This is a genomic window from Ensifer sp. MJa1, from assembly GCF_037026475.1.
In the GTDB taxonomy this organism is placed as follows: Bacteria; Pseudomonadota; Alphaproteobacteria; order Rhizobiales; family Rhizobiaceae; genus Ensifer.
In genome coordinates this window covers 167,179-213,166 of sequence record NZ_JAKUMO010000010.1, presented here as the reverse complement: position 1 = coordinate 213,166, position 45,988 = coordinate 167,179, and the positions used below count along the sequence as shown (strand labels likewise).

At 62.9% G+C, this 45,988-nt stretch carries 44 protein-coding genes and 2 pseudogenes (1 of these 46 cut by a window edge); 17 read left to right on the top strand and 29 right to left on the bottom strand.

Annotated features, from left to right (window positions below; translation table 11 throughout):
- From MKZ91_RS16100 to MKZ91_RS16080, 5 genes are all read right to left on the bottom strand, one after another.
- Positions 1–538 (bottom strand): ferrochelatase (locus MKZ91_RS16100; RefSeq protein ID WP_336172013.1); only part of this gene is annotated, 538 nt, incomplete at its 3' end.
- A gap of 116 nt (positions 539–654) precedes the next feature.
- Positions 655–2,535 (bottom strand): 5'-nucleotidase C-terminal domain-containing protein, encoded by a 1,881-nt coding sequence (locus MKZ91_RS16095; RefSeq protein WP_336172012.1) that lies wholly within the window; start codon positions 2,533–2,535, stop codon positions 655–657.
- Between the two features lie 226 nt (positions 2,536–2,761).
- Complete coding sequence (omp10, locus tag MKZ91_RS16090; protein WP_336172010.1) at positions 2,762–3,127, bottom strand: outer membrane lipoprotein Omp10; 366 nt, start codon at positions 3,125–3,127, stop codon at positions 2,762–2,764.
- Between the two features lie 172 nt (positions 3,128–3,299).
- A complete protein-coding gene (locus MKZ91_RS16085; RefSeq protein WP_336172009.1) occupies positions 3,300–4,751 on the bottom strand; it encodes a homospermidine synthase in 1,452 nt (483 codons plus the stop codon).
- A 193-nt stretch (positions 4,752–4,944) separates the two neighbouring features.
- Positions 4,945–5,823, bottom strand: a complete 879-nt coding sequence (locus MKZ91_RS16080) for a heme-dependent oxidative N-demethylase family protein (protein ID WP_336172008.1) — start codon at positions 5,821–5,823, stop codon at positions 4,945–4,947.
- A gap of 155 nt (positions 5,824–5,978) precedes the next feature.
- Here MKZ91_RS16080 and MKZ91_RS16075 point away from each other — a divergent pair, with 155 nt between their 5' ends.
- Positions 5,979–6,929, top strand: coding sequence for a GGDEF domain-containing protein (locus MKZ91_RS16075; protein ID WP_336172007.1), 951 nt, complete (start codon positions 5,979–5,981; stop codon positions 6,927–6,929).
- On the opposite strand, the gene MKZ91_RS16070 is transcribed toward MKZ91_RS16075, so the two are convergent.
- The 3 genes from MKZ91_RS16070 to MKZ91_RS16060 are packed head-to-tail and all read right to left on the bottom strand — an operon-like array spanning position 6,894 to position 10,627.
- Positions 6,894–7,526, bottom strand: coding sequence for an aminotransferase class IV family protein (locus MKZ91_RS16070; protein WP_336172006.1), 633 nt, complete (start codon positions 7,524–7,526; stop codon positions 6,894–6,896). The two genes, MKZ91_RS16075 and MKZ91_RS16070, sit on opposite strands and share 36 nt — an antisense overlap.
- A complete protein-coding gene (locus MKZ91_RS16065; protein WP_336172005.1) occupies positions 7,523–8,722 on the bottom strand; it encodes an aminodeoxychorismate synthase component I in 1,200 nt (399 codons plus the stop codon). The genes MKZ91_RS16070 and MKZ91_RS16065 overlap by 4 nt, the downstream gene beginning before the upstream one ends.
- A gap of 45 nt (positions 8,723–8,767) precedes the next feature.
- Positions 8,768–10,627, bottom strand: a complete 1,860-nt coding sequence (locus MKZ91_RS16060; RefSeq protein ID WP_336172004.1) for a M3 family oligoendopeptidase — start codon at positions 10,625–10,627, stop codon at positions 8,768–8,770.
- Positions 10,628–10,815: 188 nt separating this feature from the next.
- Here MKZ91_RS16060 and MKZ91_RS16055 point away from each other — a divergent pair.
- The 3 genes and pseudogenes from MKZ91_RS16055 to MKZ91_RS16050 all read left to right on the top strand — a co-directional run.
- A pseudogene (locus tag MKZ91_RS16055) lies at positions 10,816–12,061 on the top strand (sigma-54-dependent transcriptional regulator); the annotation flags it as partial.
- A gap of 86 nt (positions 12,062–12,147) precedes the next feature.
- Positions 12,148–12,360, top strand: a pseudogene (locus tag MKZ91_RS31620) (helix-turn-helix domain-containing protein); the annotation flags it as partial.
- Positions 12,361–12,540: 180 nt separating this feature from the next.
- Entirely contained in the window at positions 12,541–14,424 is a 1,884-nt protein-coding gene (locus MKZ91_RS16050; protein ID WP_336172002.1) for a DUF882 domain-containing protein, read from the top strand.
- A 139-nt stretch (positions 14,425–14,563) separates the two neighbouring features.
- Here the strand turns inward: MKZ91_RS16050 and MKZ91_RS16045 are convergent, their stop codons facing one another.
- From MKZ91_RS16045 to MKZ91_RS16035, 3 genes are all read right to left on the bottom strand, one after another.
- Positions 14,564–14,827: a DUF2312 domain-containing protein gene (locus tag MKZ91_RS16045; protein WP_336172001.1), complete on the bottom strand. Its 264-nt coding sequence runs from the start codon at positions 14,825–14,827 to the stop codon at positions 14,564–14,566.
- 125 nt (positions 14,828–14,952) lie between these two features.
- A complete protein-coding gene (locus MKZ91_RS16040) occupies positions 14,953–15,258 on the bottom strand; it encodes a DUF1244 domain-containing protein (RefSeq protein ID WP_336171999.1) in 306 nt (101 codons plus the stop codon).
- The gene (locus tag MKZ91_RS16035; protein WP_336172025.1) at positions 15,255–16,064 is read right to left on the bottom strand and encodes an N-formylglutamate amidohydrolase; all 810 of its coding nucleotides are present in this window, start codon (positions 16,062–16,064) and stop codon (positions 15,255–15,257) included. Before MKZ91_RS16035 ends, MKZ91_RS16040 begins: the two co-directional genes overlap by 4 nt.
- A 192-nt stretch (positions 16,065–16,256) precedes the next feature.
- On the opposite strand from MKZ91_RS16035, the gene MKZ91_RS16030 reads away from it, so the two are divergent.
- Together MKZ91_RS16030 and pyk are read left to right on the top strand one after the other, a co-directional pair.
- A complete protein-coding gene (locus MKZ91_RS16030; RefSeq protein ID WP_442892292.1) occupies positions 16,257–16,733 on the top strand; it encodes a DUF1036 domain-containing protein in 477 nt (158 codons plus the stop codon).
- A complete protein-coding gene (pyk, locus tag MKZ91_RS16025) occupies positions 16,733–18,172 on the top strand; it encodes a pyruvate kinase (RefSeq protein WP_336171998.1) in 1,440 nt (479 codons plus the stop codon). Before MKZ91_RS16030 ends, pyk begins: the two co-directional genes overlap by 1 nt.
- A gap of 19 nt (positions 18,173–18,191) precedes the next feature.
- Here pyk and MKZ91_RS16020 read toward each other — a convergent pair whose 3' ends face one another.
- The 6 genes from MKZ91_RS16020 to MKZ91_RS15995 all read right to left on the bottom strand — a co-directional run bounded on the left by MKZ91_RS16020 (position 18,192) and on the right by MKZ91_RS15995 (position 22,541).
- Positions 18,192–19,208 (bottom strand): alpha/beta fold hydrolase, encoded by a 1,017-nt coding sequence (locus MKZ91_RS16020; protein WP_336171996.1) that lies wholly within the window; start codon positions 19,206–19,208, stop codon positions 18,192–18,194.
- 565 nt (positions 19,209–19,773) lie between these two features.
- Complete coding sequence (locus tag MKZ91_RS16015) at positions 19,774–20,388, bottom strand: hypothetical protein (protein WP_336171995.1); 615 nt, start codon at positions 20,386–20,388, stop codon at positions 19,774–19,776.
- Positions 20,389–20,470: 82 nt separating this feature from the next.
- Entirely contained in the window at positions 20,471–20,596 is a 126-nt protein-coding gene (gene ykgO / locus MKZ91_RS16010) for a type B 50S ribosomal protein L36 (protein WP_024271182.1), read from the bottom strand.
- 171 nt (positions 20,597–20,767) lie between these two features.
- Entirely contained in the window at positions 20,768–21,823 is a 1,056-nt protein-coding gene (locus MKZ91_RS16005; protein WP_336171986.1) for a 5-(carboxyamino)imidazole ribonucleotide synthase, read from the bottom strand.
- Complete coding sequence (gene purE, locus MKZ91_RS16000) at positions 21,820–22,284, bottom strand: 5-(carboxyamino)imidazole ribonucleotide mutase (RefSeq protein WP_336172024.1); 465 nt, start codon at positions 22,282–22,284, stop codon at positions 21,820–21,822. Before purE ends, MKZ91_RS16005 begins: the two co-directional genes overlap by 4 nt.
- Before the next feature lie 53 nt (positions 22,285–22,337).
- The gene (locus MKZ91_RS15995; RefSeq protein ID WP_327498517.1) at positions 22,338–22,541 is read right to left on the bottom strand and encodes a YdcH family protein; all 204 of its coding nucleotides are present in this window, start codon (positions 22,539–22,541) and stop codon (positions 22,338–22,340) included.
- A gap of 211 nt (positions 22,542–22,752) precedes the next feature.
- On the opposite strand from MKZ91_RS15995, the gene MKZ91_RS15990 reads away from it, so the two are divergent.
- Positions 22,753–22,926, top strand: a complete 174-nt coding sequence (locus tag MKZ91_RS15990; protein WP_336172023.1) for a YdcH family protein — start codon at positions 22,753–22,755, stop codon at positions 22,924–22,926.
- A 165-nt stretch (positions 22,927–23,091) separates the two neighbouring features.
- Here MKZ91_RS15990 and MKZ91_RS15985 read toward each other — a convergent pair whose 3' ends face one another.
- Complete coding sequence (locus MKZ91_RS15985) at positions 23,092–23,352, bottom strand: ArsR/SmtB family transcription factor (RefSeq protein WP_336171983.1); 261 nt, start codon at positions 23,350–23,352, stop codon at positions 23,092–23,094.
- A gap of 99 nt (positions 23,353–23,451) precedes the next feature.
- Positions 23,452–24,231 (bottom strand): sulfite exporter TauE/SafE family protein, encoded by a 780-nt coding sequence (locus tag MKZ91_RS15980; RefSeq protein WP_336171982.1) that lies wholly within the window; start codon positions 24,229–24,231, stop codon positions 23,452–23,454.
- Between the two features lie 107 nt (positions 24,232–24,338).
- On the opposite strand from MKZ91_RS15980, the gene MKZ91_RS15975 reads away from it, so the two are divergent.
- The 6 genes from MKZ91_RS15975 to MKZ91_RS15950 all read left to right on the top strand — a co-directional run bounded on the left by MKZ91_RS15975 (position 24,339) and on the right by MKZ91_RS15950 (position 31,438).
- Entirely contained in the window at positions 24,339–24,986 is a 648-nt protein-coding gene (locus MKZ91_RS15975) for a thiamine phosphate synthase (protein WP_336171981.1), read from the top strand.
- Between the two features lie 9 nt (positions 24,987–24,995).
- Complete coding sequence (locus tag MKZ91_RS15970) at positions 24,996–26,144, top strand: tetratricopeptide repeat protein (RefSeq protein ID WP_336171980.1); 1,149 nt, start codon at positions 24,996–24,998, stop codon at positions 26,142–26,144.
- Positions 26,145–26,412: 268 nt separating this feature from the next.
- Entirely contained in the window at positions 26,413–27,213 is an 801-nt protein-coding gene (locus MKZ91_RS15965; RefSeq protein WP_336171978.1) for an inositol monophosphatase family protein, read from the top strand.
- Between the two features lie 256 nt (positions 27,214–27,469).
- Positions 27,470–28,573 (top strand): MotA/TolQ/ExbB proton channel family protein, encoded by a 1,104-nt coding sequence (locus tag MKZ91_RS15960; protein ID WP_336171977.1) that lies wholly within the window; start codon positions 27,470–27,472, stop codon positions 28,571–28,573.
- Between the two features lie 3 nt (positions 28,574–28,576).
- Positions 28,577–29,608, top strand: coding sequence for a peptidoglycan -binding protein (locus MKZ91_RS15955; protein WP_336171976.1), 1,032 nt, complete (start codon positions 28,577–28,579; stop codon positions 29,606–29,608).
- Positions 29,609–29,791: 183 nt separating this feature from the next.
- A complete protein-coding gene (locus tag MKZ91_RS15950) occupies positions 29,792–31,438 on the top strand; it encodes an FAD-binding dehydrogenase (RefSeq protein ID WP_336171975.1) in 1,647 nt (548 codons plus the stop codon).
- A gap of 212 nt (positions 31,439–31,650) precedes the next feature.
- Here the strand turns inward: MKZ91_RS15950 and MKZ91_RS15945 are convergent, their stop codons facing one another.
- Together MKZ91_RS15945 and MKZ91_RS15940 are read right to left on the bottom strand one after the other, a co-directional pair.
- Complete coding sequence (locus MKZ91_RS15945) at positions 31,651–32,643, bottom strand: Bug family tripartite tricarboxylate transporter substrate binding protein (protein WP_336171974.1); 993 nt, start codon at positions 32,641–32,643, stop codon at positions 31,651–31,653.
- A gap of 133 nt (positions 32,644–32,776) precedes the next feature.
- Positions 32,777–34,579, bottom strand: coding sequence for an ABC transporter ATP-binding protein/permease (locus MKZ91_RS15940; RefSeq protein ID WP_336171972.1), 1,803 nt, complete (start codon positions 34,577–34,579; stop codon positions 32,777–32,779).
- Positions 34,580–34,786: 207 nt separating this feature from the next.
- Between MKZ91_RS15940 and rpmE the strand changes: the two genes are divergently transcribed.
- Positions 34,787–35,008, top strand: coding sequence for a 50S ribosomal protein L31 (gene rpmE, locus MKZ91_RS15935; protein WP_173520415.1), 222 nt, complete (start codon positions 34,787–34,789; stop codon positions 35,006–35,008).
- A 116-nt stretch (positions 35,009–35,124) separates the two neighbouring features.
- Here rpmE and MKZ91_RS15930 read toward each other — a convergent pair whose 3' ends face one another.
- The 4 genes from MKZ91_RS15930 to MKZ91_RS15915 form a co-directional block, all read right to left on the bottom strand.
- Complete coding sequence (locus MKZ91_RS15930; RefSeq protein ID WP_336171971.1) at positions 35,125–35,778, bottom strand: hypothetical protein; 654 nt, start codon at positions 35,776–35,778, stop codon at positions 35,125–35,127.
- 141 nt (positions 35,779–35,919) lie between these two features.
- On the bottom strand, positions 35,920–36,438 hold the full coding sequence (gene rcdA, locus MKZ91_RS15925) for a protease adaptor protein RcdA (protein WP_043610604.1): 519 nt from the start codon (positions 36,436–36,438) through the stop codon (positions 35,920–35,922).
- Between the two features lie 354 nt (positions 36,439–36,792).
- Complete coding sequence (locus tag MKZ91_RS15920) at positions 36,793–36,981, bottom strand: DUF1192 domain-containing protein (protein ID WP_336171969.1); 189 nt, start codon at positions 36,979–36,981, stop codon at positions 36,793–36,795.
- Complete coding sequence (locus tag MKZ91_RS15915; RefSeq protein ID WP_336171968.1) at positions 36,968–38,269, bottom strand: MFS transporter; 1,302 nt, start codon at positions 38,267–38,269, stop codon at positions 36,968–36,970. Before MKZ91_RS15915 ends, MKZ91_RS15920 begins: the two co-directional genes overlap by 14 nt.
- A 230-nt stretch (positions 38,270–38,499) precedes the next feature.
- Between MKZ91_RS15915 and MKZ91_RS15910 the strand changes: the two genes are divergently transcribed.
- Together MKZ91_RS15910 and MKZ91_RS15905 are read left to right on the top strand one after the other, a co-directional pair.
- A complete protein-coding gene (locus MKZ91_RS15910) occupies positions 38,500–38,655 on the top strand; it encodes a hypothetical protein (RefSeq protein ID WP_336171966.1) in 156 nt (51 codons plus the stop codon).
- Positions 38,656–38,822: 167 nt separating this feature from the next.
- Complete coding sequence (locus MKZ91_RS15905; protein ID WP_336171964.1) at positions 38,823–40,703, top strand: tetratricopeptide repeat protein; 1,881 nt, start codon at positions 38,823–38,825, stop codon at positions 40,701–40,703.
- A 35-nt stretch (positions 40,704–40,738) separates the two neighbouring features.
- Here MKZ91_RS15905 and MKZ91_RS15900 read toward each other — a convergent pair whose 3' ends face one another.
- The gene (locus MKZ91_RS15900) at positions 40,739–42,253 is read right to left on the bottom strand and encodes a DHA2 family efflux MFS transporter permease subunit (protein WP_336171962.1); all 1,515 of its coding nucleotides are present in this window, start codon (positions 42,251–42,253) and stop codon (positions 40,739–40,741) included.
- Between the two features lie 103 nt (positions 42,254–42,356).
- Here MKZ91_RS15900 and MKZ91_RS15895 point away from each other — a divergent pair, with 103 nt between their 5' ends.
- On the top strand, positions 42,357–42,911 hold the full coding sequence (locus MKZ91_RS15895; RefSeq protein ID WP_336171960.1) for a TetR/AcrR family transcriptional regulator: 555 nt from the start codon (positions 42,357–42,359) through the stop codon (positions 42,909–42,911).
- 61 nt (positions 42,912–42,972) lie between these two features.
- Here MKZ91_RS15895 and MKZ91_RS15890 read toward each other — a convergent pair whose 3' ends face one another.
- From MKZ91_RS15890 to MKZ91_RS15880, 3 genes are all read right to left on the bottom strand, one after another.
- Positions 42,973–43,902, bottom strand: coding sequence for a PhzF family phenazine biosynthesis protein (locus tag MKZ91_RS15890; RefSeq protein WP_336171959.1), 930 nt, complete (start codon positions 43,900–43,902; stop codon positions 42,973–42,975).
- Between the two features lie 162 nt (positions 43,903–44,064).
- Complete coding sequence (locus MKZ91_RS15885) at positions 44,065–45,090, bottom strand: class I fructose-bisphosphate aldolase (protein ID WP_336171958.1); 1,026 nt, start codon at positions 45,088–45,090, stop codon at positions 44,065–44,067.
- A 351-nt stretch (positions 45,091–45,441) separates the two neighbouring features.
- Positions 45,442–45,988 carry the end of a phosphoglycerate kinase gene (locus tag MKZ91_RS15880; protein ID WP_336171957.1) on the bottom strand. Its footprint extends 650 nt past the window's final position, so 547 of the gene's 1,197 nt are visible here — the last part of the coding sequence; its start codon lies off the right edge, out of view; it ends in the stop codon at positions 45,442–45,444.

Genomic DNA, 45,988 nt, shown 5'->3' with positions numbered 1-45,988 from the left:
GAACCGTGCGCAGCGCCGGCTGCCAGCGCATCTTCAAAAGCGCCTCGAAAGCCTTGTCGTTGACAGTGGCGGTGGTGGCGGCTGCATATTGCGGATAGAGCGGGAAGACGAGGATGCGCTCACATCCGGCCTTCTGCAGCGCTTCCATGCGCGAGGCAATGGACGGCTGGCCGTAACGCATGCCCCAGTCGACGATCACGTTGGGCTGACCGGCAAAAGTCTCAGCCATCAGCTTGGCCTGATTGCGGGTGTAGGTCCTGAGATAGCTTTCGTTGAGGTCCTTGTTCCAGATCGTCTCATAGGCCTTGCCGACCTTGCCCGGGCGGGTGTTGAGCACGATGCCGAACAGGATCGGATACCAGAACAACCGCGACCATTCGATCACCCGGCGGTCGGTCAGAAACTCTTTCAGGTAGCGGCGCATCGAGGTGTAGTCGGTGCCGTCGGGCGTACCGAGATTGACCAGGAGAATGCCGACCTTTCCGGATTTGACGGAAGGGTGGTTGGCAGGGGTGCTCACGGCAAGCTGTTCGGTCATATCAGTCCTCGTCGGTCCCGTTCAATCGGGACACTGCCTTCGGTTTCAAATCCTTCTAAAAAGAAAAGCCGGCGCGGGGAAGCCCGCGCCGGCCCTGAAAGCAGAGGCAAATTGTCTTACTTTGCCGGAATCTCCAGTTCGGTGCCGACGTGCAGGTGGCGGGGCGCCGGCTTGCCGTTGGCTTCGGAGATCTTTGCCCAGAGAGCGCCATCGCCATAGAACGCCTTGGCGAGATCCCAGAGCGTGTCGCCCTTGGCAATCACGTGCTTCTGCGGGCCGCTGGCAGCGGCTGCTGTTTCGCCGCCGGAGGTCGCGGCCGGCTGGGCCGCAGCCGTGTCGGTTGCAGGCTTTGCTTCCGCTGCCGGTTCCGCCGTTGCCGCACTTGCCGCCGAGGCGACCTCGGTGATGCGGCCGTCGGTGTAGGGCTTGAACGGCTGGTGGGCAGCGAGGTAATCGGCAAGCACCGTTTCAAGGCCCGGACCGTAGTCGTAGGCCTTTTCACCCTTGTCCTTGAATACGTCGTAGCCGTCGCCGCCATTGCGCATGTAGTTGTTGGTCACAAGCGAATAGGTCTTGGCCGGATCGAGCGCGACATAACTCTCGCCTTCCTTCACCTCGACCGAGACGACACGGCTGCCGACGGGCTTCGACTTGTCGAAGGAATACTTCATGCCGGCCACCTGCGGGAAGCGGCCGCCGCCTTCCTCGAGCTTGCTGAGGCCGTTCTCCAGCGCTTCGCGGATGCCGTCGCCCTTGATCTGGAAGGTCGCCACCGTGTTCTGGAACGGAAGCACGGTGATGGCTTCGCCCATCGACACGTCGCCCGCGTCGATCGAGGCGCGCAAGCCGCCGCCATTGGTGATGGCGATGGTGACACCCTGGCCCTTGACACGGTCGAGCATGGCGTCGGCGACGAGGCTGCCCATCTGGCATTCCTTCGTGCGGCAATTTTCACGCGAACCATCGATCGGTTCTTCCGTCTTGGCGATGATCTTCGAGCGCAGCTCCTCGATCGGCTTGCCGAGTTCGGCGACGCGCGCCAGTACAGCCTCGTCCGGCTTGACCGAGGCGTCGACCAGGATCGGGTCGCCCTTGGCGGCCTTGACTACGCCCTTGTCGTCGAAGGTGACGACGAGATCGCCGAGATACTTGGTGTAGGACGCGGCCTGAACCACGGGGACCTTGTAGCCGCCGGGGTTGTCGACCATCGTCGGGTATGGACCCTCGGCTTTGGGGTCGGTGTTCGACAGCAGGCTGTGCGAGTGTCCACCGACGACGACGTCGACGTCCGGGATCTTGGCGATCGCCGCGAGGTCGCGCGGGTAGCCGACATGGGTGAGCGCGATGATCTTGTCGACGCCTTGCTTCTTCAGTTCTTCGACCGCAGCCGTGGTGGTGGCAACATCGTCGCCGATGAGGATGTCCGGGCCGGGGGAGGAGAGTTCCGGCGTGTCGTTGGCGACCGCGCCGACGATACCGACCTTCTGGCCGCCGACTTCGAGCACGATCGACGGCTTGATGCGGTCGCCGATCTTCGACTTGTGGCTCGGCAGCACGTTGGCGGTGACGACCGGGAAGGCGATCTTGTCGAGGAAGCCGGCAAGGCCATCCTCGCTCTCGTCGAATTCATGGTTGCCGACGGTCATCGCGTCGAACTTCATCAGGTTGAGGAATTCGGCCTCGGCCAGGCCCTTGTAGGTGGTGAAGAACAGCGATCCCTGGAAATTGTCGCCGGCGTTCAGAAGCAGCGTGTTCTTGCCGGAAAGTTCCTGACGCTTCTGGTCGATCAGAGCCTTCAGGCGAGCGACGCCGCCGAAGCACTCGTTCTTGCCCTCCTCTTCGGCCGAGCAGGTCGAATCGAACTTGTTGATCGACTCGATGCGGGAATGGAGATCGTTGATGTGCAGGATGTTCAACTCATAATCGGCGAAGGCTGCGCCCGAGGAGAGGGCAAGGATGGACGCGGTCATCAGGCCGGTCCGCATGTATCTGATCATGATGTTCTCCTGTTTTGCCTGTTGTCGTCCGGCCGCATCCGGATCTGTCAAAGGGTCCGTTCCCCACGGCCGCGTGGCTTTGCCGGGCCGGATGTTTTCATCACTCGGCAAGGACTTCAAGCGCTAAAACTTCGTCCGCCGGTGTCAATTTGCAACGAGGTTAAATCGCGATGCTGCAACGAAAAAAGGGCCCCGAAGGGCCCTTGGTACTTGCCTGTTTTCTCAATTAGCCGCGCCGCGCGAGCGAGAACTGCGCACCGGCGTCGGTGGTGCAGTTGAGTTGGTTCTGCGTGACGAGAGCGCAAGCGACCTTGGACTGGGTGTTGCGCACCAGCGAGGTCATGTTGATCTCGACCAGCGTCGGGCTTGTCTTGGTGTAGTTGCCCGAGGCGAGCAGCTGGTTGGTGTCGGTCGTGCGCGTGGAGAACGTTCCGCCTGCGAAAGTCGAGACAATGCCGTTCGGATCGACCCAGGAACCTTCGACGCCGCTCGCCTGTTGTGCCGGCGGGCCCTCGATGACCCGTGGCGACGACTGGCAAGAGGCGAGCGCTGCCGCGGTTGCGAGTAGGGTCAGGACTGCGAATGGCTTCATAGGCGATTTCCCCCGCGTTGGGCCAGGCGGATTGTTTCATTCCGGCTGACCATGCCGCGATCATGAGTTGAAAGCAAGAGCGGCAAGGTGCTGCTTCGGGCTTTTCCGTTGCCGGTAAAAAGGCCCGGGGCACAGCTGTGCCCCGGGCCAGATGCGCTTGCGCGTCAAAAGCTTAGCGAACGAGGATGTTCTTGAACTGCCACGGATCCTTGGTGTCGATGTCTTCCGGGAACAGGCCCGGACGGCCGTCGAGCGGGGTCCAGTCGGTGTAGTGTCCCTCAACCGGACCGAGATACTGCAGCTGTACTTCCAAGCAGCGCTTGTAGTCCATTTCGTCGGCTTCGACGATGCCGGACTTCGGGTTCTCGATCGCCCAGACCATGCCGGCCAGAACCGCCGAGGTCACCTGCAGGCCGGTCGCGTTCTGGTAGGGCGCGATGCGGCGGGTCTCTTCGAGCGACAGGCGCGAACCGTACCAGTAGGCGTTCTTGTCGTGGCCGTAGAGCAGCACGCCGAGTTCGTCGACGCCGTCGACCAGTTCCTTTTCGTCAAGGACGTGGTGCACCGGCTGGGCGTTGCCGCCGTTGCCGAACATCTCGTGAAGCGACAGAACGGCGTCGTTGGCCGGATGGTAGGCATAGTGGCAGGTCGGGCGATAGGTCACTTCACCGTCCTTGTCGCGAACGGTGAAGAAGTCCGAGATCGAGATCGCCTCGTTGTGGGTGACGAGGAAGCCGTACTGCGGGCCTGGCGTCGGGCACCAGGTGCGCACGCGGGTGTTGGCGCCCGGTTGCTCCAGATAGATCGCCGCCTTGCAGCCCTTCTTGTGCTTCTTGGCGTTCTTCGGCATCCAGTTCTCATGGGTGCCCCAGCCGAGTTCGGCCGGCTGCAGGCCTTCCGAGATGAAGCCTTCGACCGACCAGGTGTTCCAGAAGGTGTTGAACGGCTTCGGGTTCTTGGTGCGCTGGGTGTCGCGCTCGGCGATGTGCACGCCCTTGACGCCGACCTTCTTCATCAGCTTCGCCCAGCCTTCGCGGTCGTCCTGATGCGGCTCGTCGTATTTAAGGCCGAGGTCGTTTGCGAGGTTCAAGAGGCCCTGCTTGACGAACCAGGAGACCATGCCCGGGTTGGCGCCGCAGGTGGAAACCGCGGTGGTGCCGCCCGGGTTCTTTTCCTTTTCCTTGCGGACGGTTTCGCGCAGCGCGTAGTTGGTGCGATCGGCATTGTCCATTTCGGCGTCGAAATAGAAGCCGAGCCACGGCTCGACGACCGTATCGATGTAGAGCACGTCGAGCTTGCGGCACAGCTTGATGATGTCAAGCGAGCCGGTGTCGACCGAAAGGTTGACGCAGAAGCCCTGGCCTTCGCCTTCGGTCAGAAGCGGCTTCAGCAGTTCCTTATAGTTGTCCTTCGTCACATGCGCGCGAACGTGACGAACGCCATGCCGCTCGAAAATTTCGTTGTCGGCAGCGTCCTCACGGGGCTCGACCACGATCAACCGGTTCTTGTCGTATTTGAAGTGGCGCTCGATCAGCGGCAGGGTGCCGCGACCGATCGAACCGAAGCCGATCATGACGATCGGACCGGTGATCTCGCCGTAAACCGGATAGGTGGTATCTGCCATTTTTGTCTTTCTCCTGAGAAAACTTCCCTGTGACGATGGGTGACGAAGCGTGAGGAAGCGGCCGGTGCCGCTGTTCTGGCTTGATCAATGTGCCGCAGCGGCTGTTGGTGTCCTTGAAGACACGCGGCGCTGTAGAGCATAGTTTGCTGTCACAATAAAGAGCCGGCCGGTCAACCGCTATTTGAGAGTGTGCTTAACCGGCGATCGAAAGCAGGGCGGTGGCGAGCGAGTCCCTTTTGCTGACGAGACCCTTGTAGGCAGCCTGCGGCAAGGTGAGGGCGCGCAGCTGGTCGACGAACGCGTGCGAGAGCTCCGCGGCGTCCGGTCGGCGGCGCAGCATCGTCAACGGATCGGAATAGATCCGGATGGTAAAGACGATCGCGCCCGTTCGCGGCAGCTTGCGCAGTGTCTGCCGCTCGATGCGGATGAAGGTGCTGTCCTCCGTCAAGGCGATCGCTTCGGCGGCAACACCTTCGCACTTCGATTTCGGCAGGTGCAACCGGCCATCGACATTGACCGCCCAGTTGAAGCGTTCGACGAAGCGGCCGGGAGGGAGATTGTCGAACATGCGGGCGATCAGTTCGGCGTTGCGGGTTCCGTGCTCGAAGCCCGGCACCGGCGCATGGATCTCGTCCATGGTGCGTCCGTATTTCTCGGTCAGCGCCCAGGACGAGGGAAAGGCGACGTAGCCGGCTCCAAGCCGCCAGCCATCATCGGTCCGCTGCATGATCACGAGGTCATCCTGGACGAGTGATCCGGCTACCACGAGCGGCGCGTCAGAACCAAGGCCCACGCGCCGTTCGCCGATCGTCATCGTATCGCCGTCGAGATGATAGATGTCGGGATATCGGCTCTGCAGGTAGTCGACCAGCACGGACAGCAGCTCGCCCTGTGCCTCCCCGCTGCCGTCGGCGGCGGCAAAGACGGTCGCGCGCACTTCAGAAAGAAGACGCTTTTTTTCCTCGAGATAGTGCTGTAGCTGTTCGTCAGGCTCGATCCAGCGATCAGGATCAAGCTGGGTGAGGCCGATGGTGAAGGGCTTGGAGGAACCGTCGTAGGGCGTATGCTTCATGCTGAGCGGCCAGACCGGGGCTGTGATTTAACCATAATCCCTATCGTTTCGCATGGTGGGGCGCTTGTCACAAGCGCTTCGTGCTATAGCTTTGATGGGAGCATCCGCTTCGCGCCATGATTGATTTTCTTGTCCGACCGGAGGCGTGACAGTCCGTGAACGGTAGTCATCTCAAGGCCCTTCAGGCCTTACAAAGCAAAACACCCGTGTTGATCGCCCTTTACGATCAGCACGATCGCCTGCGATTTGCCAATCCGGCGTTTCGCACCGCTTACCATGTCGGCCCCGAGGAGAGCCCGACCTGGGCGGAGATCATGCGCCGCAATCATGCCGCCGGCCAGGGAACGGTTCTCAAGACCGAGGACATCAATGCCTGGATCGCCTCGACGACGCATCGCCGCGGCAAGACGCCATTTCGTGCCATGGAAACGGACCTGCATGACGGGCGCTGGCTGTGGATGACGGAAACCGTGGACGCGGACGGCTGGATGCTTTGCATCGCCGTCGACGTCACGTCGATCCACGCGGAAGAACGTGAGCTCAGGCAGGACCGCGACTTTGCCCTCAGGGCAGCGCAGGTCGACGAACTGACGAGTGTGCCGAACCGTCGCTATACGATGGGGCGTCTCACCGAGTTCATCTCCAATTGCGCCGAAAACCCGCATATGTGGGGCTGCGTGGCGATCATCGACATCGATTACTTCAAGGCGATCAACGACCGCCACGGGCACCAGCGCGGCGACGAGGTTTTGCTCGACTTTGCCCGCCAGATGCAGGAATTCGTCCGTCGTTCGGATTGCTTCGGCCGGATCGGCGGTGAGGAGTTCATGCTGATCCTTCCCGATACCACGATCAGCGAAGGCAATCGCATTCTCGACCGGCTGCTCGAACGGGTGCGCAGCTCCCGTCCGCTCGAGAACATTCCGGAATTCTTCTACACCTGCTCGGTCGGACTTGCGGAGTACCGTGACGGCGATACCGTCAGCGATCTCTACGCGCGTGCCGACCAGGCGCTCTATCTCGCCAAGCGGGATGGCCGCGATCAGGTCAGGCGCTATACGCTTCCCGGTTCAGACCCGGAGGCGCACCCGGATCATTCCGCGTAGAGAATTGCCGACATAAAGGGCGCCCCGGTCAAGGTCTTCGGGCGAAAGCCGGGCGGTGCGGGCGCGTCGCGTGCAAATCATCTCGGTGCGCAAGACGCCGGAAAGCAGGCCGCAGGCAACCGGCGGCGTCTTCAGGACGCCGCTGCCGTCGTCGAGGAAGATCGACGTGATGGTCCCCTCGCAAACCTCGCCTTTTTCGTTCAGCAGGATGACCTCGTCCGCATCTGCGGATGAAAATTCCGCACGCGCCTTCTCGTAGACGGTGCGGCAACTGGTCTTGTAACGCAGCAGCGGATCGCTGGACGCGAGCCGTGTTTCGGCAATCCGCACGTTCCAGACCGTGTCTTCGGGCAAGGGCGCGAAGGGGGCAGTCTTCACCTCGATCCTTCCGTCCGGGAAAAGCTCGAGCCGCACGCGGTGCACGGGCGTGTCGCCCTCGTTTGCCGCTGCCGCGGAAAGTGCCCTTTCCGCGCCTTCCGCGCCGGGAATACCGAGCCGCCGCGCCGACCGCTTCAGCCGTGCCAAGTGCAACGGCAGTCGAACGAATCCGCTCTTGCTGTCATGGCGCAGGGTTTCGATCAGCGAGAAATCCGTCATCGCGCGATCTCGTCGTCACCAAGTGCTGCTTTGCCCTCGCCCAGCGCGATCTTGTCGTCACCGACTGCGAAGCGGGCCTTCAGCAGGCATTCCTCATACTCCGACTGGGCGTTGCTGTCGAAGACGATACCGCCACCGACGTTGAAGACCGCCTCTCCGTTTTCGAAGAGAGAGATGGTGCGGATCGCGACGCTGAAGCGCATGACGCCGTTTGGCGCGATAAAGCCGATGGCGCCGCAATAGGCGTCGCGCGGCCCGTCTTCCAGATCGTGCAGGATTTCCATTGCCCGCATCTTCGGCGCGCCGGTGATCGAACCGCAGGGAAAGAGTGCGGCGAAGATGTCCTTTAGACCGATCTCGGGCAAGAGCTTGGCCCGGACATGGCTCACCATCTGATGCACGGTCGGGTAGGTCTCGATCTCGAACAACTTGGGGACGCTGAGCGTGCCGACTTCGGTGATGCGCGAGATGTCATTGCGCAGGAGATCGACGATCATCCGGTTTTCGGCCTGGGTCTTTTCGTCAGCGCGCATGGCCGCGATGATCTCGGCGTCTTCGGCCGCCGATGCGCCGCGCCTGGCCGTACCTTTCATCGGATGGGTTTCGATCCAGCCGTCCGTGTCGACGCGGAAGAACAGCTCCGGCGAACGCGAGAGCAGGATCGGCCCGTCGAGCGCGACGAGAGCACCATATTTCACCGGCTGCCGGTCGATCAGCGACCAGAAGGCAGCGCGCGGATCGCCGGACCAGCGGGCCCGGATCGGCATCGTCAGGTTGGCCTGGTAGCAATCGCCCTTCCGCAGATGCTGGTGCAGGCGATCGAAGCGCTCACGGTAGGTGTCAAAATCCCAGCCGGCGCGCGGCTCGCTGAGGAACGGTTCGTTTTCCATCCGCCGCCGCGGCTCGGCAACGGGGTGCTCTTCCACGGGCGCATCGAAGATGCCGAAGGACATCAGGGGCGTTTCGCGGTTCTCTTCGGCAAAGCCTGCGAGTTTCTCCTCGAAGAGATGGCCGGCCTCGTAGGCCATGAAACCGGCGATCCACTTGCCGGCTTCATGGGCGCGCTCCAGCTCGGCGAGCCCGCGGCTGAATTCGGCCTTCGTTCGGGCGGTAACAACGCGCAAAGGCTCAGCGAAAACTGTGGTGCGGTTCTCGCTGTCGTCCCGGAACAGCACATAGGGTGCGGTGTCGTTCATTCTGCTGTCTTGTCGATCGCGCCGTGATCCGGACCTGTGTCCGGATCAGGCCTTATCAAGCGCCTCGAGTTCGTCGATGAGTCCCTCGATCATCGACAGTCCCTGTGCCCAGAACGACGGATCGGTGGCATCGAGGCCGAAGGGGGCGAGCAGCTCGGAATGATGCTTGGTGCCGCCGGCCTTCAGGAGTTCGAAGTACTTCTCCTGGAAGCCTTTTTCGGCATTCTGGTAGACCGCATAGAGCGAGTTCACCAGGCAGTCGCCAAAGGCGTAGGCGTAGACGTAGAACGGCGAATGGATGAAGTGGGGGATATAGGCCCAGTAGGTCTCGTATCCCTCGGAGATCCGGATCGCCGGGCCGAGGCTCTCGTTCTGCACCGACAGCCACAGCTTGCCGATATCGTCTGCCGTCAGCTCGCCGTCCTTGCGGGCGGTATGAACCTTGCGCTCGAATTCGTAGAAGGCGATCTGGCGCACGACCGTGTTGATCATGTCCTCAACCTTCTGGGCGAGCATGGCCTTGCGCTCGCGCTTGTCCTTCGTCTGGTCCAGCAGCGCACGGAAGGTCAACATCTCGCCGAAGACCGAGGCGGTTTCGGCAAGCGTCAGCGGGGTCGATGCCATCAGCGCGCCCTGGCCACCGGCCAGCACCTGATGCACGCCGTGTCCGAGCTCGTGGGCGAGCGTCATGACGTCGCGCGGCTTGCCCATGTAGTTGACGAGCACGTAAGGGTGTGCCGAGGGGACCGTCGGATGGGCGAAGGCGCCCGGCGCCTTGCCGGGGCGCACTGGCGCGTCGATCCAGCTCTCGTCGAAAAAGCGGCGGGCGATTGCTGCCATTTCGGGATCAAAGGCGTTGTACGCGGACAGTACCGTGTCCTTGGCCTTGCTCCACGGGATCAGCGCATTTGGTGTTTCCGGCAGGGGCGCGTTGCGGTCCCAGAAGTCCATCTGTTCCATACCGAGCCACTTTGCCTTCATCGCGTAGTAGCGATGCGACAGGCGCGGATAGGCGGATTTGACCGCTTCGGCCAGCGCGTCGACCACCTCGCGCTCGACGCGGTTGGCCAGATGCCGGCTGTCGGCGATGTCCTTGAAGCCGCGCCAGCGGTCGGAGATTTCCTTGTCCTTGGCCAGCGTATTGGTGATCAGCGTGAAGGTGCGGATGTTGGTCTTGAACGTTTCGGCAAGCGCCGCCGCCGCCTTCTTGCGAACTTCGGTCGAGGGATCCTGCAACAGGTTGAGCGCGACTTCGAGCGGCAGCGCCTCGTCGTCGACGGTGAAGGTGAGGCTTGCCATGGTCTCGTCGAACAGCCGGTTGAAGGCGGCCGCACCGGTCATCGATTTTTCCAGGAACAATTGCTCCAGCTTGTCGTCGAGCTGGTAGGGTTTGTCCATACGCAGGTCCGTGAGCCAGGGCTTGTAATGCGCGGCGATCGCGTCGTTCTCAAGCGCCTTGTCGAGGATCGCATCATCGATACGGTTGAGCTCCAGTGAGAAGAACAGAAGATGCGCCGACATGTCGGTGAGCTTCGACTGGACGTCGCCATAGAGCTTGCCGTTTTCGGGTTTCGACGTGTCCGAGAAATAGGTGAGGCCGGCAAAGGAGGCGATGCGGCCCATGACGTCTTCGAGGGCCTCGAACTCCCTGACAGCAGTGCCGATGCCGCCGTCACCGGCTTTCGTCGCGGCCTCTGCAAGCTTGCCTTTCCACTTGGTCTCGAAGGCGACGGCATCGGTTTCGGCCTTCTTCAGGTCGTTGCGAAACGCATCCGAGGTGGCCGAGGGATAAAGGTCCTCCAATCGCCAGGAGGGCAAATCGCCGAGATCCGCGGTGGCGCCATGGCTGTGCCCTGCGGCGGCGCGGGCGACGGAAAACTCGGGGGCGAAGGGGCGGAAGGTCATCGTCGGATTTCTCTCGTTCGCGTCAGGAAGGGGCAAGCGATGCGGGTTCCATTGCTATCGCCGGCGATGGATAAAATGCAAGCATTTCTCAAAACATGATGTTCAGCCCTTTATGGCACAGATGCCTGACGTGATTTGGCACATGAGGTTGGCCAAATAGTTCCGCGTGTCCAGAGCAGGAGGCTTCCGTGACATCACATATTCTGGTCATCGATGACGATCCGGTACAGCGCCGGTTGCTGACGAACATGATCGAGCGTCTCGGCCATGTGGCGCATCTCGCCGACAACGGCCGTAGCGGCCTGGAACTGCTGGAACGCAAGGGGGGCATGATCAATGTCATCCTTCTCGATCTGCTGATGCCGGAAATGAACGGTCACGGGTTCCTGGATGCGTTGGCCGAGCGCGGCGTCGATACGCCGGTGATCGTCCAGACGGGGCAGGGCGGCATCGAGACCGTCGTTCACGCGATGCAGGCGGGGGCCTTCGACTTCCTGGTCAAGCCTGTCTCCCCTGAGCGGCTTTCGGTTGCGATCGGCAATGCGCTGAAGATGGCGAGCCGGGACGGCAAGGTGAAGACCTCGCGCCGTCCGCGCGGCGGCGCCGTCGGCTTCGAAGATATCGTCTCGGCCAGCCCGGCGATGATCCGGGTGATCGATCTGGCGCGCCGCGCGGCGCAGTCCAACATTCCGATCGTGCTTGAAGGCGAGTCCGGCGTCGGCAAGGAAATGGTCGCTCGCGCCATCCAGTCGGCAAGCGAGCGGGTCGGCAAACCGTTCGTGACCGTCAACTGTGGCGCGATCCCGCACAATCTGGTCGAGAGCATTCTCTTTGGCCACGAGAAGGGCGCCTTCACCGGTGCAACGGAAAAGCACACGGGCAAGTTCGTCGATGCGGACGGCGGCACCCTGTTCCTCGACGAGATCGGCGACCTGCCGCTCGAGGTTCAGGTCAAGCTCCTTCGCGCCGTGCAGCAGGGCGAGATTGAGACGATCGGTGCCCGCCACCCGCAGAAAGTCAATGTCCGGCTGATTTCGGCGACCAACAAGGACCTGATCAACGAGGTGCGTGAGGGACGGTTCCGCGAGGACCTCTATTACCGCCTCAATGTCTTCCCGATCACCATTCCGGCGCTGCGTCGCCGCAAGGAGGACATCCCCGTGCTGGTGCGCTCCTTCGTCGAGCGTTTCGCCGCCGAGCAGCGCCTGCATGCGCCGATCACCATCTCCAGTGGCGCGATGGCGCTTCTGACCGCCTATGACTGGCCGGGCAACATCCGCCAGCTCGAAAACGCCATCTTCCGGGCCGTCGTGCTTGCGGAAGGCAATGAGCTGACGGTGAAGGATTTCCCCCAGGTCGCCACCCAGATTCCCGGCTATGTCGTCTCCGACCGCTCCGGTTTCTCCTGGGGCGAGGCTGGTCCGGAACGGGCGACGACGCCCGCCGAACAGGTGCCGAATGTCTATCCGGACTTCGCCAGCGCCGCCAAATCGATGGAGACCGACCACGGGCACGACCCGCGCCTGGAGAACGCGATCGCCAGCGTCGACGAGGGTGGAGACGTCAGAAAGCTCGCGGAAGTGGAGGAGGAACTGATTCGTTTCGCGCTGAAATTCTACCGCGGACAGATGAGCCAGGTCGCGCGCAAGCTCGGCATCGGCCGGTCCACGCTCTACCGCAAGCTCAAGGATTATGGCATCGATCCCGATAACCCATTGAGAGATGCTGCATAAAATCGACGCATTCACTCTTCATTAGCCGTGCTATTCCGTCACCGCCGTTTAGACCTTGTTAGTGAACTGTTCACTATATTATAAGGGGCGGTGACGACTGTGGCATATTTGCCATGCTGTCACCTTATTTGACAGTCATCTGAGACAGCGAAGCACGGTTGTCCGTCGGACGGGGATTGAATGCCAAATTTGTTCGGTTTTAAGAAGCCTCTCGGCTCCTTGGCGAGAGTCTGCTCGGCGATAACCCGTAAGGTGCCGCAGGTTCTTACATCCGTTGCTCTCGCGGCTGCCCTCGTGACGCCTGGTTTCGCGCCTCCTGTCGAGGCCGCCGGCCAGACCCGAACGCTGAAACTCTATTTCATTCATACCCAGGAAAAGGCGCAGATCACCTTCAAGCGCAACGGCCGCTACGACCCCAAGGGGCTGCAGGAGGTCAACCGTTTCCTGCGCGACTGGCGGCGCAACGAACCGACGAAGATGGATCCGCGCCTGCTCGACCTTGTCTGGGAAGTTTACCAGAAGAGCGGATCGCGCGACTACATCCACGTCGTCTCGGCCTATCGTTCGCCGGCCACCAACGGCATGCTGCGCTCGCGTTCCAAAGGTGTCGCCAAGAAGAGCCAGCACATGCTCGGCAAGGCGATGGACTTTTACCTGCCCGACGTGAAGCTGAAGACGCTGCGCGAAATCGGTGTGAAATTTCAGGTGGGCGGCGTCGGTTATTACCCGACCTCCGGCTCGCCCTTCGTACACATGGACGTCGGTGGCGTTCGCGCCTGGCCGCGCATGAGCCGTGCCGAACTGGCACGTCTCTTCCCCGACGGCAAGACCATGCATCTGCCCTCCGACGGCAAGCCGCTTCCGGGTTATGACCAGGCGGTCGCCGATTACAAGCGCCGTGTCGGCGCGTCGGCGATCCAGGTTGCCGGTGGCGGTGCCACGGGCCCGGGCGATACCGCAAGCGGCAAGCGTAAGGGCAACCTGTTCGCCATGCTCTTTGGCGGTGGCGGTGACGAGGATGAAGAACCTTCGGCAATTGCCGCCGGCCCCGGCTCCGACGAGGAAGGCGGCGCTGCGCCGGCAAAGGTTCAGACGGCCTCCGCGCCTGCTGCCCAGGAAGCGCTGCCCGGCGTAGCCGGCTCTGTCGCGGCCGAACCTGCAGCCGCTGCTGCTACGGCCACGGCAACCGAACAGAACATCAATGCGCCGGTTCCAGCTGTCCGTCCCGCCTTCAAGGATGCGCCTGCCGACGGTGGCGTCGCGGTCGCCCTGGTTGCGCCGCAGGCGAACCCGGCCCAGGAAGCGCTGGCCGCTGCCTTGCCGCAGACCTCGGAAACGGCGAGCGAATTTGCCGATCTCGGCGCGATGAAAGTGCCGGTGCCGCAGATGCTTGATCGTCGCGACATGAACACGCTCGTCGCTTCGGCCGATCCTTCGGCGGACCTGCAGGCGCTTGGCTTCGTCCCGGTTCCGGCCGTGCGCCCGGCCGACGATACGGCTCTTGCTGCCGTTGCCGAGGCCACGGTTGCGGTTCCGGCCTTCTCGGATCGTCCTGCCGTTGCCGCTGCAGAACCTGCGCGTGACATAGCTGCAGAGGCCCAGACCCGGGTTGCTCTGGCTCAGCCGACGCCGGCTGAACGCCAGCCCGTGTCCCAGCAGCCCATATCGCAGCCGCCGATCGAGATGGCAGCCTACGCGCCGCAGTCGAGCACGAATTCCCGTGCGGCGATCTTTGACAACGCGTTCGACACTGAGGCCGAAGCTCCGGCCAAGGGTGGCCGGCCGAAGAAGAACGATGCGGATGCGCAGGCCCGCGCGTCGGTTCGTACCGAGCCGAAGCTCACCCAGAAGATCATCTCGGAATGGGCGCTGACGACCGGTCGTGTCGCCACGCTGTCCAAGCCCGTCAAGGCGCCGCGCTTCGTCAGCAAGTCGCTGCGCGCCGCACCGACGACGGTTTATGCCGCCGGCTTCTCGAGCAGCGCCGGGCCGACTGTCGACACGGCCCGCTTCAGCGGCAGTGCGGTCAACTTCATGGAAGTGAAGAAGTTCAGCACCAACTGAGTTCGATCAAGACAGACCAAGAAAAAGCCCGCGGAACCGGCGGGCTTTTTGTTTCTGCGCATACTGAAGGTCGGTTGGCACCGATCCCTGCCTTGCGAGCCGACGCTTAGGCAGCGCCGGCCAGGCGGCTGCGAAGGCCTTATTCTCCCTCGGCTGCCGGCACCATGCCGAGCGCCTGGAGGTAAGTGTCGAGGATCGCTTCCTGTTCCATGCGCTCGTCGTGGTCCTGCTTGCGGATCGAGATGACCTTGCGCAGGATCTTGGTGTCGAAGCCCATCGACTTGGCTTCGCCGTAAACATCCTTGATGTCGTCGGCTATGGTCTTCTTTTCTTCTTCGAGGCGCTCGATCCGTTCGATGAAAGCGCGAAGCTGATCGCGGGCGACGCCGTGAGCATCCGACATGGTCTTCTCCTTGATGCAGGGAAATGAATTTCTTGGGTGCCGTGACGTGCCGCGAACGGACGCCGAGGTCAAGGGTGATTGCGCAACAACCGGGTCATTTCCGTGGCGAAGCCGGCGGTACGGTCCTATTCCTTTGGGCGATTGAGCTCGAAGGCCGCCTTCTGCTCGGCAGTCGCTTCCCCCTGGTAGCGTGCGCGCCATTCCTCATAGGGCATGCCATAGACGATCTCGCGCGACGCTTCCTTGTCGAGCGGGACACCTTCCGCCTCGGCCGCCTCGCGGTACCAATTGGAGAGGCAGTTGCGGCAGAAGCCGGCAAGGTTCATCAGGTCGATGTTCTGAACGTCGTTGCGCTCGCGCAGATGCGCGACAAGCCGGCGAAATGCAGCCGCTTCGAAGGCGATCTGCTGTTCCGGTGTGAGTTCGGTCATGGATTTTCATCCTCTCTGTCGTAAGCGCCGGTGCGCGAGGGATGGCGCTCGTAACGGTGCAGGTCAGGTCTTGCATTGAGATCCGACAGGATCGGCGCCAGCCGGTCCGCCCAGACGGCAACACCCGCGTCGTCGGCGATCAAATCCTGGCGGACCTCGATCAGGGCATGTGCTATGCCCGGCACCATGCAATGCCGGAACATGGTATCGCCGCGCAGCGCGCCATCATAGGGCTCGTTGTTGCCGACGACGATATCGCCTGATGCCTCGAGCCTGTCGATCAATGGCAGGACGGCACGTGGATCGTTGTCCCAGAGGACCGCCGCATGCCAGGGCCGGGCGACACCCTTCCAGGCGGGCGTAAAGGAGTGAATGGAAATGATCAGCGGCGCTCCGCCATGCGCCTCAGCGCTTCGACGAATGGTGTCGGAAACGGCGCGATGATAGGGGCGGTGGAAGCGATTCAGCCGGTTGTCCCACTCTTCGCCGGAAATCGGGTGGTTGCCCGGGACGATCGCGCCATCGGAAATCTTCATGATCAGCGTCGGATCGTCTTCGCCGCGGTTGGGATCGATCAGCAGGCGGGAAAAGCAACCAAGCACGGCCGGTGCGCCGAGCATTTGAGACAGGCGCCGCACCAGCCGCTCGACGCCGATGTCGTAGGCGATGTGGCGCTCGAATGCCGCGGCGGGAAGGCCGAGACTGCCGTATTCCGCCGGCAGGCGGTTCATGGCGTGATCGGCGAGAAGGACGAGCCCGGTTGTGGGATTGGCTTCGATAATCTCAAAGGGAGAGTAGTGCTGCATGCCGGTCCAGTCTGTGTTCAAGCCCTGTCTCGCTGATCGCACGCGCGCGCGTCAATCGCAAGAAAGACGCAACTGTTTAGCGCATTTTGAAAGCAATTTGCTGATTGTAATCGATTAGTGTTGCGTTGACTTTCGAGGCTGGCCGTCGCAAGAAAGTGCCACGCAAACCAAAACGGAGTTCCATCGGAAACCGTGTCCAGATATCCTTTCTCCAAAGCGAAGCCGGGGCTGACGACACTGGGAGGTATCCTCCTGTTTTTCCTGGCGACCTCAAGCTCATTTCTCTATGCCGGCGATGCGCGCGCCGACTTCCGTGTCTGCAACGGCACCCAGACTCTGGTGGGCGTGGCCATCGGCTACCGTGCCAAGGACGGCTGGGTAACGGAGGGCTGGTGGCAGGTTCCGGCCACCACCTGCGCGACGCTCATCGAGGGCGAACTCCAATCACGATACTATTATCTCTACGCGGAAGATGCGGCCCGGGGCGGCCGCTGGACCGGTGACGTCAACATGTGTGTCGCCGAGAACGAGTTCAAGATCACGGGCGTCCAGGACTGCTTCGCCCGCGGCTTCCAGCGCATGGGATTCAAGGAATACGACACGGGGCGTCAAGGGAGCTGGATGGTTCAGCTTTCCGACTCGTCCGGCACGCAGGAAAGCCAGAATTGATGAAGCGGAACAGAAAAGTCAAAATCCTCGCCACGCTCGGACCGGCGTCTTCCGACGAGCAGATGATCCAGAAGCTGCACGAGGCAGGGGCTGATCTGTTCCGTATCAACATGAGCCATGCCAGCCACGACGTGATGCGCACGCTCGTTCAGCGCATCCGCGCCGTCGAAGCGCGCTGTGGCCGGCCGATCGGCATTCTCGGCGACCTGCAGGGCCCGAAGCTGCGCGTTGGCAAGTTTGCGGAAGGCAAGGTCGACCTCAAGGTCGGGCAGACCTTTACCCTCGACAACAGGGACGAGCCCGGCGACAACACCCGCGTTTTCCTGCCGCATCCGGAAATCCTGGAAGCGGTCAAGCCGGGCCACCGGCTGCTCATCGACGACGGCAAGCTGCATTTGAAGGCTGAAAAGACAGACGGCAAGAGCATCGTCACCACGGTCGTCGCCGGCACCAAGATTTCCGACCGCAAGGGCGTCAGCCTGCCCGACACGCTTCTCGCCGTCGGCGTCCTGACCGACAAGGACCGCGCCGACCTTGACGCTCTTCTGGCGACTGGCGAGTTCGACTGGGTGGCGCTTTCCTTCGTGCAGCGCCCGGAAGACCTGGCCGAAGTCCGCAAGATCGCCCGCGGCCGCGTCGGCCTGATGTCGAAGATCGAGAAGCCGCAGGCGCTCGACCGGATCGACGAGATCATCGAACTTTCCGATGCCCTGATGGTGGCGCGTGGGGACCTTGGCGTCGAAATGCCGCTGGAATCAGTGCCGGGGCTGCAGAAGCAACTGACGCGCGCATGTCGACGCGCCGGCAAGCCGGTGGTCGTCGCCACCCAGATGCTGGAATCGATGATCTCCGCGCCGGTGCCGACACGCGCCGAAGTCTCGGACGTTGCGACCGCCGTGTTTGAAGGTGCGGACGCCGTGATGCTTTCGGCGGAATCGGCCTCCGGCGAGTATCCGGTCGAAGCCGTCTCGACCATGGCGTCGATCGCCAGCAACGTCGAACGCGACCCGCATTACTCCAGCATCATCTACGCCCAGCGCACGCCGCCGGAAGCAACCGGTGCCGACGCGATCTCGCTTGCGGCGCACCAGATTGCCGAGACGCTGAGGCTTTCGGCAATCGTCTGCTACACCTCATCGGGAACGACGGGTCTGCGCGCCGCTCGCGAGCGGCCGCAGGTGCCGATCATTGCGCTCTCGCCGATCGTGCAGACGGCGCGTCGTCTTTCGGTCGTCTGGGGCCTGCATTGCGTGGTCACCGAGGATGCGACCGATCTCGACGACATGGTCAACCGCGCCTGCCGCATCGTTGCCGCGGAAGGCTTCGGCAAGCCCGGCGAACGCGTCATCATCTCCGCCGGCGTTCCGCTCGGCACGCCGGGCGCCACCAACATGCTGCGCATCGCCTATATCGGCTCGGACGGCATGAGCGGCGTCTAAAGCGCGCTTCCTGAAGAGATCAGGCCTGGGAAACTTCACCGGGCCTAGCAATCAGGCGGGCTTCGGCCCGCCTTTTTATTTCGTCGAGGTCGGTCGGCTGACCGGCGAGTTTCTCCAGGGCGGCAACAACGACATCGGTCACCACATAGTCGGGCTTGTGTCCAAGATTGCCGATCCAGACGAGCTGCGAACCGGGGATGTCGCGCGCGAGCCCGCGGGAATGGATGTCGGCCAGCACGATGCCGTCGCTGTCGCCGGTGATGATGACGGTCGGCGCGGCAATCTCGCGGTAGCGAGACGCGGTCGTGGTCAGATAGGCATGCAGGTTGGCAATGTCGCGGGCATTGCTGAGGAAGGTGGAAGGCCGCAACACCAGATGTGGCCCGGTCTTGTCGATATAGTCGGCCGGCCGTGGATTGGGCGAAAAGATCGAGCGGGTGCCGCGCTCGATCCGGCGCTGCCCCAAGGGCGTCACCAGGGTATGGGCAAAGAGCCAGCCGACGAACGGCAGCGCCGTCAGGTGGTAGTACCAGTCGATGCCGCCGGGCCAGGGATGCGTTGCCGGTGCCAGCAGCACGAGGCCGGCGGTCTTTTCCGGGTGATGAAGGGCGAAGCTCGCGGCGATGGCGCCGCCGAAGGAATGCCCGACGATGATTGCCCGCCGGATGCCGCGTTTTTCCATGAGGGCAGCAATGGCCGCCGCCTGGCCGTCCGGCAGGTCGTTGGTTGCACCGCCGCGCTCCGAATAGCCGTGGCCGGGACGATCGACGAACAGCATCTCGGCGCGACCGTCAAGGGCAGGGGCAAAGGCATGCAACTGGTCGAGCAGGTTGCCGCTGGCGCCGTGGATGAAGACGACCGGAGGCAGGTCAGCTCGCTCGCCCACGGGCAGGTGCACGCTGTTCATGTGATAGCCGCCGATGTCGATCAGCTCACCGACGTTCGGAAACCGGCGGGTAAACGCGCGCGCGTGCCAGAGGCTGTAGGCGATGCCGGTGAGGAGCAATCCGATGAGCAGCAGCGCGACTGGAAACATGGTCTCGATCCGACTTCCGGCGCCGTTGTTCTCAAGGCGCTTGACGTCCGTCCGCAAGGGACGGCTGTGACCGCAGCATCAGCCATCGCGGCCAGATATCGTCGACGGCACGCTGGCGGGCAATCACGAACTCCGGCAGCGCGCTGTCCCGATCGCCCTTGTTGTAACGGTTCTCGCTCCGATCGACAACGATCACAGGTGCAGCGCCAAATTGGTCGGCGTTGATGTCGACGATGAAATTACCGCATTCGACCCAGGCATGGCCGCCAGCTGCCGTCCCAGAAAAAGCCGAAAGCGCCGATCTCCGGCTCCGAGGGGGCTGTGCGCGGCGTTCTCGAAACCCATTGGGCAATCGAAGCCCTCGGCCCGCAGGGCGCGCAGCAGAAACAGGCTGGTGCGCCGCAGGTCCATTGCGAGGGGATTGTGGGGATGTCGCCACCCCAGGCCCGATGCCATTCTAGCCAGATCGGCTCGATGAAGCGGCGCGCACGTGTTGCGAGCTCATGCAGGGCGGTCGGATCAGAGTGAAGAGGCGTCATCGCAGTGGCGGCAGCGGGGGGTGCGGTCAGGTCTTGCTGCCGGCCAGCTTCTCGGCCAACTCACTGAGTTGCTCCTGGGCGTTGCGGTCGGCCGGGTAGATCTCCAGGAACTGTTCCCACGCCCGCAGGGCCAACTCATCCTTGCCCGAGGCACCAAGGATCGCCGCCATGCCGGCGAGCGCCCCGAAGTGGCGCGGTTCGATCGCCAGCACGCGGTTGATGTCCGACATCGATTTTCTGTAGTTGCCCATTGCATAGTGCAGGGTAGCGCGGCGGTTCCAGCCTTCGACATAGTTGGGTGCAAGCGTGATCACCTGGTCGAGGATGTCGAGGGCTGCAGCCTGCTTGTTGTCGGTGACGGCCTTGTCGGCCCATTGCATCAGCAGATTGACGGTGGCGCTGCCCGAATCCTGCCATTCCATCCGGATCTGGTTGGAAAGCTCGCGCGCCTTCTCGGCATCCCGTTCCTTCTTGAGGTCGGAAAACAGGGCGTCAAGGCGCTGCTTCGGTGTCGTGAGGCTGGCTGATTCCGTTTGAGGCGAAGCCTCTGCCGCGAAGGCAAAATTGCCAGCTCCGGGGGAGGTGGCGAGCAGGGCGGCGACCGCCAGAATCAAGGGTACAAAAACTCGCATGGCGAGCATGTTAGCTCGCCATGGATCAACTTCAAAATCAATTCTGGGACACCGCTATTGCGATGCCGCAGGACAGATACCCTGTCGGGCCTCAGCCCTGACGAGCCTTGAAGCGCGGGTTCTGCTTGTTGATGATGTAGATGCGGCCCTTGCGACGAACCAGACGGTTTTCGCGGTGACGAGCCTTCAGCGACTTGAGCGAATTCTTGATCTTCATTTTCCTGATCCGCAGGTTTCGGGGAAACAAAATTCGCCCGGTATCTCTAACAATCAAAAGCGCGCCGTACAGCGCGCTCCTTAAGGTGGGATGGCAAATACCGTGTCACCCCTTAAGTGTCAACCGCAAGACGGCCCATTTTTACCGCCTTGCCCCGCATTTCTGCAGCTTTCAGCCACGGATGAGGCGGGTAACGTGGCCCATCTTGCGGCCCAGGCGGGCTTCAGTCTTGCCGTAGAGATGCACGAGGACGTCGTCCGTGGCAAGCCAGGCGGGAACATCGGCCATGTCGTCGCCGATCAGGTTCTGCATCACGCAGTCCGAATGGCGCTGCGGATTGCCGAGCGGCAACCCGGCAACGGCGCGGATGTGCTGCTCGAACTGCGAGACGACACAGGCAGCCTCCGTCCAGTGACCGGAATTGTGCACGCGCGGCGCCATTTCATTGGCGACCAGACTGCCATCCGCAAGCACGAAGAACTCGACGCCGATGACCCCGACATAGCCGAGCGCGTCGAGGATCGCCTTCGCCGCGTGCCGCGCCGTGTCGGCGGTGGCTGAGCTCAGTGCGGCGGGCACGGTCGAGGTGTGAAGGATGCCGTTGCGATGGACGTTCTCCGCCGGGTCGAAGCAGGCGACTGCGCCATCGGCCGACCTTGCGGCGATGATTGAGACTTCCCGCTCGAAAGGCACGAAGCTCTCGAGGATCAAGGGAACGCTGCCGAGTGCGGCATAGGCACCGGCCGGGCTGTCGGCTGTCGAGCGGAAGACGCGTTGTCCCTTGCCGTCGTACCCGAGGCGCCGGGTTTTCAGCACGCCGGTGCCGCCGAAATCGTGAAGTGCCGCTTCGAGGTCAGCCTGGCTATCGACCGCATGGAAGCGCGCGGTGGCGATGCCGCAGTTGTTGATGAAGCGCTTCTCGACGAGGCGATCCTGTGCCACTTCCAGCGCCTTTGGTGGCGGGAAGACGGGACGCTTGGCCGCGAGCCGTTCGGCAGCCGCGACCGGGACATTCTCGAATTCGTAGGTGATGATGTCGCTGACGTCGGCAAGCTTTGCGAGCGCGGCTTCGTCGTCATAGGCCGCAATGATCTGGTCGTTTGCGACCTGGGCGGCCGGACAGTCCAGCTGGGGCTCGAGGATGACGGTGCGGAAGTTCAGTCGGGCGGCTGCCATCGCCAGCATGCGGCCGAGTTGGCCGCCGCCGATAATGCCGATGGTCGTCATGCCTCGTCCACCGGATACTCGGCGACCGCGATCGTCTGTTGTTCACGCCAGTCGTCGAGCCGGTCAGCGAGATCCTCGTCGCTGAGCGCCAGCACGGCTGCGGCAAGCAGTGCCGCGTTGACGGCGCCGGCGCGGCCAATCGCCAGCGTGCCGACCGGAATGCCGGCGGGCATCTGGACGATGGACAGCAGGCTGTCCTGACCGGAGAGCGCCTTGGATTGCACCGGGACGCCGAAGACCGGCAGCGGGGTCATCGAGGCGCACATGCCGGGAAGGTGTGCTGCACCGCCTGCGCCGGCGATGATCACCTTGAAGCCCTCGTCGCGGGCGCCCTTGGCGAAATTGACGAGCCGGTCGGGCGTGCGGTGTGCGGAAACGATGCGGGCCTCATAGGCAATGTCGAGCGCGTCGAGCGTATCGGCGGCGTTCTTCATCGTTTCCCAGTCCGACTGGCTTCCCATGATGATGGCGACGGGTGGGGTCGTGGTGTCGATCACGTCTTCAGGTGTCCGCTTCAGGCAATGATGTCTGGAATGATCTGGTCTTCGATCTTGGTGATCTTGTCCTTGATGACCAGCTTCTTCTTCTTCATGCGCTGAATTCTCAGCGCATCGCAGCCGGTCTGGATCATGGCATTGATGGCAGCATCATAGTCTTCATGTTCCTGCCTCAGCCGCGCGGCGGTCAATCTGAGTTCGGCCTGGTCCTGGTCCGGCATGCAAAGCGATCCCCATCAGCCCGGTTGCGAAGTCCTCCTCGAACCGGAATTTCATGCCGCTCTATCACATCTTGGGCGGTAACGGGAAGTTATCCGTCGTCATCATTTCGCCTTCGACAAATGAAAAATGGCGTGGCACAGTAGTAAGGTTACAACCATGGAACATCCGGCATTTGCCTGCCGGATGCAAGCAAAAGGAAGGGACTGCCAAATGACTGTTGAGGCTCATCTTGCAACGCTTGAGAAGAAACATGGCGCCCTGGAGCAGGAACTCCATGCAGCGATGAATCAGCCGTCTGTGGAAGACGAGCAGATCACCGATATCAAGCGGCGGAAGCTGCGCATCAAGGACGAAATCGAAAGACTTCGCTCCTCAACTCACTGATTATCAAAGGTATTTCCCAGTACTATCGGGAGGCGCTATCTCCCCCCTCTGAGAAAGCGCAACAAGGTTTAGAACCAATCCCCCACGACGGAAGATACGGAATGCTCGACCGGGCTTGATGCCCGGTCGTTTTCATGTCGGCAGCCCCCAGATCCGGCTCCATGCTCAAGACCAGAATTGGTCGAGCCACAGATTGAGGCGGTCGAAGCCCGGTCGGTTGATCGCGTAGATCCGGCGGGTGCCATTGGCCGAGACCGAGACCAGATTGCAGTCCAGCAAGGCTTTCAGGTGCTGCGAGACGGCCGGTCGGCTGATCGGCAGCCCCTCGGCCAATTCGTTTACGGTTCGCGGTGCACGCCTGAGTTCCTCCAGCAGGTGGCGCCGGTTCGGGTCCGCAATGGCATCGAAAGGGTCCGCGATCGTCATAGGCAAACGTTAGGCGAAAACGACAGAGGCGGCAAGAAAATTGTGCGGTGCGAAATGCTAATTTTGCTCTGCAATATTTCTGTAATACTTGCGGCTGGATCAACCGCCGGCAACGAGACTGTTGATGCCGTCCCATAGCAGTTTCGAGCCGGCGAGGAAGGCCATCGTATACATGAAGGGATAGAAGACCTGTGGCTTCATGCGGCGAACGATCCATGCGCCGCAGATGGTGGCGACGATGGCGAGCGGAAAGAGGGTCGCCGAGATCTTTAGGTTGCTGAGGTCGAGTTGCCCGAGCGCGAAGTAGGGGATCAGCTTGACCGCGTTCAGGATGGCGAAGAAGCGCACGATCGTGCCCGTGTATTCCCTTGGATCGAGTTGCAGCGGCAGAGTGTAGATCTGGAAGGGCGGGCCGCCCGCGTGGGCAACGAAGCTGCCGTAACCGGCAAAGGATCCCCACAGCGCTGCTGGACCTGCGCGTTGCTTTTTCGGCGCGATGGCAATGCCGTTGCGCATGCGCCAGACATTGTAGGTGTAGCGGAGCACGAAGAGCACGGTGATGAGCCCGATGATCAGGCGCAGAAGGTCGCGGGAAACATAGGCAGAGGTGGCCCAACCGATGAGGATGCCGGCAAGGGCGCCGGGCAACAGCATGAGGAGCGTCTTGCGGTTGCCGTGCTTGCGCCACATCCAGAGCGAGACGATGTCCATGGCGATCAGGATCGGCAAAAGCAGGGCGGCCGCCTGGACCGGCGACACCGCCATCGACAGGATCGGCACGCCCATGAGCGACAAGGCCTCGCCCATGCCACCCTTGCTGAGGCCAACGAGCAGAACTGCCGGAATGGCGATAAGATAGAAGTCGATATCGGGAAGCATGAGGGGCGGTTGATCCTTTTGCAGTCTCCGTCTATCGGTTTTCGGAAATGAAATCGAGCGCTGGTTTCGCCGCGTGAGCGGATACAGCCGGAAATGGACAAGTGAGCATGACAACAGAACGCTGCCGCCTGGTGCTGATCGCGCCCGACATGCCGGATCCGGCAGAACGTGCGACGGTGCTCGCCGACGCCTTGAAGGGCGGCGACGTCGCTTCGGTGATCGTGCCGCAATATGGCCTCGACGACGCCGAGTTCCAGAAACACGCCGAGCGGCTGGTGCCGGTCATCCAGGAGGCTGGCGCTGCCGCGTTGATCGAGGGCGATTCCCGCGTCGCTGGGCGGGCCAAGGCGGATGGCTTGCATATTGCCGGCAATGCCGAAGCGCTCGGCGAAGCCGTCGAGAAGCACACGCCGAAACTGATCGTCGGCGGCGGCAATGCCGCCGATCGGCATCATGCGCTCGAGATCGGTGAAGTGCGTCCGGATTACGTGTTCTTCGGCAAGACCGACGGCGACATCAAGCCCGAGGCGCACCCGAAGAACCTGGCGCTGGCGGAGTGGTGGGCCTCGATGATCGAGATCCCCTGCATCGTCATGGGCGGCACCGATCCGCAGTCGGCGCTCGCCGTCGCCGAGACCGGTGCCGAGTTCGTTGCTCTTCGCCTCGCCGTCTTTGGCGAGCCGGGACAGGCGCCATCCGTCGTTGCTGCGGTCAACGCACTTCTTGACGAAAAAGCGCCACGGTTTGAAGATTAAGACGTTTCGATGTTGAGCCGAGTGTCTTCCAGATTCAGCCGGAGTCTTTCCCTGTTTGCCGTGGCCGTCGCGCTCGCGCTGCCGGCGCATGCGCAGGAGCCAAGTGGTGCGGGCGAAGGAGCGGGCGTCGAGAAGCGCGGCCGGATAACACCGTTCAACGGCGCCGCGCTGCCGGAAGGGGCGGGACAGAACACGTCGGATGGCAAGTCGCCGACATCGTCTGGAAAGAAGCCGGCCGACGGCACCGCGCCGTCCGCGGGCGTCGGCGTCTTCGACCGCATGGGGGCGGAGTTGCCCGCACTACCGGCGGAAAAGCCCTTCACCGGCAAGGTCGACGAAGCCTACGGCGCGTTCCAGCGCGGCTACTACCTGACGGCGATGGATCTTGCCTTGCCGCGGGCGCAGCTTGGCGATCCGGCGGCACAGACCTTGATTGCCGAAATCCTGCAGCAGGGGCTCGGCGTCGTGCGTGATCCCAAGCAGGCCGCCTTCTGGTACGGGCAGGCGGCAGAAAAGGGCGACCCGGCGGCGATGTTCAAATATGCGCTGATCCTGATGGAGGGGCGCTACGCCAAGCGGGACCGGAAACGGTCCGAAGAATTGATGAAGAAGGCGGCCGATCTCGGCAACGGCTCCGCCCAGTTCAATTACGGGCAGACACTCGTTGCTGACAATCCCGGACCGAAAGGGCTGAAGTTGGCGATGCCCTACTACGAAAAGTCGGCGGAACAGGGCATCGCGGATGCGCAATATGCGCTGTCGCAGATCCTGGTCAATGTCGACGGCATCGAGGAGAACAAGCGCGCCCGTGCCCGCGAGTGGTTGGTCCGCGCGGCGCGTGCGGGCTACGACACGGCCCAGCTCGATATCGCCATCTGGATGATCGAGGGCATTGCGGGAGACCGGAACCTCGAGCAAGGGTTCGGCTGGATGCGACGGGCTGCCGAAGGCGGCAACGTCGTTGCGCAGAACCGGCTTTCGCATCTCTATGTCAACGCCATTGGCACCCGACCCGACCCGGTCGAGGCGGCGAAATGGTATGTGCTTTCGCGGCGCGCCGGCCTCAAGGACGACGCGCTCGAAGACTTCTACCTTGGCCTCAACGAGGAGCAGCAGAAGCAGGCGCTCAGCGCCGCCAACAAGTACCGCCGGAGCTGATCGACCGGCGATTCCTTGGGTCAACGCCGCTCGGAACGCTATTTCTCTTGAATTCGCGGGCCTTTTATGGTTCTGAAACCGCGGTTTTGCTCGACATGCCGCATTTGCCGGCGACAGCGAGCGGAGTGATCTTTCACTCGGTTTTTTGACGACGGAGATGGATCTGCGGTTTGCCTGGAAGCGGGTGGATCGGGTTTTCTTCCGTCAAGCAGGTTCAACGTCCGACCGAGCGCGCTCGGTCGGCCTTCGTTTTCAAAGGGATCGCCAGATGGCCCGTTCAGCTCTCCTCAATGTCATGGTTCAGGCCGCCTTCAAGGCCGGCAAGTCGTTGGCCCGCGATTTCGGCGAAGTCCAGAACCTGCAGGTCTCGCTCAAGGGACCGGGCGACTATGTTTCGCAGGCCGACCGCAAGGCCGAAAAGCTCATCCGCGAAGAACTCCTGAAGGCCCGCCCGACCTACGGTTTCCTCGGCGAGGAAGGGGACGAGATCATCGGCACCGACGGCGCGCATCGCTGGATCGTCGATCCGCTCGACGGCACCACCAATTTCCTGCACGGCATCCCGCATTTCGCAGTGTCGATCGCGCTTGAGCGCCAGGGCGAAATCGTCGGCGCCGTCGTCTTCAACCCGGCGACGGACGAGCTCTACACGGCCGAGCGCGGCGGTGGCGCCTTCCTCAACGACCGCCGCCTGCGCGTTGCCTCGCGCAAGCATCTCTCCGACGCGGTGATCGCCACCGGCACCCCGCATCTTGGCCGCGGCAACCACGGCAAGTACCTGATCGAGCTGCGCCACGTCATGGGCGAAGTCGCGGGTATCCGCCGCATGGGGTCTGCTTCGCTCGATCTCGCCTATGTGGCAGCCGGCCGTTTCGACGGTTACTGGGAGCGTGATCTTGCCGCCTGGGACATCGCTGCCGGCGTGCTTCTCATCCGCGAGGCCGGCGGCTGGGCCCATGATATCAATGGCGGCGCCAAGCCGGTGGATGACGGCTCGGTCATCTGCGGCAACGAATACATCGTCAAGGCGCTGACCGACGTCGTTCATCGCCCTGTGCCGACGAAGTAATTGGCGATTGCCTTCATTCTTCGAGCCTCCGGCGTGCACCCATGCCGGAGGTTTTGTTTTTCCGGTTGATCCGGAATGAGGCAACACGACAGTGCCACATGCCTATGCCTATCTGGAGGGGGCACCGCTGACGCATCGCTTTGGTGCATGGCGCAATTTCATCCTTGAATCGATTTCGGTTTCGGGAATTATGCAGTAGGCTCCGGGCCGGCGCGGCGCCGTCCCGTCAAGTAAAAACCGGGAGATACTTATACCCATGACGCAACTGCATCTGTCCGGGTGGAACGGTCGCGAAGGCATGGACGAAGGCTACAATCCGCAGAAGCTGTCGAGCCCCATGCACTATTTCTGGACGATGGTGGTCTTCCTGATCATCGTCGGTTTTGTCGGTGCAATCCTCTTTCGCCAGGCACACAACGCCTTTCTCGCCAATCCCGGTCTCAACGGCCTGATCCTCGGGGTGCTTTTGATCGGCATCCTGCTGGTCTTCAACCACGTGCTGGGCCTGCGTCCCGAAGTGCGCTGGTTCAATTCCTTCCGCGCTGCCGGCAGCGCAGACAAGGTCGGACGCGATCCGGTGCTTCTGGCGCCGATGCGGGCGCTGATCGGTGGCCGCCAGACCGCGATCTCGACCACGGCGCTGCGGTCCATTCTCGACTCGATCGCAACTCGTCTCGATGAATCGCGCGATATCTCGCGCTATCTGACCGGTCTCCTGGTGTTTCTCGGCCTGCTTGGAACATTCTGGGGTCTGCTCGGGACGATCGGTTCGATCAACACCGTCATCCAGTCGCTCGATGCCGGAACGGGAACCACGCAAGACATCCTGGCGGCGCTGAAAAGCGGTCTGTCCGCGCCGCTCACCGGCATGGGCACGGCCTTTTCCACCTCGCTCTTCGGTCTGTCCGGTTCGCTGATCCTCGGCTTCCTCGACCTGCAGGCCGGGCGGGCGCAGAACCGCTTTTACACCGAACTCGAAAACTGGCTCTCCTCCGTCACCGATGTCGGCTCCGAGCTGTCGACTGCGATCGGCGCGCCTGCCGGTGGCTCTGTCGAGGAGCTGAAGAAGCTGACCGATCAGCTCGTGCGCCTCAACCAGGAGGGCGGCACCAATCAGCGGACGACCGCTGCCATGGCAAGCCTTGCCGAAGGCATTCAGGGGCTGGTGAAAAACATGCGCGGCGAGCAGCAGATGCTGAGGGACTGGATCGAAGCGCAGCAGGAAGAAGCCAAGGCGATGCGCCGGACTCTCGACAGGTTGTCGTCACGCATCGGCAGTGGCGACGGTTATGTCGCGCGGAGCGACAAGCCGCCGCTGGCGGCAAAGCTCGAGCGTCTGGACGAAAACGGAGGGGAGTGATCCATGGCGCTCGCCCGCAAAGGCCGCTCGCAACGCACGATCGACTACTGGCCGGGCTTCGTCGATGCGCTCTCGACGCTCCTGCTTTCGATCATGTTCCTGCTCACCGTTTTCGTGCTCGGGCAGTTCCTGCTGAGCCGCGAGATCAGCGGCAAGGATGAGGTGCTCACCCGACTGAACAGCCAGATCAACGAGCTGACGCAGCTGCTGGCGCTGGAAAAGAGCGGCAAGCAGGATCTAGAGGATTCACTCGCCAATCTGCAGGCGTCGCTCAGCCAGTCGGAAGGCGAGCGCTCGCGGCTGCAGGCCCTGCTCGATCGGGGCGCCGGCAGCGAGGATGCAGCCAACGTCAAGATCGGGCGCCTCGGCACGGACCTCGAAAACGAGCGCGAGATCAGTGCCCGGGCGATGAGCCAGATCGAGCTTTTGAACCAGCAGATCGCAGCGCTGCGCAGCCAGATTGCAGCCGTCGAAGAGGCGCTGCAGGTGGCCGAAGCCAAAGACCAGACGTCTCAGACCAAGATTGCCGACCTTGGTCGTCGTCTGAACGTCGCGCTCGCCCAAAGGGTGCAGGAGCTCAACCGCTACCGGTCCGATTTCTTCGGGCGCCTGAGAGAAATCCTTTCCGATCGCGAGAACATCCGCATCGTGGGTGACCGCTTCGTCTTCCAGTCGGAGGTGCTCTTTCCGTCGGGCGGCAGTGAACTCAACCCGGATGGGCAGGCGGAGATGGGCAAACTCGCCGCGGCGTTGCTCGATCTCGCCAAGGAGATCCCGGCGGAGATCAACTGGGTGCTGCGCGTCGACGGGCATACAGACAATGTCAAATTGTCCGGCACCGGCCGCTACGCCGACAATTGGGAGCTCTCCTCGGCGCGTGCGACTTCGGTCGTCAAGTATCTGATTTCGAAGGGGGTTCCAGCGGACCGCCTGGTTGCCGCCGGCTTCGGGGAGTACCAGCCGATTGCGCCTGGCGACAGTGTCGAGGCTCGCGCCCAGAACCGCCGTATCGAGCTCAAGCTGACCGAGAAGTAAGCCGGGGCGCGGAAACGGAACCGCGGTCAAGGGCTGAACCCGACCCTTGAATTGACCTTGACGTACGCGTAACAGTTGCTGCAGCCATTCACATGGCGGCAGCGACCTTTGCGCGTCTGGTAAGGCGCGCGGCGCCGTAAAGGCATGTGCGGTGCTGTCTGAGATGCAGGGGGAGGGCATTTCATGGATTGCGACGTATTGGTCATCGGCGCAGGGCTCGCCGGTCTTGTCGCCGCCGCAGAGGCGGCGTCCCTTGGACGCAAGGTCATCGTTCTCGACCAGGAAGGCGAGCAGAACCTCGGCGGCCAGGCCTTCTGGTCGCTCGGCGGCCTGTTCTTCGTCGACAGTCCCGAACAGCGGCGCATGGGCATTCGTGACACGCGCGATCTTGCCTGGCAGGACTGGGCAGGCTCGTCGCAATTCGACCGTCCCGAGGATCACTGGCCGCGCCTTTGGGCCGAGGCCTATCTCGATTTTGCGGCCGGGGAGAAGCGCCGTTGGCTGCATTCGCTCGGCATGCGCTGGTTCCCGGTCGTCGGTTGGGCCGAGCGCGGTGGCGGGCTCGCTCACGGTCACGGCAATTCGGTGCCGCGCTTCCACGTCACCTGGGGCACCGGTCCGGCGGTGCTTGAGCCCTTCATCCGTCTGACGCGGGAGGCCGAAAGCCGCGGACTCGTACGTTTCCGGTTTCGCCATCGGGTCGATGAACTCGTAACCACGGACGGGCGCGTGACAGGCGCGCGCGGGGCGCTTCTGAAGGAAGACCCGGTTGAACGCGGTCAGAAAAGCGCGCGCGACGTCGTCGGCGATTTCGAGATTTCGGCCGGCGCGGTTATTGTCACCTCCGGTGGCATCGGCGGCAATCACGAACTGGTGCGCCGCAACTGGCCGCGCAAGCGCCTCGGCCAACCGCCGGCGACGATGGTCTCGGGCGTGCCGCACCATGTCGATGGACGCATGCTGGAGATTGCCAGCCGGGCGCGCGGCTCGGTCATCAACTCCGATCGCATGTGGCACTATACCGAAGGCTTGAAGAACTTCGATCCGATCTGGCCGGATCACGGCATCCGCATCCTGCCGGGCCCATCATCCTTCTGGTGCGACGCGGACGGCAACCGCTTTTCTGCACCTGCCATGCCCGGCTTCGATACGCTCGGAACCCTGCAGGCGATCCGCGACAGCGGCCACGACTACAGCTGGTTCATCCTGACCCGGGCGATCATCAAGAAGGAATTCGCGCTCTCAGGTTCCGAGCAGAATCCGGATCTGACGGGCAAGAGCATCGCGTTGCTCTTGAAGCGGCTCGGCAAGAACCCGCCCGGGCCGGTGCAGGCCTTCATGGACAAGGGTGAAGACTTCGTCGTGCGCGATCGGCTCGAGGATCTGGTGGCGGCGATGAACGCGCTAACCGGTGATAATCGCTTGCCGCCAGAGCATCTGCGCCAGCAGATCGAGGCACGCGACCGCGAAATCATGAACCCCTTCTCCAAGGATGCGCAGGTGACGGCAATCCGCGGCGCGCGGGCTTATCGTGGTGACCGGCTGTTGCGCACCGCCAAGCCGCACCGGCTGCTTGATCCGAAGGCCGGACCGCTGATCGCCGTTCGCCTGCATATCCTCACGCGCAAGACGCTTGGTGGCCTGCAGACCAACCTTTCCGGACAGGTCCTCGAGCAATCGGGCACGCCGGTGCCGGGTCTTTACGCCGCGGGAGAGGTCGCCGGTTTCGGTGGCGGCGGCATGCACGGCTACAATGCGCTCGAGGGCACGTTCCTCGGTGGCTGCATCTTCTCCGGCCGCGAGGCCGGGCGGGGTGCTACCGGGGCGTGATCGAATGTGCCGTTGTGCTTGCAATCTGCCCCTCACCCTAACCCTCTCCCCGCAGGCGGGGAGAGGGGACGCATCCCGCTGCTGGCTTACTGGTTAAGTCGCCAGCTATGTGTCTGGGGGCGCTTGCCACAACGTCCCTTCTCCCCACGTGCGGGGAAGGTGGCCGGCAGGCCGGATGAGGGGTGAACGACGCCGCTCCGCGCCGGTTGCGATCAATCCATCTGCACGTTGGCGTCACGCACGACCGGCGTCCACTTCGCCAGCTCCGCCGTCACATGCGCCTGCAACTCTTCCGGGGTCGAGCCGACGATCTTGGCGCTGAACTCCTTCATGCGTTCGATGACCGCCGGGTCCTTCAGCGCCTTGTTCGCGGCCTCGTTCAGGCGAGCGATCACGGGTTGAGGCGTGTTGGCCGGAGCAAAAAGCGCGTTCCAGGTATAGGTCTCGTAGCCCGGGATGCCCGATTCCGCGACGGTCGGCACATCCGGGAAGGATGGTGCCCGTTCGGCCGTGGTGACCGCAAGCGCCCGAAGCGTTCCGGCCTTGATGTGACCGGAAGACGAGGGAAGGTTGTCGAACATGATCGGCACCTGGTTGCCGATGACGTCGTTGAGCGCAGGGCCGGCGCCCTTGTAGGGAATGTGCTGCATACCGACGCCGGCCATCTTCTTGAAGAGTTCACCGGAAAGATGCAGCGGCGTGCCGTTGCCGGAGGACGCGTAGCTGTATTCGTCCGGCTTGGCCTTCAGCAGCGCCAGAAGTTCCTCGACATTCTTGGCCGGCAACTCCGGATTAACGACCAGCACGTTGGGCACGACGACGAGCAGCGAGATCGGCGAGAAATCCTTCTCCGGATCATAGGGCTTGGTCTTGAGGATCAGCGGGTTGAGGGCGTGGGTGGCGACGGTGCCCATCAAGATGGTGTAGCCGTCCGGATCGGCCCGGGCGACGTTGGCGGCACCGAGGTTGCCGCCGGCGCCGGCGACGTTCTGGACGATGACCTGCTCGCCGAGATCCTCGGACATCTTCTGCGCAACGATGCGGGCAACCACGTCGGTCGAGCCGCCGGCAGCAAACGGCACGACGAGGGTTACCGGCCGGTCAGGAAAGCCTTGTGCGAGCGCCGTTGTGCCGAACGGCAGCGCCGACAGGGCCATCAGGCCCAGCGTCAGGGTTGCGCGCCGGGTCAAGTCCGAAAATGCCATGCGTATTTCCTCCCGATCGTAAAGCGATAGCCGACCCGCGGCGGGCCGGGCCCCTTAACAATAGGGCCCGCGCCCGAGCCGACAACCGCCGGCCAGGAATTCTATGAGGGCAGGCCGAAGTCCAAGCGGCAGCTCAATTCCGCGAGCCGACGAAGAGGGCCTCGGCGCCATGGTCGAACTGCAGGCGCGCAAGCTTTGCGTAGAGCCCGCCATGACGGATGAGGGAGGCATGCGTGCCTTCCTCGACGATGCGGCCATGGTCCATGACCAGGATGCGATCGGCCTTGAGCACGGTTGCGAGCCGGTGGGCGATGATGACGGTCGTGCACTCGTGCAGCAGACCATCGAGCGCCTTTTGAACGAGCGTCTCGCTTTCGGCGTCGAGTGCCGAGGTGGCCTCGTCGAGAAGCAGGATGGGCGCGTTCTTGAGGATGGCGCGGGCGATGGCGATGCGCTGGCGCTGGCCGCCGGAGAGCGTGACGCCGCGTTCACCGACAAAGGTGTCGTAGCCCTTGTCGAGCCGGTTGATGAATTCGTCTGCCTGGGCGGCGACGGCCGCCGCGCGCACAGCTTCGCGGCTGGCGCCGGGCATGCCGAAGGCGATGTTGTCGTGGACCGAGGACGCAAAGATCGTGACGTCCTGCGGCACGATGGCCAGCCGCTCGCGCAATTCCTTCGGATCAGCCGTGCGAATGTCGACACCATCGACGGTCACGGTGCCCTTGGCGGGATCGTAGAAGCGCAACAGCATGGAAAACACCGTGCTCTTGCCGGCTCCGGACGGGCCGACGATCGCAACCGTCTCCCCGGGCTTGATCGACAGTGTTAGGCCGTTCAAGCTCTTGAAATCGGGGCGCGCCGGATAGGCGAAATAGACATCCTCGAAAGTGATGGCGCCTTCGGGGCGCACGGGCATGGCAACCGGATTTTCCGGCGCCCGGATCTCGGGCACTTCGGTCAAGAGCTCGTTCAGCCGCTCGGCGGCACCGGCGGCTTGCGAAAGCTCACCCCAGACTTCGGAGAGCGAGCCGAGGCTGCCGGCGGCAAAGACCGAATAGAGCAGGAACTGGCTGAGCGTGCCGGCCGATAGGTTGCCCGCCAGCACGTCGTGGGCACCAAACCAGAGGACCGCGACGACACTGCCGAACACCATGGTGATGGCAAAGGCGGTCAGGACCGAGCGCGCCTTGATGGCCGCACGCGCGGCGCCATAGGCCTGCTCGACCGCGTCGGCGAAGTGCCGGTTGGCAAGTTCCTCGCCGTTGAAGGCCTGAACCGTGCGGGCAGCAGAAATCGCCTCGCCGGCATAGGCCGAAGCCGTGGCGAGCGTATCCTGCGCCTGACGCGAGCGACGGCGAACCGAGCGGCCAAAGCCGACGAGCGGGAAGACGATGATCGGGATCGCGATCAGCACCAGGCTCGAGAGCTTGGGACTGGTATAGACCATCATGCCGATGGCCCCGAGACACAGGATCAGGTTGCGAAGCGCGACGGAAGCGGTGGCGCCAACGGCGGACTTGACCTGGGTCGTGTCGGCGGTCAGCCGCGAGACGATCTCGCCCGACTGGTTGACGTCGAAAAAGGAGGGAGACAGACGGGTAACACGTTCGAAGACGTTGCGCCTGAGGTCGGCGACGATGCGTTCGCCGAGCGTGATGACAAAGTAATAGCGCGCGGCACTCGCCAGCGCGAGCACGATGGCGAGCAGCATCAGCATCGAGAAGTAGGTGTTGATGAAGCCGCTGTCGGAACTGGAGAAGCCGTTGTCGACCATTCGCCGGACGGCCAGCGGCAGCGTCAGGGTGGTCACTGCAGCAAGCACCAGGGAAATGCCGGCGCCGATGACCAGGTAACGGTACCGGGCAAGATAGGGGATGAGCGTGGCCAGAGGGCGGATGGATTTGCGCGCTGGCGCCTGGTTTTCACGTTCGGACACTTGACCCCTTTCGCCAAACACGGAGGAAAGGGTTTGCCCATGAGTCTTCCGCGCGGCACTTGTTATCCCGCAGACCTTGATGTATAGGCACGGCATCGAATTGGGAAGCCGTGGCCGTTCAGCCGGTCCGCGGCTTCATTTACGTGTTCGGTCCTGAAGTCGCAATGCCTTGCGACAATTGGACCCTGGAACTCTAGGAAGATTGTTATGAAGGCAGACATCCATCCCGACTACCACATGATCAAGGTTGTCATGACCGACGGCACCGAATACGAAACCCGCTCGACCTGGGGTTCGGAAGGCGCCACCATGAACCTGGAAATCGACCCCAAGTCGCACCCGGCCTGGACCGGCGGCAACCAGCAGCTCATGGACCGCGGCGGCCGCGTATCCAAGTTCAAGAAGCGCTTCGAAGGCCTCGGCCTCTAATCGGCTGCTTCTTCGGCCTTTTGAAGGCCCGGGTCATTGGCCCGGGCTTTTTGCTGTCTTCATTCTGGCGCACCAAGTTGGCGGGCGTGCGCCGGATGCGCCGCAGGCATGGGTTCTCAGTCGCTGTTCCAGGCAAGCAGCAAGATCACCGCGCCGTGCTCCGGGTCCTCATGCGACCAGTCGGCGATTTCGGCAAGCGGGGGCGCCTCTTCCGTCAGCAGATCAAGGTGCAGTTGCGTGGCGTCGATCGGATAGACGCCTTCGGTAAGGTTCTTCCAGGAAATTTCGCAATTCAGGCCAAGGCGTGCCAGCATCTCCACGTAGGACACGATCTGTGATGCGCGCAGATTGTCATGATGAACGAAGCCGGCGTCCCGACCGTAGTGTTCGCGTACAATGGCATTCAAATGCTCAGCGACTGCCGGCCTCGGCCTGAGACGCGTTGCGATCATCCGCATCTGCTGGCAATAAGATCCCGAGCATTGATGGATCAGGCCGCGCCATTCCAGGGTTGGGTTGAGAACAGGCACTTTCCGCCTGAAGGCGAGGACGGGAATTGCCTCGAGCGTTTCTCGCGGCCTGTCGGCGTCGAACGCGTTCCAGTCGGCCACGAAGGCCTTGTGGGTCGGCGTCAGCAGCCCGTTCGGCAGGACGACGCGACCAGAGCTCAACAGTGCCGCAGCGCTCCCGAGGAGCCCCGGAAGAGGTTCCAGATGCACGAGGCCGTTCGCATCGCGGAAGGGAGCCAGATCGGCTTCGGTGAGGATCATGTCCGATAGGTCGCTGGTGGCCGGTGACGATGGACGACAGCCGCTGCTCGTGCGCCGTCACGGCGCGGCCATCGCAAAGAAAAACCCGCCGGCAATGCTGCAGCGGCGGGCGTGCTTCCGGGATTTGTTTGCCGCGCGTCGTCAGTTGGTTCCGAAGGCCGTCTGCAGCAGCTTGATCTGCGCCTTGACGCCGTTCTGGTTGTCCGGAACGATGGCTGCCGCTTCATGCGGGCGGTAGATTTCGCGGTCGAGCAGGGCGACGCGGTTCTGCAGGCGCAACGAACGCTCGATCAGATCGCGGAAGGATTCCGGCAGTTCGGCCCAGCCGGGCGCGGACTTGTCGACGTTGAAGCTGTCGAGGCGGACCTTGCTCTTTTCCGACATCACCTGGTCGCGGCTCATTTCGCCGTTGTTGACGGCGCGCTGCAAAAGCAGCCACGAAGCCATCTGCATCAGGCGGGTGGTGAGTCGCATGGATTCGGCCGCATAGAGAACCGATGCCATGCGCGGCAGGACCTTCGAAGCAGCGCGGCCGGGGCCGTCGAGATAGGTCGCCGTTTCTTCGACCAGACCCATGCCTTCCGAATAGAGTGTCTTGAATTGTGCCGAGGACGCTGCGTGTCCTGCGAAACTGACCGTATTCAATCCTCTCTCGGACATGACCTGCTTTCCCTGGTTCAAACGCATCACGACAGTCAGGTGGTGGACGGTTATGGGAAATAAATCCTTGCCGTCTCTGTGGTTGAAGAATGATCCGATAGCGCATTTCGCGCAAGGGCATTCTTAAGAAAGGGTTAATCTCCACAGTTCTTTGGCGAAAGCTATGCCAAAACAAAAAAAGAGCCGCGGAAAGCGGCTCTCAAGGTAAAACAGGGAGAAAAATCAGACCCATTCGCCAGTCGGAGAAATTGTCTGAGACCGGAAAGCTCCGGATGCTTGGACAATCGCACGGAATGCTTAATTTGGCGTTAAGCACGCTCCGTTTTGCGGCGCCCTGTTCTCCCTTGAAGCGCGTCAGCGAAACAGGTTCTCGGCGGCCGAACGGCTTGCGGACTTGCGCGTCCGCTCCGCTTCGAGCCTTGCGATTTCCTCTGACAGGAGCGTGATGCGCTGGGTCAGTTCGTCAACCGACAACAGTGAGAGATCGCTGCCGATTTCGTGCGCCACCTTCTTTTGTGGCCGATCATCGTCAAACAGGCTCATCCGTCTGATCCTCCCATTCCGGATCTTTGTTTGGCTCGCTGCGCGCCTCATCCAACGGCGCTGCACGCGGTGAAAGCTGCAGGCTTTCCGGTGTCGTCGGGGTACCGGCGGTAATCGGCGAGAAGGCGTCGCGATCCGATACCGGCACGGCTGCGCGCATCCGGCTGCGGATGATCGCATAGGCCGTGATCAGAATATGGGCGCAGGCGGTGATCATGAACAGGCCATAGGGCCCGGCTGCGGTCATGACCGGGCCGCCGATCGTCGGGCCGATGATGGTGCCGATGCCATAGAGCAGCAGCAGCCCGCCGGACACCTTGACGAAGTCTTCGGCGGTCGCAAAGTCGTTGGCGTGCGAGACGGCGATCGGGTAGAGCGCATTTGCCGCCGCGCCGTAAATGGCGATCAGCGTCAGCACGATCCAGACCTGTGTCGGCTCGACGAGGAAGATCAAGAGGCCGGCGAGCGCGCCGACACCGGCAAGGGCGGCGAGCACATAGCGCCTGTCGATACGGTCGGAAAGGCGGCCGGCCGGAAGCTGCATGACGGCGCCGGCGAAGATCGCCACGCTCATCATCGTCGCGACGGTGCTGTCCGAAAGACCAGCCTGGCGCCCGAAGACGGCGCCAAGTGTGCCGAAGGCGCCGTTGGCGATGCCAACGAGCAGGATGCCGAGGAAGGAAACCGGCGAGTTGCGGTAAAGGCCGCGCAGGTCGAGGCTGACCTTCTTCAGTGGCTGCGGCGAGGCGGCCTTCGACAACAGGGTCGGCAGCATGGCGAGGCAATAGAGAATGCCGCAGATCATGAAGAAGAAGCTGCTCGAGGTGTCGCCGAAGGGAATCATCATCTGGCCGCCGACCACGCCGAAGAGCGTGATGGCGATATAGAGCGAGAAGATCACGCCCCGGCTCTCGTTGGTGGCGCGCTCGTTCAGCCAGCTTTCGATGATCATCGAGGTGCCGGCGGTGGCAAAGCCGGTCAGCGCCCTGAGGATCAGCCAGGAGGTCGAGTCGATCAGAATGCCGGTCAGAAGCGCGACGATGGCGATGAGCGAGGCAAAGACGCTGAAGGCGCGGACATGGCCGATGCGCTTGACGATGTTGGGGGCGAAGAAGCAGCCGAGGACGAAGCCGGCCGCCCAGGACGTTCCGATCAGGCCAAGGATGGTGGTCGGATAACCTTCAGCGGTGCCCCGAACGGGAAGAAGCAGCCCCTGCAGACCATTGCCCAGAAAGAGAAACAGCGTGCCGAGCAGGAGGGCGGCGACCAGGAGCAGGTTCTTTCTCATCATCCATCCGAAAATCGTTCTGCCGTCAGCAAGTTAGGGCGGTGCCCAGTGAATTGCCAGCCGGTTTCTGTTTGGCGGGTCATTGCAAATCGCCCGCCGAAACACTAGCCCTTTTTGCTGAACGCAACGTATCGCTAGTCTTGGGAGCGGACGGTACTGCGTGCGACGAACGGTGCCGGCGTTGCGAATGCTCTGACGGCTGAGGCAGCCTCCGACGATATGAGGGCAACATGCAGAAGGCGCTCGCGCTCATCCTGCTGCTGGCAATGCTGGTCCAGCTTCTGTGGCCAATCGGCATACCGGGGCTGCGTCGACGCCGCGACTTCTGGAAGATCGCCGTCTTTGCGATCGTCATGATGATGGTGACGGTGCTGATCCGGCCCTGAACCCGGCGTTTGCAACCGGCTGACCCCGTTCCCTTTGAAACTCCGCGGCCAATCGCCTGCTGCTAGAGTTGTAGGTATATTCGCTACAACTACAAAAGGGCGCAGGACAGATGGGGAAGAACGCGCTAGATTACCTCTCTCACTCGGGAAGTGAATTCGAGGGTTTCTTGGAACGCCGTCTCGCTGCCATTCTCGCTGCCGATGTCGTGGGCTACAGCCGCCTGATCGGCGCTGACGAGACCGGCACGCTTGCCGCGATGAAACGACACAAGAGCGAGCTCGTCGATCCGAAGATCAACCGTCACAAAGGACGCATCGTCAAACTGACCGGCGATGGAATTCTCGTCGAATTCGCGAGCGTCGTGAACGCGGTCGCCTGTGCCGTCGACATCCAGCGCGGCATGCTGATCCGCAACGAAGGCGTACCGGCGCTGAAGCGCATCGAGCTCAGGATCGGCGTGCATCTCGGCGACATCATCGTCGAGGATGGGGACATCTTCGGTGACGGCGTCAACGTGGCGGCCCGGCTCGAGGGCCTGGCAGAACCATCAGGTGTCGCCGTTTCCGCAACGGTGCGCGACCATGTGGGGTCACGGCTGGACGTCGGCTTCATCGACAAGGGCGAACACGCGCTGAAGAACATTGCCGCCGGCGTGCATGTCTACTCGGTGGCGCTCGGTGCGCCGACGAAAGTTGCTGCGGCGCCAAGCGGGGTTGGCCCCGTGGTGCTCGACGACGGCTACGGTCTGTCGGTCGGGGTGCTTCCGTTCACCAATATGAGCCATGATCCGGAGCAGGAGTACTTCTCCGACGGTATCACCGAAGACATCATCACGGACCTCTCGAAGATCTCCAAGCTGCACGTGGTCGCCCGCAACACCGTGTTCACTTACAAGGGGCGCTCGGTGAAGGTGAAGCAGGTGGCCCAGGAGCTGGGCGTGCGCTACATCCTGGAAGGCAGCGTGCGCAAGGCGGGCGTGCGGGTCCGCATCACCGGTCAGTTGATCGACGCGCTGACCGGGACGCATCTGTGGGCCGACCGCTACGACCGGGACCTGACCGACATCTTCGCCATCCAGGATGAAATCACCCACGCCATCGTCGACCAGCTGAGGATCAAGCTGCTGCCGGCGGAACGACGGGCGATAGAGAGCGATCCGACGACCAGCGTCGAGGCATATACCTATTACCTGCGCGGGCGGCAATTCTCCCACGCCTGGACGCGGTCCTATCTGCTTCTGGCGCGGCGCATGTTCCTGAAGGCGGTGGAACTCGACCCGGATTTCGCCCGTGCCTATGCCGGCATCGCCGACTGCGAGTCGGCCCTGCGCGACTGGCATGAAGACGAGTTCCCGCTGGCAAGCATCCTGTCGATGGCCGACAAGGCGCTGGCGCTCGATCCGAACCTGGCCGAAGCGCACGCGTCCCGTGGACTGGTGCTGCACCAGGACGGTCAGTGTGACGAGGCGGTCGAGGAATTCGAGCGAGCCTTGATGCTGGACGCCGGCCTCTATGAGGCGAACTTCCACTATGGCCGCTTTCTGTTCATGCAGGGCGCCTTCGAAACCGCGATCCAGTTCTTCAAGCGGGCCGCCGATATCCGGCCGGACGACTACCTGTCGCCGATCCATCTGATGAGCGCCTATAAGTCACTTGGCCGGGACGCCGAACGCATGCACTGGGCGAGGATCGGCATTTCGCGGGCGGAGCGGGCGCTAGAGCTCAATCCTGAAAACTCCGGCCCGGCCCACCGCGGGGCGCTGGCGCTTGCCCATATGGGCGAGGCCGACCGGGCACGCGAATGGGCGGCGCGGGCGCTGGCGATCGACCCCGACGACGTGGTCGCGCGCTACAACACGGCGTGCGTCTATTCCATCCTCGGCGACACCGATGCCGCGCTCGACCTGCTTGAAACGCTGCTGCCGCAGAGCTCATGCTATCAGCTGCTCTGGTTCAAGCAGGATTCCGATCTGGACGCGGTCCGGCACCATGTCCGCTTCCAGGCGATGGTCGCGGCGATCGCGCAATGCGAGGCGGGCTTGCGCTAAGCCGCCGGACGAGGGCCGTCCGGCGGTGGTGTTGTTCAATGATGGCTTGCCGGTTGGGACGCGGCCGGCGCGGTGCTGCGGCCGCCGGTCAGCCACCAGATGGCGAGGCCTGTCACCAGAAGCATGGCCGTCGCAACGATCACGACCGCCACGAACGCCTGTTCGAAGGCGAGACGCGCGCGCGTCACCAGCTCTGCTGCAAGCTCCGTCGGCAGCGTCTCGGAAAGCAGCAGGGCCTCGTCGAGGCTGTCGCGTGCCATCGGCGGAATGGCCGCTCCTTCCGGCAGAACGAGGAAGGCTGTGTAGACCATCGACATCACGCTGCCGAGCACGGCAATGCCGATCGCGCCGCCGAGCTCGAAGGAGACCTCCTCGACGGAGGCCGCCATGCCTGCGCGCTCCGCAGGAGCATTGGACATGATGGCGCTGGAGGCGGCCGTCATCGACGCGCCGATGCCAAGGCCGAGAACGACGAGGCTGGCGATCTCGGCAAGCGGGTCGGTGCCGTGGACCAGCAGATATCCGCCGAGCCCGAGGCCCGAAAGGATCAGTCCGGAGCGCAGCACGACCTCCGCCCCGAGCCGGGGCAGGAGCACGCCGGTCAGCGGGCCGGATACGAAGGCGGCAAGCGGGATCGGCAAAATGAAGAGGCCTGCTTGAAGCGGCGAGAAGCCGTCAACCAGCTGCAGTTGCTGGCTCAGCACCAGTTCGATGCCGACGATCGAACCCGATGCGACCAGTGCGGCTGCGACGCCCGAGGAGAAGGCCGGATTGCGGAAGAGGCCGAAATCGATCAGCGGATGAGTACTCCGGCGCTGACGCCGCACGAAAAGGACAAGCGCGATGGCGCCGATCACGGCAGCAACAAGGCCGGCCTCGAGCGAGGGCTCTCGCTTGCTCGTTTCCTTGATGGCATAGGCAAGCCCGATGAGGCCGACCATGATCTGCAGCGAGCCGAGCGCGTCCCACGGATGCCTGGAATTGCTGTCATGGTTCGGCAGCACGGCGAGGCCGAGCAGCAGAGCGATCGCGACGATCGGCACGTTGATCAGGAACACCGAGCCCCACCAGAAATACTCAAGCAGGAAGCCACCAAGCACCGGGCCGATGGCCGCGCCGCCTGAGGCGATCGCGGCCCAGACGCCGATCGCCAGCGCCCGTTCGCGCTCGTCGGTGAAGGTGAGGCGAATGATCGACAGTGTTGCTGGCATCATCAGCGCGGCGCCGACTGCGAGCAGCACGCGGCCGCCGATGAGGACCTCAGGATTGGGCGCGTAGGCGGCGATCAGCGAGGCGACGCCGAAGACGGCAAGGCCAACGATGAAGGGCTTCTTGTGGCCGAGCCGGTCGCCGAGCGTGCCGAGGCCCGGCAGAAGGCCGGCGACGACGAGGGCATAGGCATTGACGATCCAGAGCTTTTCCGACGCGGTTGCGCCGAGATCATGGGTCAGGCGGGGAAGGGCGGTATAGAGCACCGTCATGTCGACGACGATCAGAAGCAGGGCGCTCGATACGATGGCCAGAATGAGCCAGCGATTTTGCGGAAGCATGGTACACCTCGGGCGCCCGCCCACAGGAATTGCGGACTGGGCCTTGTTTACGTCAGGGCAATTATTTAAATACATACGTATGGAATTGAAATAGGAAGTCAAGATGGGACGACGGCGAACAATCGAACGTGACAAGGTTCTGGATGCGGCGGAGGCAGTCGTGCTTGCCGTCGGTGCCGGTGGGCTGACGATCGATGCCGTCGCCAAGGCGTCCGGTATCACCAAGGGCGGTGTTCAATATTGCTTCGGCAACAAGGACGGCCTGATCGACGCGATGATGGAGCGTTGGTTTGCCCAGTTCGACAGTGCGGTTGCCGCCGAAGGCGGCGACGACCCCGACCCGGTCAAGGCGATGCGCGCACATGTATCGGTGACGGCGCGGATGGATATGGCCGACAAGGCCCGCACGTCTGGCATGATGGCGGCACTTCTGCAGCGGGAAGAGCATATGGCCAAGAACCGCGCCTGGTATCGCGCCCGTCTCGACGGTCTCGACCTGTCGACCGAGGCAGGGCGCAGGGCGCGACTGATGTTTCTGGCGACCGAAGGCGTTTTCCTGCTGCGCGGCTTCGGCTTCCTCGAAATGAACGCCGCCGAATGGCAGGATATGTTTGCCGACATCCTGAAGTTGCTGCCGAGGGAAACCGGCGCCGCATGACGAATGCGGCTGTCCCCTCTGCCGATAGCGTCGGCTCGATATCCGAACGGCAGATCGCGCTTTAGAGGTCGATGACCCCGCGCATGGCGCTGACGCATTTGCCGGAAAGGCTGACCTGGCGAACGACGCCGTCGCGCTTGTTTACAGAGGCGCCGATGAGGCTGCGGCGCCCCATCTCCACACCCTGTTCGATTGCAATCTCAACATCGATATCCCGATCGGGCAGCAACGTGACGAGATAGGCCGAGAGGGCTGCCGAGGCGCTACCGGTGGCGGGATCCTCGTTGACGTTGTCGAGCGGCGCGAACATGCGGGCGCGGACCTGCCAGGGATTTTCGGCCGAGCGGCTGTAGAGGAACAGGCTGAAACTGTCTTCCTCGGGCTTGTAGCGCGCATTGGCCGCCTGGAAAGCAGTCACGTTGGGTCTGGCCGTCGAGAGTGTCGCGACATCTTTGATCTCGGCGACGGCGAAAGGCAGGCCGACGGACAGGCGGGTCGGCGCATGGACGCGGGTGCTGATGGCCTCAGGCGCGAGCGATGCGCAGGCGGCGATGGTCTCGGCGTCGATCTCGGGGCCAACCGTTAAGCTGCGCGGCACCACGATGCGTGCACCGGTCACGTCGCCCTTGTCGCGCAGCAATGTCGCCTCGACGAGACCGGCCTTTTCCTCGAAGCGCAGGACATCACCCGGAACGCGGCCGAAGATCTCCTTGAGACGGCCGAGCACGAAGGCGGTGCCGACATTGGGATGGCCGGCAAAGGGGATTTCGGCCGTCGGCGTGAAGATCCGGACCTCCGCCGTGTTTTCCGGGTCGCGGGGCGGGAGCACGAAGGTGACCTCGGAATAGCCGAACTCGGTGGCGATCGCCTGCATCTGCCGGTCGCTTAGAGCCCGGGCGTCGGGGATGACGGCAAGCTGGTTCCCGGAAAAACGCTCGTCCGTGAAGACGTCGACGGTGACGTAGGCGATGGATGGCGAGGCTGCGGTCATGGCGTCGGCTTTCGCTGGGTTTGTTTGCGAAGCCAAGGCTTAAGCCAGCGCCGGCAACGGGCAAAGACGCCAACTTGTTCCGGTGACAAGTTCAGCACTTCGGCCCGATACGCGAAGAGGGGCCGCGACGCAGCCCCTCCGCTTGTCGTCGGTGGGGCCGGTTCAGGCGGCCTTTTCGAGATCCTTCTTCCAGGTACCCTTGGCGGCAAGGCTGCACATTTCGGCGCGATGCGCAAAGGCGCGCTGGCCGATACCGATATTGTCGGCCTTGCCGTGCCAGGCGTTGAGCGCCTCCTGCTGCAGGGCACGGCCATAGGAGAAGGTAAGCTTCCACGGCAGATCATGATGGGTGTTCATCGCCGAAAGATGCGCGGTCGCTTCTTCTGTCGACTGACCGCCCGAGAGGAAGGCTATGCCGGGCACGGCCGAAGGCACCGTGCGCTTCAGCACCTTGATCGTGCGCTCGGCCACTTCCGCGACGGACGCCGTGCGGGCCTTCTTGCCGTCGATCACCATGCTCGGCTTGAGGATCATGCCTTCGAGCCTGACGCGCATTTCCGCCAATTGCTCGAAGGTGGTGCGCAGTGTCCACTCCGTCACTTCTTCCGAGCGCTCGATCGAATGGTCTCCGGGCGCACCGTCCATCAGCACCTCCGGCTCGACGATCGGCACGATGCCGGCCTCCTGGCAAAGGGCGGCATAGCGGGCAAGCGCGTGCGCATTGGCGCGGACAGCGCCCGGGCTCGGCAATGCATCGGAGATCGCGATCACACCGCGCCATTTGGCAAACCGCGCGCCGGCTTCATAGTATTTCGCCAGACGCTGGGCGAGGCCGTCGAGACCTTCAGTGATGGTTTCGGCCGGAAAATTGGTCATCGGCTTGGCACCGGCATCGACCTTGATGCCGGGGATCGAGCCGGCAGCGCGGATGATGTCGACGAGCGGGGTGCCGTCGACCGCATGCTGGAACAGGGTCTCCTCATAGAGAATGACGCCGGAGATGTACTTGCGCATCGCCTTGTCGGCGCGCAGCAGCATCTCGCGGTAGTCACGCCTGGAGGTCTCGGTGGATTCGAGACCGATCGTATCGAAACGCTTCTTGATCGTTGCCGTCGACTCGTCGGCGGCAAGCAGGCCCCGGCCGTTGGCGACCATGGCAATTGCGATGTCTTCCAGTCTTTCGCTCATGTTTTTCTCCCTAGATCACGACGATTTGGGCCGGGCCGGCCCCAATCATAAACGTGATCGATCCCAACAAATAGAGCGGGATGCGGGCGGAAAACCGCGCACACTTTTCCTCATCCCGCTCAGCGCTGATCACCGGGGACCAGGCGAGTACTGAAACAAGCAGTTTCGGACCGACGGCGCACAAGGCTGCCGCCGCGCTCCAAACGAGGGCGCGAGTAACAGGCGAAATTGTCCAGGAAAATGGCGGGAAAAGCGACTGAAACGATTTAAAATTTTTTAATCGATTGAACAGTAACGGTTCTTTCTTGAAAGTGGCGCGCGGCGGTTGTGTCCGCGCGCCAACTCTATGGCTTACTTCTGCTTGAGGATGTCGACGCCCGGAAGCGGCTTGCCTTCCATCCATTCAAGGAAGGCGCCGCCGGCGGTCGAGACATAGCTGAAATCGTCGGCGACCTCGGCATGGTTCAGGGCCGCAACGGTGTCACCACCACCGGCGACCGAGACCAGCGAACCCTGGCGGGTGCGGGCAGCAGCGTGCTGCGCGACAGCGACGGTCGCCTTGTCGAAGGGAGTGATCTCGAAGGCGCCGAGCGGGCCGTTCCAGACAAGCGTCTCGGCCTTGGTGATCCAGGCATTGACGGCAGCGATCGATTTCGGACCGACGTCGAGCACCATGGCATCGGCGGGGATGGCGTTGATGTCGACCACTTCGTTGTCGGCGCCGGCCTTGAACTCACGGGCAATCACGCCGTCTTCGGGAAGCACGATGGCGCAGCCGGCCTTGTCGGCCGCAGCAATGATCGCCTTGGCTGTTTCTGCGAGGTCGTGCTCGCAGAGCGACTTGCCGACATTGATGCCCTTGGCGGCGATGAAGGTGTTGGCCATGCCGCCACCGATG

Bases quoted from the DNA above. Each gene is read 5' to 3' on its own strand.
- MKZ91_RS16095 (WP_336172012.1), bottom strand. From the start codon at position 2,535: ATGATCAGATACATGCGGACCGGCCTGATGACCGCGTCCATCCTTGCC.
- omp10 (WP_336172010.1), bottom strand. From the start codon at position 3,127: ATGAAGCCATTCGCAGTCCTGACCCTACTCGCAACCGCGGCAGCGCTC.
- MKZ91_RS16085 (WP_336172009.1), bottom strand. From the start codon at position 4,751: ATGGCAGATACCACCTATCCGGTTTACGGCGAGATCACCGGTCCGATC.
- MKZ91_RS16080 (WP_336172008.1), bottom strand. From the start codon at position 5,823: ATGAAGCATACGCCCTACGACGGTTCCTCCAAGCCCTTCACCATCGGC.
- MKZ91_RS16070 (WP_336172006.1), bottom strand. From the start codon at position 7,526: ATGACGGATTTCTCGCTGATCGAAACCCTGCGCCATGACAGCAAGAGC.
- MKZ91_RS16065 (WP_336172005.1), bottom strand. From the start codon at position 8,722: ATGAACGACACCGCACCCTATGTGCTGTTCCGGGACGACAGCGAGAAC.
- MKZ91_RS16060 (WP_336172004.1), bottom strand. From the start codon at position 10,627: ATGACCTTCCGCCCCTTCGCCCCCGAGTTTTCCGTCGCCCGCGCCGCC.
- MKZ91_RS16050 (WP_336172002.1), top strand. From the start codon at position 12,541: ATGCCAAATTTGTTCGGTTTTAAGAAGCCTCTCGGCTCCTTGGCGAGA.
- MKZ91_RS16045 (WP_336172001.1), bottom strand. From the start codon at position 14,827: ATGTCGGATGCTCACGGCGTCGCCCGCGATCAGCTTCGCGCTTTCATC.
- MKZ91_RS16040 (WP_336171999.1), bottom strand. From the start codon at position 15,258: ATGACCGAACTCACACCGGAACAGCAGATCGCCTTCGAAGCGGCTGCA.
- MKZ91_RS16035 (WP_336172025.1), bottom strand. From the start codon at position 16,064: ATGCAGCACTACTCTCCCTTTGAGATTATCGAAGCCAATCCCACAACC.
- pyk (WP_336171998.1), top strand. From the start codon at position 16,733: ATGAAGCGGAACAGAAAAGTCAAAATCCTCGCCACGCTCGGACCGGCG.
- MKZ91_RS16020 (WP_336171996.1), bottom strand. From the start codon at position 19,208: ATGTTTCCAGTCGCGCTGCTGCTCATCGGATTGCTCCTCACCGGCATC.
- MKZ91_RS16015 (WP_336171995.1), bottom strand. From the start codon at position 20,388: ATGCTCGCCATGCGAGTTTTTGTACCCTTGATTCTGGCGGTCGCCGCC.
- ykgO (WP_024271182.1), bottom strand. From the start codon at position 20,596: ATGAAGATCAAGAATTCGCTCAAGTCGCTGAAGGCTCGTCACCGCGAA.
- MKZ91_RS16005 (WP_336171986.1), bottom strand. From the start codon at position 21,823: ATGACGACCATCGGCATTATCGGCGGCGGCCAACTCGGCCGCATGCTG.
- purE (WP_336172024.1), bottom strand. From the start codon at position 22,284: ATGGGAAGCCAGTCGGACTGGGAAACGATGAAGAACGCCGCCGATACG.
- MKZ91_RS15995 (WP_327498517.1), bottom strand. From the start codon at position 22,541: ATGCCGGACCAGGACCAGGCCGAACTCAGATTGACCGCCGCGCGGCTG.
- MKZ91_RS15990 (WP_336172023.1), top strand. From the start codon at position 22,753: ATGACTGTTGAGGCTCATCTTGCAACGCTTGAGAAGAAACATGGCGCC.
- MKZ91_RS15985 (WP_336171983.1), bottom strand. From the start codon at position 23,352: ATGACGATCGCGGACCCTTTCGATGCCATTGCGGACCCGAACCGGCGC.
- MKZ91_RS15980 (WP_336171982.1), bottom strand. From the start codon at position 24,231: ATGCTTCCCGATATCGACTTCTATCTTATCGCCATTCCGGCAGTTCTG.
- MKZ91_RS15975 (WP_336171981.1), top strand. From the start codon at position 24,339: ATGACAACAGAACGCTGCCGCCTGGTGCTGATCGCGCCCGACATGCCG.
- MKZ91_RS15970 (WP_336171980.1), top strand. From the start codon at position 24,996: ATGTTGAGCCGAGTGTCTTCCAGATTCAGCCGGAGTCTTTCCCTGTTT.
- MKZ91_RS15965 (WP_336171978.1), top strand. From the start codon at position 26,413: ATGGCCCGTTCAGCTCTCCTCAATGTCATGGTTCAGGCCGCCTTCAAG.
- MKZ91_RS15960 (WP_336171977.1), top strand. From the start codon at position 27,470: ATGACGCAACTGCATCTGTCCGGGTGGAACGGTCGCGAAGGCATGGAC.
- MKZ91_RS15955 (WP_336171976.1), top strand. From the start codon at position 28,577: ATGGCGCTCGCCCGCAAAGGCCGCTCGCAACGCACGATCGACTACTGG.
- MKZ91_RS15950 (WP_336171975.1), top strand. From the start codon at position 29,792: ATGGATTGCGACGTATTGGTCATCGGCGCAGGGCTCGCCGGTCTTGTC.
- MKZ91_RS15945 (WP_336171974.1), bottom strand. From the start codon at position 32,643: ATGGCATTTTCGGACTTGACCCGGCGCGCAACCCTGACGCTGGGCCTG.
- rpmE (WP_173520415.1), top strand. From the start codon at position 34,787: ATGAAGGCAGACATCCATCCCGACTACCACATGATCAAGGTTGTCATG.
- MKZ91_RS15930 (WP_336171971.1), bottom strand. From the start codon at position 35,778: ATGATCCTCACCGAAGCCGATCTGGCTCCCTTCCGCGATGCGAACGGC.
- rcdA (WP_043610604.1), bottom strand. From the start codon at position 36,438: ATGTCCGAGAGAGGATTGAATACGGTCAGTTTCGCAGGACACGCAGCG.
- MKZ91_RS15920 (WP_336171969.1), bottom strand. From the start codon at position 36,981: ATGAGCCTGTTTGACGATGATCGGCCACAAAAGAAGGTGGCGCACGAA.
- MKZ91_RS15915 (WP_336171968.1), bottom strand. From the start codon at position 38,269: ATGAGAAAGAACCTGCTCCTGGTCGCCGCCCTCCTGCTCGGCACGCTG.
- MKZ91_RS15910 (WP_336171966.1), top strand. From the start codon at position 38,500: ATGCAGAAGGCGCTCGCGCTCATCCTGCTGCTGGCAATGCTGGTCCAG.
- MKZ91_RS15900 (WP_336171962.1), bottom strand. From the start codon at position 42,253: ATGCTTCCGCAAAATCGCTGGCTCATTCTGGCCATCGTATCGAGCGCC.
- MKZ91_RS15895 (WP_336171960.1), top strand. From the start codon at position 42,357: ATGGGACGACGGCGAACAATCGAACGTGACAAGGTTCTGGATGCGGCG.
- MKZ91_RS15890 (WP_336171959.1), bottom strand. From the start codon at position 43,902: ATGACCGCAGCCTCGCCATCCATCGCCTACGTCACCGTCGACGTCTTC.
- MKZ91_RS15885 (WP_336171958.1), bottom strand. From the start codon at position 45,090: ATGAGCGAAAGACTGGAAGACATCGCAATTGCCATGGTCGCCAACGGC.